49 protein-coding genes, 1 pseudogene and 1 riboswitch are annotated in these 48,627 nt (G+C 65.2%); of the genes and pseudogenes, 18 read left to right on the forward strand and 32 right to left on the reverse strand.

Annotated elements, in window-relative coordinates; genetic code table 11:
* Nucleotides 1-51: 51 nt before the first annotated feature.
* Both IV498_RS10460 and dapA read right to left on the reverse strand, forming a co-directional pair.
* Nucleotides 52-1,743 (reverse strand): ribonuclease J, encoded by a 1,692-nt coding sequence (locus IV498_RS10460; protein WP_269046501.1) that lies wholly within the window; start codon nucleotides 1,741-1,743, stop codon nucleotides 52-54.
* The gene (dapA, locus tag IV498_RS10465) at nucleotides 1,740-2,651 is read right to left on the reverse strand and encodes a 4-hydroxy-tetrahydrodipicolinate synthase (protein WP_269046502.1); all 912 of its coding nucleotides are present in this window, start codon (nucleotides 2,649-2,651) and stop codon (nucleotides 1,740-1,742) included. Before dapA ends, IV498_RS10460 begins: the two co-directional genes overlap by 4 nt.
* A gap of 223 nt (nucleotides 2,652-2,874) precedes the next feature.
* On the opposite strand from dapA, the gene IV498_RS10470 reads away from it, so the two are divergent.
* Nucleotides 2,875-3,204, forward strand: a complete 330-nt coding sequence (locus tag IV498_RS10470) for a hypothetical protein (RefSeq protein WP_269046503.1) — start codon at nucleotides 2,875-2,877, stop codon at nucleotides 3,202-3,204.
* Nucleotides 3,167-3,766, forward strand: a complete 600-nt coding sequence (locus IV498_RS10475) for an SGNH/GDSL hydrolase family protein (RefSeq protein ID WP_269046504.1) — start codon at nucleotides 3,167-3,169, stop codon at nucleotides 3,764-3,766. The genes IV498_RS10470 and IV498_RS10475 overlap by 38 nt, the downstream gene beginning before the upstream one ends.
* Before the next feature lie 69 nt (nucleotides 3,767-3,835).
* Here IV498_RS10475 and IV498_RS10480 read toward each other — a convergent pair whose 3' ends face one another.
* Nucleotides 3,836-4,705 (reverse strand): alpha/beta fold hydrolase, encoded by an 870-nt coding sequence (locus IV498_RS10480; protein ID WP_269046505.1) that lies wholly within the window; start codon nucleotides 4,703-4,705, stop codon nucleotides 3,836-3,838.
* Nucleotides 4,706-5,122: 417 nt separating this feature from the next.
* Between IV498_RS10480 and IV498_RS10485 the strand changes: the two genes are divergently transcribed.
* From IV498_RS10485 to IV498_RS10505, 5 genes are read left to right on the forward strand one after another with little or no spacing between them, the layout of a single operon-like run.
* Entirely contained in the window at nucleotides 5,123-6,160 is a 1,038-nt protein-coding gene (locus tag IV498_RS10485; protein ID WP_269046506.1) for a TRAP transporter substrate-binding protein, read from the forward strand.
* Between the two features lies 1 nt (nucleotide 6,161).
* Nucleotides 6,162-8,126 carry a TRAP transporter large permease gene (locus IV498_RS10490; RefSeq protein WP_269046507.1) on the forward strand — a complete coding sequence of 655 codons (1,965 nt, stop codon included), beginning with the start codon at nucleotides 6,162-6,164 and terminating at the stop codon, nucleotides 8,124-8,126.
* Nucleotides 8,127-8,134: 8 nt separating this feature from the next.
* A complete protein-coding gene (locus tag IV498_RS10495; protein WP_269046508.1) occupies nucleotides 8,135-9,214 on the forward strand; it encodes a LacI family DNA-binding transcriptional regulator in 1,080 nt (359 codons plus the stop codon).
* Entirely contained in the window at nucleotides 9,211-9,972 is a 762-nt protein-coding gene (locus IV498_RS10500) for an SDR family NAD(P)-dependent oxidoreductase (protein WP_269046509.1), read from the forward strand. The genes IV498_RS10495 and IV498_RS10500 overlap by 4 nt, the downstream gene beginning before the upstream one ends.
* Nucleotides 9,973-10,011: 39 nt before the next feature.
* Complete coding sequence (locus tag IV498_RS10505; protein ID WP_269046510.1) at nucleotides 10,012-10,449, forward strand: RbsD/FucU family protein; 438 nt, start codon at nucleotides 10,012-10,014, stop codon at nucleotides 10,447-10,449.
* A gap of 59 nt (nucleotides 10,450-10,508) precedes the next feature.
* Here IV498_RS10505 and IV498_RS10510 read toward each other — a convergent pair whose 3' ends face one another.
* Genes IV498_RS10510 through IV498_RS10535 form a run of 6 tightly spaced genes read right to left on the reverse strand, consistent with a single transcriptional unit; the run spans nucleotide 10,509 to nucleotide 14,776 of the window.
* Nucleotides 10,509-10,976 carry a hypothetical protein gene (locus tag IV498_RS10510; RefSeq protein ID WP_269046511.1) on the reverse strand — a complete coding sequence of 156 codons (468 nt, stop codon included), beginning with the start codon at nucleotides 10,974-10,976 and terminating at the stop codon, nucleotides 10,509-10,511.
* Nucleotides 10,977-10,979: 3 nt separating this feature from the next.
* Nucleotides 10,980-11,738 (reverse strand): 4-hydroxy-tetrahydrodipicolinate reductase, encoded by a 759-nt coding sequence (gene dapB / locus IV498_RS10515; protein WP_269046512.1) that lies wholly within the window; start codon nucleotides 11,736-11,738, stop codon nucleotides 10,980-10,982.
* Between the two features lie 9 nt (nucleotides 11,739-11,747).
* A complete protein-coding gene (locus tag IV498_RS10520) occupies nucleotides 11,748-12,323 on the reverse strand; it encodes a molybdenum cofactor biosynthesis protein MoaE (protein WP_269046513.1) in 576 nt (191 codons plus the stop codon).
* Nucleotides 12,313-12,915 (reverse strand): MogA/MoaB family molybdenum cofactor biosynthesis protein, encoded by a 603-nt coding sequence (locus IV498_RS10525; RefSeq protein ID WP_269046514.1) that lies wholly within the window; start codon nucleotides 12,913-12,915, stop codon nucleotides 12,313-12,315. Before IV498_RS10525 ends, IV498_RS10520 begins: the two co-directional genes overlap by 11 nt.
* On the reverse strand, nucleotides 12,912-13,415 hold the full coding sequence (gene moaC, locus IV498_RS10530) for a cyclic pyranopterin monophosphate synthase MoaC (protein ID WP_442951338.1): 504 nt from the start codon (nucleotides 13,413-13,415) through the stop codon (nucleotides 12,912-12,914). Before moaC ends, IV498_RS10525 begins: the two co-directional genes overlap by 4 nt.
* Nucleotides 13,412-14,776, reverse strand: coding sequence for a molybdopterin molybdotransferase MoeA (locus tag IV498_RS10535; protein ID WP_269046516.1), 1,365 nt, complete (start codon nucleotides 14,774-14,776; stop codon nucleotides 13,412-13,414). The genes moaC and IV498_RS10535 overlap by 4 nt, the downstream gene beginning before the upstream one ends.
* A gap of 96 nt (nucleotides 14,777-14,872) precedes the next feature.
* Between IV498_RS10535 and IV498_RS10540 the strand changes: the two genes are divergently transcribed.
* Entirely contained in the window at nucleotides 14,873-15,937 is a 1,065-nt protein-coding gene (locus tag IV498_RS10540) for an MTAP family purine nucleoside phosphorylase (RefSeq protein WP_269046517.1), read from the forward strand.
* Nucleotides 15,934-17,004 (forward strand): NAD-dependent epimerase/dehydratase family protein, encoded by a 1,071-nt coding sequence (locus tag IV498_RS10545; RefSeq protein WP_269046518.1) that lies wholly within the window; start codon nucleotides 15,934-15,936, stop codon nucleotides 17,002-17,004. Before IV498_RS10540 ends, IV498_RS10545 begins: the two co-directional genes overlap by 4 nt.
* Before the next feature lie 63 nt (nucleotides 17,005-17,067).
* Here the strand turns inward: IV498_RS10545 and crcB are convergent, their stop codons facing one another.
* The 7 genes from crcB to IV498_RS10580 all read right to left on the reverse strand — a co-directional run bounded on the left by crcB (nucleotide 17,068) and on the right by IV498_RS10580 (nucleotide 23,517).
* The gene (crcB, locus tag IV498_RS10550; protein WP_269046519.1) at nucleotides 17,068-17,436 is read right to left on the reverse strand and encodes a fluoride efflux transporter CrcB; all 369 of its coding nucleotides are present in this window, start codon (nucleotides 17,434-17,436) and stop codon (nucleotides 17,068-17,070) included.
* Entirely contained in the window at nucleotides 17,433-18,086 is a 654-nt protein-coding gene (locus IV498_RS10555; RefSeq protein ID WP_269046520.1) for a fluoride efflux transporter FluC, read from the reverse strand. Before IV498_RS10555 ends, crcB begins: the two co-directional genes overlap by 4 nt.
* On the reverse strand, nucleotides 18,083-18,694 hold the full coding sequence (locus IV498_RS10560) for a universal stress protein (protein ID WP_269046521.1): 612 nt from the start codon (nucleotides 18,692-18,694) through the stop codon (nucleotides 18,083-18,085). The genes IV498_RS10555 and IV498_RS10560 overlap by 4 nt, the downstream gene beginning before the upstream one ends.
* A 39-nt stretch (nucleotides 18,695-18,733) precedes the next feature.
* Nucleotides 18,734-18,836, reverse strand: a riboswitch (Fluoride riboswitch).
* 90 nt (nucleotides 18,837-18,926) lie between these two features.
* Nucleotides 18,927-19,601 carry an HAD family hydrolase gene (locus tag IV498_RS10565; protein ID WP_269046522.1) on the reverse strand — a complete coding sequence of 225 codons (675 nt, stop codon included), beginning with the start codon at nucleotides 19,599-19,601 and terminating at the stop codon, nucleotides 18,927-18,929.
* Nucleotides 19,602-19,700: 99 nt separating this feature from the next.
* On the reverse strand, nucleotides 19,701-21,242 hold the full coding sequence (locus IV498_RS10570; protein WP_269046545.1) for a molybdopterin-dependent oxidoreductase: 1,542 nt from the start codon (nucleotides 21,240-21,242) through the stop codon (nucleotides 19,701-19,703).
* A gap of 119 nt (nucleotides 21,243-21,361) precedes the next feature.
* Complete coding sequence (locus tag IV498_RS10575) at nucleotides 21,362-22,639, reverse strand: sensor histidine kinase (RefSeq protein WP_269046523.1); 1,278 nt, start codon at nucleotides 22,637-22,639, stop codon at nucleotides 21,362-21,364.
* The gene (locus IV498_RS10580; protein ID WP_269046524.1) at nucleotides 22,636-23,517 is read right to left on the reverse strand and encodes a response regulator transcription factor; all 882 of its coding nucleotides are present in this window, start codon (nucleotides 23,515-23,517) and stop codon (nucleotides 22,636-22,638) included. The genes IV498_RS10575 and IV498_RS10580 overlap by 4 nt, the downstream gene beginning before the upstream one ends.
* Nucleotides 23,518-23,611: 94 nt before the next feature.
* Here IV498_RS10580 and IV498_RS18910 point away from each other — a divergent pair, with 94 nt between their 5' ends.
* Together IV498_RS18910 and IV498_RS10595 are read left to right on the forward strand one after the other, a co-directional pair.
* The gene (locus IV498_RS18910) at nucleotides 23,612-24,997 is read left to right on the forward strand and encodes a DUF2064 domain-containing protein (RefSeq protein WP_330059451.1); all 1,386 of its coding nucleotides are present in this window, start codon (nucleotides 23,612-23,614) and stop codon (nucleotides 24,995-24,997) included.
* Nucleotides 24,994-25,728, forward strand: a complete 735-nt coding sequence (locus tag IV498_RS10595) for a class I SAM-dependent methyltransferase (RefSeq protein WP_269046525.1) — start codon at nucleotides 24,994-24,996, stop codon at nucleotides 25,726-25,728. The genes IV498_RS18910 and IV498_RS10595 overlap by 4 nt, the downstream gene beginning before the upstream one ends.
* Before the next feature lie 10 nt (nucleotides 25,729-25,738).
* Here the strand turns inward: IV498_RS10595 and IV498_RS10600 are convergent, their stop codons facing one another.
* A complete protein-coding gene (locus tag IV498_RS10600) occupies nucleotides 25,739-26,239 on the reverse strand; it encodes a hypothetical protein (protein ID WP_269046526.1) in 501 nt (166 codons plus the stop codon).
* A 112-nt stretch (nucleotides 26,240-26,351) separates the two neighbouring features.
* Between IV498_RS10600 and IV498_RS10605 the strand changes: the two genes are divergently transcribed.
* The 5 genes from IV498_RS10605 to IV498_RS10625 all read left to right on the forward strand — a co-directional run bounded on the left by IV498_RS10605 (nucleotide 26,352) and on the right by IV498_RS10625 (nucleotide 31,212).
* Nucleotides 26,352-27,518, forward strand: a complete 1,167-nt coding sequence (locus tag IV498_RS10605) for a molybdopterin-dependent oxidoreductase (protein WP_269046527.1) — start codon at nucleotides 26,352-26,354, stop codon at nucleotides 27,516-27,518.
* Nucleotides 27,519-27,523: 5 nt separating this feature from the next.
* On the forward strand, nucleotides 27,524-28,003 hold the full coding sequence (locus tag IV498_RS10610; protein ID WP_269046528.1) for a hypothetical protein: 480 nt from the start codon (nucleotides 27,524-27,526) through the stop codon (nucleotides 28,001-28,003).
* Nucleotides 28,004-28,126: 123 nt separating this feature from the next.
* Nucleotides 28,127-29,719 (forward strand): glycosyltransferase 87 family protein, encoded by a 1,593-nt coding sequence (locus IV498_RS10615; protein ID WP_269046529.1) that lies wholly within the window; start codon nucleotides 28,127-28,129, stop codon nucleotides 29,717-29,719.
* A 169-nt stretch (nucleotides 29,720-29,888) separates the two neighbouring features.
* Entirely contained in the window at nucleotides 29,889-30,944 is a 1,056-nt protein-coding gene (gene moaA, locus IV498_RS10620; protein ID WP_269046547.1) for a GTP 3',8-cyclase MoaA, read from the forward strand.
* 1 nt (nucleotide 30,945) lies between these two features.
* The gene (locus tag IV498_RS10625) at nucleotides 30,946-31,212 is read left to right on the forward strand and encodes a MoaD/ThiS family protein (RefSeq protein WP_269046530.1); all 267 of its coding nucleotides are present in this window, start codon (nucleotides 30,946-30,948) and stop codon (nucleotides 31,210-31,212) included.
* Nucleotides 31,213-31,225: 13 nt separating this feature from the next.
* Here the strand turns inward: IV498_RS10625 and IV498_RS10630 are convergent, their stop codons facing one another.
* Entirely contained in the window at nucleotides 31,226-31,525 is a 300-nt protein-coding gene (locus IV498_RS10630) for a DUF4193 domain-containing protein (RefSeq protein ID WP_269046531.1), read from the reverse strand.
* 286 nt (nucleotides 31,526-31,811) lie between these two features.
* Between IV498_RS10630 and IV498_RS10635 the strand changes: the two genes are divergently transcribed.
* The gene (locus IV498_RS10635) at nucleotides 31,812-32,282 is read left to right on the forward strand and encodes a DUF4383 domain-containing protein (RefSeq protein WP_269046532.1); all 471 of its coding nucleotides are present in this window, start codon (nucleotides 31,812-31,814) and stop codon (nucleotides 32,280-32,282) included.
* 146 nt (nucleotides 32,283-32,428) lie between these two features.
* On the opposite strand, the gene IV498_RS10640 is transcribed toward IV498_RS10635, so the two are convergent.
* The 8 genes from IV498_RS10640 to truB all read right to left on the reverse strand — a co-directional run bounded on the left by IV498_RS10640 (nucleotide 32,429) and on the right by truB (nucleotide 40,338).
* Nucleotides 32,429-33,790 (reverse strand): M16 family metallopeptidase, encoded by a 1,362-nt coding sequence (locus IV498_RS10640; protein ID WP_269046533.1) that lies wholly within the window; start codon nucleotides 33,788-33,790, stop codon nucleotides 32,429-32,431.
* Nucleotides 33,791-33,793: 3 nt separating this feature from the next.
* Nucleotides 33,794-36,043 carry a polyribonucleotide nucleotidyltransferase gene (locus IV498_RS10645; protein WP_269046534.1) on the reverse strand — a complete coding sequence of 750 codons (2,250 nt, stop codon included), beginning with the start codon at nucleotides 36,041-36,043 and terminating at the stop codon, nucleotides 33,794-33,796.
* A 273-nt stretch (nucleotides 36,044-36,316) separates the two neighbouring features.
* Entirely contained in the window at nucleotides 36,317-36,586 is a 270-nt protein-coding gene (rpsO, locus tag IV498_RS10650) for a 30S ribosomal protein S15 (RefSeq protein WP_269046535.1), read from the reverse strand.
* Nucleotides 36,587-36,729: 143 nt separating this feature from the next.
* A complete protein-coding gene (locus IV498_RS10655; RefSeq protein ID WP_269046536.1) occupies nucleotides 36,730-37,773 on the reverse strand; it encodes a bifunctional riboflavin kinase/FAD synthetase in 1,044 nt (347 codons plus the stop codon).
* A gap of 89 nt (nucleotides 37,774-37,862) precedes the next feature.
* On the reverse strand, nucleotides 37,863-38,549 hold the full coding sequence (locus IV498_RS10660; RefSeq protein ID WP_269046537.1) for a GNAT family N-acetyltransferase: 687 nt from the start codon (nucleotides 38,547-38,549) through the stop codon (nucleotides 37,863-37,865).
* A complete protein-coding gene (locus IV498_RS10665; protein WP_269046538.1) occupies nucleotides 38,546-39,016 on the reverse strand; it encodes a hypothetical protein in 471 nt (156 codons plus the stop codon). The genes IV498_RS10660 and IV498_RS10665 overlap by 4 nt, the downstream gene beginning before the upstream one ends.
* A 23-nt stretch (nucleotides 39,017-39,039) precedes the next feature.
* On the reverse strand, nucleotides 39,040-39,402 hold the full coding sequence (locus IV498_RS10670) for a hypothetical protein (protein ID WP_269046548.1): 363 nt from the start codon (nucleotides 39,400-39,402) through the stop codon (nucleotides 39,040-39,042).
* Between the two features lie 9 nt (nucleotides 39,403-39,411).
* The gene (gene truB / locus IV498_RS10675) at nucleotides 39,412-40,338 is read right to left on the reverse strand and encodes a tRNA pseudouridine(55) synthase TruB (protein WP_269046539.1); all 927 of its coding nucleotides are present in this window, start codon (nucleotides 40,336-40,338) and stop codon (nucleotides 39,412-39,414) included.
* Between the two features lie 153 nt (nucleotides 40,339-40,491).
* On the opposite strand from truB, the gene IV498_RS10680 reads away from it, so the two are divergent.
* Nucleotides 40,492-41,712, forward strand: a complete 1,221-nt coding sequence (locus tag IV498_RS10680) for a pyridoxal phosphate-dependent aminotransferase (protein WP_269046540.1) — start codon at nucleotides 40,492-40,494, stop codon at nucleotides 41,710-41,712.
* Nucleotides 41,713-41,779: 67 nt separating this feature from the next.
* Here the strand turns inward: IV498_RS10680 and rbfA are convergent, their stop codons facing one another.
* From rbfA to IV498_RS10710, 6 genes and pseudogenes are all read right to left on the reverse strand, one after another.
* Nucleotides 41,780-42,220 carry a 30S ribosome-binding factor RbfA gene (rbfA, locus tag IV498_RS10685; RefSeq protein WP_269046541.1) on the reverse strand — a complete coding sequence of 147 codons (441 nt, stop codon included), beginning with the start codon at nucleotides 42,218-42,220 and terminating at the stop codon, nucleotides 41,780-41,782.
* 209 nt (nucleotides 42,221-42,429) lie between these two features.
* Nucleotides 42,430-45,402 carry a translation initiation factor IF-2 gene (gene infB, locus IV498_RS10690; RefSeq protein ID WP_269046542.1) on the reverse strand — a complete coding sequence of 991 codons (2,973 nt, stop codon included), beginning with the start codon at nucleotides 45,400-45,402 and terminating at the stop codon, nucleotides 42,430-42,432.
* 160 nt (nucleotides 45,403-45,562) lie between these two features.
* A complete protein-coding gene (locus IV498_RS10695; RefSeq protein ID WP_330059457.1) occupies nucleotides 45,563-45,856 on the reverse strand; it encodes a YlxR family protein in 294 nt (97 codons plus the stop codon).
* Between the two features lie 178 nt (nucleotides 45,857-46,034).
* The gene (nusA, locus tag IV498_RS10700) at nucleotides 46,035-47,012 is read right to left on the reverse strand and encodes a transcription termination factor NusA (RefSeq protein WP_269046543.1); all 978 of its coding nucleotides are present in this window, start codon (nucleotides 47,010-47,012) and stop codon (nucleotides 46,035-46,037) included.
* Nucleotide 47,013: 1 nt separating this feature from the next.
* On the reverse strand, nucleotides 47,014-47,625 hold the full coding sequence (gene rimP / locus IV498_RS10705; RefSeq protein WP_330059459.1) for a ribosome maturation factor RimP: 612 nt from the start codon (nucleotides 47,623-47,625) through the stop codon (nucleotides 47,014-47,016).
* 36 nt (nucleotides 47,626-47,661) lie between these two features.
* Nucleotides 47,662-48,627 (reverse strand): annotated as a pseudogene (locus IV498_RS10710) (hypothetical protein); the annotation flags it as partial.

A 48,627-nucleotide genomic window follows, 5' to 3' on the forward strand; every position in this document is an offset into this window, starting at 1 on the left:
GGGGCTGCGGACACGGTGTCCGCAGCCCCGCTTCCTTTCAACAGCCCGCGTTCAGGCTTCCAGCACCACCGGGATGATCATCGGCTTACGCCGCAGCTTACGGTTGACCCAAGTGCCCACCACGCGGCGCACTACCTGCTGGAGCTGGTAGGCCGTGTGATCGGTGCTGGCCATCACCGCCTGCTCCAAGGCAGCCTCGATCTTCGGCTTGATTTCATCGAAGACCGAGTCGTCCTCGGCCACACCGCGGGCGTGGATTTCGGGACCGGAAACGATTTTCCCAGTGGTCCGGTTGACCACAGTGATGATGGAGATGAAACCCTCATCGCCCAAGATCCGCCGGTCCTTCAGGTCCGTGTCGGTAATCTCGCCGACGCTGGATCCATCCACGTACACGAAGCCGCACTCCACCTGGCCGACAATCCGGGCACGGCCGTCCGCTAAATCAATGACGCTGCCATCGTCAGTAAGCAGCACGTTCCCCGCCGGCACACCGGAGGCCTGCGCTAGTTTGCCATTGGCGATCAGGTGCCGGGTTTCACCGTGCACCGGCATGACGTTCTTGGGCTTGATGATGTTGTAGCAGTAGAGGAGTTCACCTGCGGCGGCGTGGCCGGAGACGTGTACCTTGGCGGTGCCCTTGTGAATCACGTCCGCGCCCAGCTTCAGCAGACCGTTGATGACACGGAAGACGGCGTTTTCGTTGCCCGGGATGAGCGAGGACGCCAGGATCACTGTATCGCCGGTGCCAACCGTGATCCGGTGGTCGCCGTTGGCCATCCGGGACAGCGCGGCCATCGGCTCTCCCTGCGAGCCCGTGGACATCAGCACCACCTTGTTGTCGGGCAGCTGTTCGATGTTCTTAATGTCGACGAGAATGTTCTCAGGCACCCGCAGGTAGCCGAGTTTGGCGGCGATACCCATGTTTCGGACCATGGACCGGCCCACAAACGCCACCTTGCGCCCATGCTTGGCCGCGGCGTCGAGCACCTGCTGCACCCGGTGGACGTGCGAGGAGAAACTGGCGACGATGATTCGCTTCTCGGCCTGGCCGAAGAGCCGATCCAGAGTTGGTCCGATCTCGCGCTCTCCGGTGGTGAAGCCGGGCACATCGGCGTTGGTGGAATCCACCAGGAAAAGGTCCACGCCCTCCTCGCCGAGCCGGGCGAAATGGCGCAGATCGGTGATCCGGCCGTCCAGCGGCAGCTGATCCATCTTAAAGTCGCCGGTGTGCAGCACGGTGCCGCCGGCGCTGCGGATAAACACGGCCAGTGCATCGGGAATCGAGTGGTTCACCGCAACGAATTCGCACTCGAAGGGCCCAAACTTCTCCACCTGGCCCTCGGCGACCGTGAGCGACCAGGGCTTGATCCGGTGCTCCTGCAGCTTGGCTTCGATCAGCGCAAGTGTCAGCTGAGAGCCCACCAGCGGAATATCATTGCGCAGCCGCAGCAGATACGGAACGGCTCCGATGTGATCCTCATGCCCATGCGTCAGGACGACCGCGACGATGTCCTCCAACCGGTTTTCAAGGTACGAAAAGTCCGGCAGGATCAGGTCCACTCCCGGCTGCGTCTCCTCCGGGAACAGCACACCGCAGTCCACGACCAGCAATTTGCCGCCGATCTCAAAAACCGTCATATTGCGGCCGATCTCGCCAATGCCGCCCAACGGAACAATCCGCAGTGTGCCGCTCTTCAGTTCGGGCGGAGTGCGCAGGCCGGGGAGGGTCGTTTGGGTCATGGTTGGAATTCCATTCCAGCTTCCGCCAGGTCAGCTTTGATGCTGGCGATCTCGGCTTCCCCGGGTTCCACGAGGGGAAGCCGGACCACCGAGTTGGACAGGATCCCCTGCCACTGCAGAATCAGTTTCGCTGAGACGGCGCCTTGGATGTGCGTCATCACGGCGCGGACAATCGGATCAAGTTCGAAATGCCGGGCACGCGCGGTGGCGAAGTCGCCAGCGGCGGCGGCATCGACAAGGGCGCGGAACTTTTTCGTCGCCACGTGGGCAGAAACGCTGACCAGGCCGACGGCGCCCGCCGCCATCCATGGCAGCGTCAGGCCGTCGTCGCCCGCGTAAACGTCAAGATCGGTGTTGGCGAGCACGCGGGTGGTCCCCGCGAAGTCCGCCTTGGCGTCCTTGAGCGCCCGGATCCTGGGGTGGTCCGCGAGCCGGATGAGGGTCTCGGTGGCGATGGAAACTCCGGCACGGCCGGGGATGTCATACATCATCACGGGCAGGGAGGTGGCGTCTGCAATGGCCTCCATGTGGGCCTGAATTCCGGCCTGACTGGGTTTGTTGTAGTACGGGGTAACCGCGAGCAGCCCGTCCACGCCGGCCCTTTCGGCCCGCTTGGACATCTCCACCGAATGCGAGGTGTGGTTACTTCCGGAACCGGCGATGACCTTCGCCCGACCTCCTACGGCCTCAACGATGGCGCGGAAGAGGACTTCCTTCTCATCGTCTTCCAGTGTGGAGGTCTCACCCGTGGTACCGGAGATGACCAAACCATCGCAGCCGTCGTCGACCAGCTTGATGGCCAGTTGGGCGGCCGCCTCGAGGTCCATGCTCCCGTCCGCGGCGAAAGGCGTCACCATGGCAGTTACCAGCGTTCCGAAGGGGAAATTGCGCGCGTCAGACTCAACCATGGACAAAACGTTAGCCGCTTGGTCCTGTTTTTGGGGTATCCGCGACGGCCGCCAGGGGACGCACAGGGGACCTCGGAGCCGGCGCCGGAGCTGGTACCGAAAGCAGTCGGAGAAAACCGCTGGGTTTCCGGCGACCATCCCGGCATTTCTCCGACGGCCATGCCTACACTTCACCGGTCCCGGTGCCTACACTGAAAATGTGCACTGGGTACTGGCAAAGGTTGTGGCCGCGGCCTCCGCGTCGGCCAAAATTCCGCCCGCTCTGCGGCATCCGGGAGCAGCACCGGCACGGGGCATAGCCCCGAAAATGCTGTGGCTGAAACTGCTGCGCCGAAGCGCCGGATGGGCGGCCCTTGCGACCGGCTCTGCCGCCGTGACCGGCGGCGGGTTGGTATATCTTTTCCACATCCAGGGCAGGATGGTGCGCCGGGCCATGGACAAGTCCCTGCGGGCCACCGCGCTGGCAGCGGACCGGACCTACCGTAAAAAATTCGGGCGCGAACTGAAGCTTGCTGGTGGGAGATTCCCTCGCCGCCGGCTTCGGTGCAACTGACGCCAAACACACACTCGGCGCCCGCCTGGCCAGGGGTGTGGCCCGGCACACCAAACGCTCGGTCACGCTGCGCACCGTGGCCGTCGTCGGCGACGAAACGTCCATGCTGACCGCCCAACTGGACCGGCTGCCGGCCGGATACGTCCCTGACTTGGCCGTCATCGTGATCGGCAGTAACGACATTGCAAGCCGGACCAGTACGGCTGAATCCGTAGCCCATTTGGCCGGAGCCGTTCGGCGGCTGCGGGCGCTTGGCGCGGAAGTAGTGGTGGGAACGTGTCCGGACATGGGCATGGCACCGGCCATCCCCCAGCCGCTGCGCAGCATGGGCGGCCGGGCCTCGCGCCGGCTGGCGGCAGCCCAAGCCAAGGCGGTGACCGCGGCCGGTGGGCACCCGGTGGCCACCGGCCATGGACTGCGGACGCTGTTTCTTGCCCACCCCGAGCGGATGTTCTCCGACGATCGATTCCACCCATCAAGCCTGGGTTACCGGCGCTCCGCCAAGGCTATGCTGCCCGCGGTGCTGGCAGCCGTGGACGCCGCGGTGCCCGAATTCGCCTGACGCGGGTATCCCGACGCGGGAATATGGTGCTCTCCCGTCCCTCCTGCGCAGCAAAGCGTCCCGCAGGTACTATTCCGGCGAAGCTGCGGCAACGCCTGTTGCCGCTCCCCCACTGTGGCGGGCAAGGAACGGCTCGACGGCGGCCAGCACTTCGGCCGCCGGGGTCAAGGTCGATCCGTGGTTGCGGCCCGGCAGTTCCACCAACCGCGCACCGGGAATGAGTGCGGCCGCGAGCCGGGAATCCTCCAGCCGGCCGGCATCCGCGGAACCGGCGAGCAGCAGGGTGGGCACCCGAACGCCTCCCAGGGACTCCGGCGGAACTCCCCCTTGGACGTCCGTCGCCCGGAAGTACGCCAGCAGCGCCTGGGAATCGTTGGCCAGGAAAGCCCTGCGGGTATCAGGGTCCAAAGGCCGACCCAGTCTCTGCTCCCAACCCGCGACGAAGCCCGGCATCCTCGCCGTCTCCATGGCCCTTTCAAAGTCCGGGAAAAACAGCTCCGCGATGGTCCCGGGGTGGGTCCGGTACGTTCCAGCCACTGAGACGAAGGAGCGGAGCCGGCCCGGATGCAGAGTCGCCAAGGCGAAGCCGATTCGGGCCCCGAACGAATACCCGAGGTAGTGCACCGCCGAATCGGCTGGCCGACCCGCGGCCGCTGTCTCCTCCGGCTGGCCCGCCGCCTCAATGACCGCCAGCGAGTCGGCCACCACCCGGTCCATGGCATAAGCCGCCGGTTCATGCGGCTTGTCGCTGTGGCCGTGTCCGCGCAGATCGACGGTAATGACCCGGTACCTGTTCCGCAGCGCCTGGGTGTAGCCGAAGCCCCGCCAGATGGCCTTGGATAAGGCGCTGCCGTGGACCAGCAACAGCGGCTCGCCGGAACCCGTCACGTCGTAGGCGATACGGACGCCGTCCTCCGGATTGGTGGCGTAGAACGGCATCAGAGCACCGCTCCGTCCGGTGACGTTATGGTGGGCGCTGCAGCGACGGGCTGCGTCGCGAGCCCACTCACAGATTTCATGTCCCTTAACTTACGGGCTTCGATCGAATAGGCGGACCACCGCGGGCGCCGAAGACTGAGTTCGGAAAACGTCCGCTAAACCGATTGCATCGACGTAACCGGTTCGCTAGTATGAGTTAAGTCACAGCATCAGTCCGCTTCCCGGCGGGCTGTGACTCCACCGGGTACACGATTAGACCATATCCGCAGACCATGAACCCGGGTTCTGAAGTGATACCCAGCCAATTCTGTCCCCAAAACAGTCGAGAAAAGCGTCAACGATTCAACGTAACCGGTTACGTCGGACGCGATTCCAAACCGGAAATACTAACCACACAACGAACAAGGGAGATCTGCGATGGGTGAGTACAAAACATCGAGGCGGTCAATGCTGAAATACGGTGCGGGGGTTTTGCTGAGCGCGGCCGCCGTGCCCCTGTTGTCGGCCTGCGGTGGCACCGCAGCCCAGTCCAAAGGGCCGCTGAAGCTCAAAATGTCCTCGTCCATGTCCGGTCAGCCCGGCAACGCCCACAGCACCTGGTTCAACAAGTTCCAGACCACGCTCAAAGACAAGGTGGGCGAGGCCGTCACAGTGGATTATTTTCCGAACAGCCAGCTCGGCGACGAGGCCAAAATGGTTCAGCAGCTTCGCCTGGGGGCCGCGGACATGATGATCTCCGGTTCGTCTATCTGGTCCCAGGTGGCTCCGGAATTCGGTGTTTTGGACATGGGTTACATCTTCGAAAGCTGGGACGCCGTCGGGAAGTCGTTGGACGCGGGCGCCGGAGACAAGCTCTCCGCCATCCTCAAGGACAAGGGCGGCGCACAGATCATAGGGTGGGCTTACAATTTCGGGGCCCGCAACATGCTGACCAAGTCCGCGGTGGCCAAACCCACGGATCTGCATGGCCTGAAGATCCGCACCCTGCAGGCACCGGAGGTCATCGATACCGTCAATTTGATGGGAGCCGTGGCGACACCGCTGCCCACCACAGAGGTTTACACCTCGCTGCAAACCGGCCTCATTGAAGGCCTCGGCCATGACGCGCCCACCATCCTGCAGAACAAGTGGTACGAAACCGCGAAACACCTTGCCCTGACGGAACACATCTTCAATCCCCTCACCATCGTCATCGCGGACACCACGCTGTCCAAGATCCCAAGCGAACACCGCGACGCCTTCATGAGCGCCGCGCAGGACGCAACCGACTACCAGCGAACCCAGGCAGTGGATGCCGAAAAGAAGGCCATGACGCAGCTGCAGGCCAAGGGCGTGACCATAACGAAGGTCGACAAGGCCGAATTCAAGAACCTTGTCAGCCCGTTGTGGGAGAAGTTTACCGGCGAGCACGCGGCCGCGAAGCCCATCCTGGACGCGATCCTGAAACAGGGTTGAGATGCAATCTCCAACCCACCGTATGAAGGCAGCAGTGGCGGCGGCGCCCTCCGCGGCGCCACTGCCCAGCCCTGGCGGGCAGCTCGACCCGGGCCTTCCCGCGGCCAAAGGCCGCCTGGCCCGCTGGCTTGAGCTGGCGATCGCCATCGCCGCCTCGCTTGCCTTGATCGCCAGCCTCGTGGTTGTCTTCATCTCCGTCATTTCGCGCTACTTTTTCAACGATCCGCTGGCCTGGGCCGGCGAGGTCAGCGGCACCATGCTGGTCACGATTGGTTTCCTGGGCGGCGCACTGGCTCTGGCCCGCGGCGAGCACCTGGGCGTGGCCGCCCTACGCAGCCGGCTGCATGGCTGGCTGGGCGAGGTCAACGAAGCGCTGATCGCCTGGGTCGTCGTTCTCGTCGCCGTCGCTCTGTGCTGGTCCAGCAAGGCGATCCTGGCTATCGTGGCGGACCAGACAACGGCCAGCGGCGTACCCGAGGCGTTCAATTTCTATCCGCTTCTGGTCAGCGGTGCCGTCATGGCCGTGTTCGCCATCCTCGATCTGATAAGGCTCAAGCTGCGGGCGCTGCTCGCTTCGGCCGGCCTTCTGATTGCGGTTGCCGTGATCTGGACTTTGTGGGAGTACCTGCTTCCGGCGTCGGCGCCGCTGCCGATTATCCTGTTGCTGCTGGGCTTCGCTGTTGCATTGATCATCGGTGTTCCCATCGCCTTTGCACTGGCCTTCGGTGCCCTGCTGTTTTTCTGGACCGGTGGAAACGCGCCGATCGCCCTGTTTGCCCAGCAAATGGAATCCGGCATCTCCAACGTGGTGCTGCTGGCGATACCGTTCTTTGTCCTCGCCGGTCTGGTGATGGAAATCAACGGTATGTCCAAACGGCTGATCGATCTGTTGATGGTCGGGGTGGGCCGCTCCCGGGGCGGACTGCGCATTGTGATGATCGTGGCGATGGCCCTTTTCTCCGGTATTTCCGGATCTAAAAGCGCGGACGTCGCGGCCGTCGGAACCACCCTGCTGCCGGCGATCCGGAAGGCCGGCCAGGACGACAAGGATGCTGTGGCGCTCCTGGCCGCCACGGCCGTCATGGGCGAGACGATACCTCCATGCATCAACATGATCATCCTGGGCTACGTCGCCAACCTTTCCATCGGTGGCCTCTTCGTTGCCGGAGTGGTCCCCGCGGCGGTGATTGGGATAGCGCTGCTGGTCGTCGCCGTCGCCACGGCACCGAGGGTGGGCCGGGCGTTGAAGGGCGACGACGTCGGCGCGGCCGCCATTGTCCCCCGACGGTCCGGCCTGCAGCTCCTGAAGCTGGCTGGCGGTGCGTCGACGGCGTTGCTCATGATCGTAATCATATTCGGCGGCATTCTGGGCGGCATAGCCACCCCGACGGAGGTTGCGGCCTTCGCCGTCGTCTATGCCTTCGTCGTGGGCGGGTTGGTCTTCCGCGAGATGAAGTCCCGGATGACCGCCTCCTTCTTGGTTCGCTCGGCCTCGCTGTCCGGCATGATTCTGTTCATCGTGGCGGCGGCACAGGCCGTTACCTATGTCCTGACCGCCCAACAGGTGCCGCAGGCCATGGCACAGATACTGGTCGGATTGGCGCACGCGCATGGCACTTGGTTATTCCTCCTGCTCTGCACAGCGATGCTGATCGTCATGGGTTCGGTGTTGGAGGGCGCCCCTGCCCTGATCATCTTCGGCCCGCTGTTGCTCCCTATCGCTGGGGAATTAGGCGTCGATCAGCTCCAATTCGGCATCCTGCTGATCTTGGCCATGGGCTTGGGCCTGTTCTCGCCACCCTTGGGAGTAGGGCTCTATACGGCGTGCGCCATTGGGGGTGTGCCGATGGAAAAGGTAGCCCGACCCATGATGAAATACCTGGCGGCCATTGTCGTCGTGCTGATCGGGATCATATTTATTCCCTGGCTGACGCAGGCCCTGCCACATGCCCTTGGTCTGGGATGATGGCTGCTGTGAACCGGAAAAACGCGGCACCCACGATTCGCGCCGTGGCCAGCGAGGCTGGAGTCTCGGTCGCCACCGTATCGGCGGTCATCAACCAGACGCGCTTCGTCAGCGCGGAGACGGCCCGAAGGGTCAATGAGGCGATCAAACGCAGCGGATACCGTCCCAACCGGTTGGCCCGCGGGCTCAGCACCAGGGAAACCAAGACCATTGGCATCGTGATGCCGACCATCCTCAGCCCGATTGCACCGCTGCTGCTCAAATCCGCGGCCGATGTCCTGCACGAGCATGGCTATGCAGTGCTTTTTTCCAACACCGAGATGCAAACGACGTGGGAAGAGCAGGCGATCGAGCTGATGTTCGATTCGCAGGTGGACGGACTTTTGGTTGTACCCGCCAGCGAAACATTGGAGTCCCTCAAGCTTTTTTCCGATGCCCGCAAACCCGTGGTCCTGCTCCTTCACGGGCTGGAAGGTGCCAGCGGGTGCGACGTGATCCGATCCGGAAACTTCAGGGGATCCTTCGATGCAGTCAATCATCTGATCGGTCAAGGAGCACGGCGGATTGCGGTGCTGGCCCTTCCCCTGGTCAGCGAATCCGAGAAGGACCGCATGAATGGATTCCGCACCGGCGTCTTGGCGGCAGGACGGACCTTGGATCCGGAGCTGATGCGGGTGGGTGCGCCCAGTGAGAGCGGCGCCAGCGAGGACCACGGCTACCGGGAAACCCTTAGACTCATGGATTTGGACGATCCCCCGGATGCCATCTTCGCAATGAACCAGTACATGGCCATCGGCAGCCTCTCGGCGCTCAAGGAGTTGGGCCTGCGGATCCCCACCGACGTGGCCCTGGTGGGCTACGACGACCTGATCTGGACCAAAAACCTTGAACCACCGATGTCCGTCGTTGCCCAACAGGTCGAGCTGATCGGACGGATGGGCGCCACCCGACTGGTCCACAGGCTGGCCGAAAACAACCACCATAGTCCGGCCGAGTCGGTGACCGTTGATACTCAGCTCATCATCAGGGCATCGAGCAATCGCGACGCCCTGACCCCTTCAATCGATATGGAGAATACCCCCAAATGACCGATTTTCTCACCAATAAAAATGTTCTGGTCACCGGCGGAGGCGTCGGCATCGGCAGGGAAATCTCGCTGGAACTGGCCCGGGCCGGCGCCCGGTTGGCCATCACCTATCTGAGCCATGAACCGGACGAGGAACTGGTGCTGGCCATCAAGGAGGCGTCGGGCACAGAGCTGACTGCAGTCAAGCTTGATGCCACCTCGGAAACCGACGTCCGGGACGTCATCAGTGATATCGGCACCCGCTTCGGCAGCATCGACGTCGTCGTCAACAATATTGGTGGCCTCATTCAACGCTCCCCCATCGGACAGATGGATTTCGCGCTCTGGAACAAAGTCATGGCCGTCAACCTCGACAGCGTTTTCCTCGTCACCCACCATGCGCTGCCGTTCATGAACACCGGTTGGGGCAGAATCATCAACGTCGCCTCGTTGGCCGGGCACAACGGCGGCCACCCCGGAGCTGTCGCCTACGGTACCTCAAAGGCAGCGATCTTCGGCTTCACCCGCGGCCTGTCCAAAGAGGTGGCCGCTCTGGGCATCACCGTCAATGCAGTGGCCCCGGGATTCATCGAGGCCACACCGTTCCACGACACATTCACCACCGCCGAGTCGAAGGCCGAAACCATTGCCTCGATCCCGGTGCAGCGCGCCGGCACCCCCGCCGACGTCGCGGGTGCCGTCGCCTGGCTTGCTGCGCCGCAATCATCCTTTGTGACCGGGACAACCGTGAACATCAACGGAGGCCAGTATTTTGCCTAGAAAGCTCAGTCCCCAGTCCGTGCTCCGGAAGGAGCTGGGATGATCACGGCAAGGCTCACCCACCCCGACATGATCGCAGCCCTCGCCGCAGCTGGACACGGCTCTACCGTGCTGCTGACCGATGGGCACTACCCGGCCAAAACAGCGGTTGGGCCCAACTCCCAGACGGTTCATCTGAACCTGACCTCGGGCTCCCCCACTGTTCCAGAGGTCCTCTCGGTAGTGTTGGAAACCATTCCAGTGGAGCGCGCCACAGTCATCAGTCCCAGCGAGGATGCGTTGCCCTCCGCTGTGCAGGAGGAGATAGCGCTTCTGCTTTCCGGGTCGGCTCCGATCGAAAGCGTGCCCCGGCACGCCTTCTATGCCTTGGCCCGTACCCCTGATCTGGCCCTGTGCGTGGTCACTGGCGACAATCGGAGGTTCGCGAACGTACTGCTCACGGTTGGTGTCCTGAAGCCCGTGGAAACCGGCCGCTGAGCCACGGGGCCCCGTACCCCGGCGTCCGCGTGAGGCCTTGGTCGGGACACAGTCCACGGTCAAGTATGTTCAGTGCGGGCGCTCGCTCGGGCGCGGAAGAGCGCGATCGCGTCCCGCATCGCTTTGCGCGCCCGGGTCCGGTCCCCGGCCGCGTCGTAGGCGCAGGAGAGGCGGAACCAGGAACGCCAGTCCGCCGGCGCTTCTTCCGCCTCGGCCTGGTATTTGCGGAATTCCGCGTCGGCGGCGGCACGGACTATGCGTCCACCAGGGGTCCGCGGTAAATTGTCCACCGGCAGCCCTCCCTCGGTCTCCAGCACCCTGGCCATCTTCTCCATCCGGGTCCCAAAGGTCAGCTCGCGCACCAGCGCCCACAGGCCCACCGGCGGCAGCACGACGTAGGCGGCGCCGAGAGCCTTGGCGGTCCAGTTGGGGTCCTGCAGCAGCCAGAAGGACTGCTGCAGCATGACCACGAGGTAAAAAACCAGCAGCAGGCAAATCAGGCCCACCCAGATTTTGGTCCGGGACATCGGCTAGGCCTCCAGGTCCAGGTAGCCGTCCAGGCCCACCGTCAGCCCGGGCCTCGAAGCCACAGTACGCACTCCGATCAGCACGCCGGGCATAAAGGATTCCTGGTTGAACGAATCGTGCCGGATGCTCAATTGTTCGCCGGGGCTGCCCAGCAGTACTTCCTGATGCGCGGTCAGGCCTGCCAGCCGCACGCTGTGCACCGGGATCCCTTCGATGCTGGCGCCGCGGGCGCCGTCGAGCTGCTTTTCGGTGGCGTCCGGAGCTGGCGGCAGGTGAGCGTCGGCCCGCGATGCGGCGATCAGCTCTGCGGTGTGAATGGCGGTTCCGGATGGAGCATCAAGTTTACGTGGATGGTGCAGCTCGATGATTTCCACGGAGTCAAAGTATTTGGCGGCCTTGGCGGCGAAGGCTGTGGCCAGCACGGATCCCAGCGCGAAGTTGGGGGCAATCAGCACACCGGTTTCCGGATGATCCGCCAGCAGTTCGCGAAGGGAGGCAAGTTTGTCCGCGCTCCAGCCGGTGGTCCCGACGACGGCGTGGATGCCACGTTCGACGGCGAAGAACACGTTGGTTTCGGTGGCATCCGGCACGCTGAGGTCGATGGCGATCTGGGTTCCGGCGGACACCAGGTCCTCGAGCGCGTTCCCGCGGCCGAGCGCCGCCACCAGTTCCAGGTCCGGGGCCGCCGTCACGGCCGCCACCGCAGCCTTTCCCATCCGGCCATTGGCGCCCAGGACGGCCACCCGCACCTTGTCAGTCATGCTCCAAGCCTACGCGGAATCGCTGGCCCCTCCGGCACCCACCCACTCGACGGAACCGTCCGCGAAGTACTGCTCTTTCCAGATCGGCACTTGGTCCTTGATCCGGTCCACCAGTTCGGCGCAGGCGGCAAAGGCCAGCTGTCGGTGAGGTGCGGCGACTGCACAGACCAAGGCAGCATCGCCAATTTCCAGCGGTCCCACCCGATGAGCGGCCCAAACGCGCAGGGTCGCAGGCGGGCTGGCGGCGTCGCCGCTCGGGCCGCCGTCGTCGCCGGCGCCGCTCGGGCCGCCGTCGTCGCCGTCGCCGCTGTCGTCGCCGCTTTCGCCGCCGGCTCCCTTCCCACGGCCTCCGGCTCCGGCGGAGAAGTCGGCGAGCACACTGGCGACGACATCGGTCATCACCCGCTCAGCGGTGGGGTGGCCGCTGTAGCTGAGACGCGCCACGTCGCGGCCGCCGTCGTGGTTGCGGACCACTCCGCTGAAGCTGACCACCGCCCCACAGTCGGCCGCATCCACTGCGTCGATGGCCTGCTGCACCGTGATGGGCTCGGCGCTGAGCCGGGCGGAAAGAATTTCAGTGCTCATGGTTGCCTTCCAGCTGGTCACAAAGGTGCGCCAGGAACGGTTCGAGCACGGCCAGTCCGTCCCTAATGCCGCCCGAGGAACCGGGCAGGTTGACGATGAAGGTGTTTCCCACCACTCCGGCATAGCCACGGCTGAGCACCGCGGCCGGTGTCTTCGACCGGCCGGCAGCCCGGATGGCCTCCATGACGCCGGGGATCTCGCGCTCCAACAGGGGATGGGTCATTTCGGGCGTAAGGTCATCGGCGGTGAGACCTGTCCCGCCGCTGGTGATAATGACCGAGGGGTGTTGCGAAATGAGGTGCTGCAGTGCGTCGTGGACGTCCTGTCCATCGGCGACAATCTGCACCGGCAACGACTCGAAACCCTGCCCGGTCAGCCAACTGCCGATGATCGGAGCGCTCGTATCCTGATAGCCACCGGTGGCAGCCCGGGTGGAGGCGATGACTACCCCTGCGCGTCGTACGGTGTTAGATTCTGCGCGGATGCCGGCCCGGCGAACCGCTCCGGCATCGGTGTTAACTCCGGGCATTCCGCCGGATTCGGCACCGGTGTTGACCCCGGATTCCTCACCGGATTCGGATCCGGTGCTCACAGGACCCAGTCCCCGCTCTTACCTCCGCTTTTGGCCAGCACCTTAATGTCTGTGAGCACGGCGTGCTTGTCCACCGCCTTGATCATGTCGTACAGGCTCAGCGCGGCCACCGATGCGGCGGTAAGGGCCTCCATCTCCACTCCGGTGACTGACCGCGTCTTCACCAGGGCCGTAACGGTGATTGAGGTGGCTGCCAAGGCGAAATCGACCGTGACCTTGCTGATGGGCAGCGGATGGCACAGCGGGATCAGCTCCGGAGTCTTTTTGGCGGCCATGATCCCGGCCACTCTTGCCACGGCGAGCGCGTCCCCCTTTGGAAGTTCGCCGGCTCCCAGCAGGCTCAGGACCTCCGCCGTCGTGGCTACGACTGCCTGTGCGGTGGCCTCCCTGGTGGTTTCATCCTTGCTGGACACGTCCACCATCAGCGCCGTGCCGTCTGCGCGCAGGTGGGTCAAGGTGGCCGCTGGCGCCGACTGCGGATGCTTTGTTGAATTGCTCATAACAGCCATACTTCCACTTCCGCGCCGGCGATGAGCTCCACGGCGTCCGCCGGCAGATGAATCATGGCATTCGAGGCCGCGAGGGAGCCCAACAGGTGCGACGACGACCCTCCCACCGGCGTGACGGTGGTCAGCACCGTCGGGTCTCCGTGTCGCAGTGCGCCGGCTTCGATTCCGGCCTGGCTTTCGGCTCCGGGACCCTCCACTCCGGACAGCTTTTCAGCTCTGCTGCGCTTCCGCGCCCCCGCCGGTCGCAATACGGTGCCGGCCGGATCGAGTTGCACGACCCCGCGGCGGATCTGATGCTTGCCGGCCGGGGAGGTCAGATCGGTGTCCAGCCGTGCCCAGATCCGCGTCCGGGGCCGCGGCGAGCCGAGCAATGCGCTCAGTGCCGGCCGCAGGAACATTTCGAACGACACTACGCCGCTGACCGGGTTGCCCGGGAATCCCAGGAAAGGCAGGCCTTCGACAGTTCCAAGGCCCTGTGGGCCACCTGGCTGCATTGCCACGGAGCAGAATTCCACTTCGGCACCAGCCAGCGACTGCTTGACAACTTCGAAGGCGCCCGCGCTAATGCCGCCGGTGGTCAGAATCAGGTCGATTCCCCCGCCGGTGGCGGCATGCCGGAAGACCTCCCGGAGCGTGGCGGGATCATCGGGCACCAGGGCGGCCAGTTCCACCTCGGCGCCGGCTTCGAGCAGGTTGGCGTGCAGCAGCATTGAGTTGGCGTCGAAGATCTTTCCGGGCGGCAGGGCCGTGCCCGGCAGCACCACTTCGTCCCCGGTGGCCACCAGCAGGACGCGCGGCCGACGCCGCACCTGCAGTTCAGTCAACCCCAGGGCGGCGGCCAGTCCCAGGTGCGCGGGACTCAGGCGGGTGCCGGCCGCGAGGGCCAGCCCGCCGGCCTGCACATCGCTGCCGGCGGCACGGACGAACGACCCGGCGACGGTGGCCGGAAGCGCCACCGTGGTCCCGTGGCCCGCGGAATCCGGAAAGGTCGCGGGAACGGCACGCTCGATGGGAACGACGGCGTCCGCGCCGTCGGGAAGCATGGCCCCCGTCATGATCGGTGCAGCAGTGCCCCGAGCGAGCGGGGCGGGAACCGCGCCTGCCGGAATGGTCGGCGCGACGACCAGCTCAGCGCCCTCCGCCAGGTCCGAGGCATTGACGGCATACCCGTCCATCTGGGAGTTCCCGAACGGAGGCAGGCTCAGCGGCGCATGCACATCATGGCTGAGCACCCTGCCCAAGGCCTGAATCAGCGGCAGCCGGGGGCCGTCGTCGTCGAACTTTGAGACATTCCAGGCACCAGCCAGCAGCGCCCGCACCGCCTCCTGGTGGTCTGCTGCGGATCTGCGCATCGTGTCCGTCCTCCCGCACTTTGCCGGCTCTGCCGTTCCAGACCCGTAAGGGTTGCCCGCTGCACGGGATACCTCTTCTTTGGCATGATGCCAGATATGCCCGTCGAAACAGAACCCCAGATCACATCTTTGCCTGGCAGCGGCCCTGACGGCCGACCTGGCAGTAGACCTGACAGCCGTCCGCGCATCGCCATTATCGGTGGCACTGGACTGTATGCCCTCCCCGGGGCGGACATCGTGGACGTCCGGGAGATTCCGACACCGTTCGGAGCGCCCTCGAGCCCGATCACCTTGGCCCGGCTGACCACGCCGGCGGACCCGACACGGACAAGCCTCGGTTGGAGGGCCCGCGCCGACGGGAAGCCGGGCGCGGACACTGCCGGGAAGCCGGGCACGGACACTGTGCTGGTCGCCTTCCTGAGCCGGCACGGGCGCGGCCACCGCCTTCCGCCGCAGCAGATTAATTATCGGGCGAATCTGTGGGCGCTGAAGTCGCTGGGCGTTGAGGCTGTCATTTCCTCCGCCGCGGTAGGAGGACTGGTCCCCAGCCACCGGACGGACAGCTTCGCGGTGCCGGACCAGTTTTTGGACAGGACGTGGGGCCGGCCGGACACCTTTTACGACGGCTCCCTGCCCACCGGTGTTCAGCACGTGGGCGCGGCCGAACCTTTCTGCCCCAGCCTGCGGCGGCTGCTGGCCACGGCGCTGGCGGAACACGGTGAGGACTACCTGCCCACCGCCGCAGTGGCCGTCATCAACGGACCGCGCTTCTCCACCAAGGCCGAATCCGCGGCCCTGGTGCTAGCCGGCGCGCACATCGTCAGTATGACGCAATACCCCGAACCTGTTTTGGCGGCCGAGCTGAACATGGGTTTTGCCAGCCTCGCCTACATCACGGACGCGGATACCGGACACGACGGGTCCGAGGCTGTCACCGCGGAGCTTGTTTTCGCCCGCCTCGCCGCGGCCCAGCCTCGGATTCTGGCGGTTCTTGGCTCCGTGGTCCGGCTGATCGAGACCGGTGTTCCCTACCGGGCCGCAGCGGGGATTTCGGCGTCGGCTGTTGGCGCAGTGATGGCCGCACCGGTGAAGGGACCGAGCAGCGACGGTGGACCTGCCGACGGGCCAGCCGATGCTGCACCGGCTGGGGTGCTCCGGTGAGGATCCTGCTCACTGGTGGTGCCGGCTTTATTGGTTCGCATATCGCTCAGGCTGCGCTGGCATGCGGATGGGACGTTACGGTACTGGACTCGCTGGAGCCGGCCGTGCATCCCCGTCTCTCTGACATCGATCCCCGACTGCGCTTCCTCAAGGGTGACGTGGGCGATCGGGAAACCGTCGCCGTCGCGCTGGACGGCGCAGACGTCGTCGTCCATCAAAGCGCCAAGGTAGGTTTGGGCGTGGACTTTTCCGATGCACCCGATTACGTCCGCAACAACGACTTGGCCACCGCCGTGCTGCTGGCCGGAATGGCTGAGGCAGGCATCGGTGCGCTGGTGCTTGCCTCTTCCATGGTGGTGTACGGGGAGGGCGCTTACACCAGCGTCGGTGGCCAACTGGTGCGGCCTGGGCCACGTCGAGCCAGCGATTTGGCGGCGGGAATCTTTGATCCGCGCCATCCTGAAACTGGCGAGCTGCTCACCCCGGCCCTGCTGGACGAGGATGCACGGCTGGATCCACGCAATGTATACGCCGCGTCCAAACTGGCACAGGAGCATCTGGCCTCGGCCTGGGCCAGATCCACCGGTGGCCGCGCCATAGCACTGCGCTACCACAATGTGTATGGACCCCGAATGCCCAAGAACACTCCCTACGCCGGCGTGGCAAGCCTGTTCCGCTCGGCGTTGTCCCGTGGAGAGGCGCCGCGCGTTTTTGAGGATGGCGGCCAGCGCCGCAGCTTCATCCACGTGGCTGACGTTGCCGCGGCTAATATCTCCGCGGTGCAGGCATTACAGGCAGGAAACGGCAGACAATTTCGCGCCTTCAATGTGGGCGCGAACGAGGTACACACGGTCGGTGATGTAGCGCGGGCTCTGAGCGAAGCGGCTGGCGGACCACCACCGGTTGTCACAGGCGAATTCCGGCTGGGCGACGTTCGGCACATCACGGCGTCCTCCGATCGGATCAAGTCTGAGCTGGGCTGGGCTCCCCAACGCGGCTTCGAGGATGGCATGAAGGAATTCGCGCTCGCCCCACTCCGCGGAGAATCCCAAGTGAGTAACAGCTGATGCACTCATTTCGCGTTTTGAGTGCATCAGCTGCCACTTAGTTGGGTAGCGGGGACGAACGGGTCAGACGACCGACGCCAGGGCCACTCCGACGGCGGCGGCCAGGACGCAGCCTGCCAGCGTACCGAGCCCGTTGAGCAGTGCCAGCCCGGAGCGGCGGCTTTGGATGAGCCGGATGGTTTCGAAACTGGCAGTACTGAAAGTGGTGTAACCGCCCAGGAACCCGGTTCCAAGGATCAGCTGGAGGTCACCGGGGCTGGCCCGATGGCTCAGCAGCCCGGCGAGAAAGCCAAGCAGCAGCGAACCGGAGATATTGATCAGCATGGTTCCCAGCGGTACAGCGGTGCGGATCCGTGCCCGGAGCAGGGAGTCGACGGCGAACCGCAGTCCAGCGCCGAGGCCGCCCGCGAGCCCGAGCAGGAGGACCGTCATTGCGCGCTCCCCTTGGGATGCTGGGCGATACGCTGGTCGTCGGCCGCCGGATCGGCCTCCCGTTCTTCGCACCGGATGCCGGTCTTATCTGGCGCTCCGCTCTGGTGATGCCACCGCGCGCCCGCCCAGATTCCGAGGCTGGTGGCCACGGCACCGCCGAGCAGACTAGCCGCCAGGTACAGCACAGCGGGACCAATCCTTCCGGCTTGGACAAGGTGCACGGCGTCCAAGGCCAGGGTGCTGTAGGTGGTGAAGGCGCCCAGAAAGCCGGTTCCCAGCAGCAGCCGAACTACGCGCAGACCGCCAGCATCGCGGCCCCGCCGGGACAGACCTTCCAGGAGTGCGCCCAGAGCCAGCGCCCCAGTGAGGTTGATCAACAGGGTAGACAGCGGCCAGCCGCTGGGTTCAGGCAGCACGAGGCCCAGCCCGTAGCGGGATAGGGCGCCACCGACCCCACCGGCGGCTACGAGCAGGACATAGCGCATCTTCAAATGCACCGCGCGGAGTTGGTTGTCCTCCTGTTCGCCGTCGACGGGCATTGTCTCCGCATCAACATCGTTGGCCTTGGTGACATCGGCGCTGGCGTGGTCGGCGTCCTGGGCGCTGGCGTCGGGGCGGGGTACAGATGTGATGCGCTGGTTTTCACTCATCGTGGGCCGCTGCCCGACCGCGGCCGCAGCGGAACCACCACGACGGGCCGATGCTGGCGATGGGTCAGATGAACCGCGATGGATCCAGTCAGCAGTTCCTCCAACCGGGCGCCAATGCCGCGCTCGCGCGTCCCGACAACGATCAGGGCGGCGTTGATGGTTTCCGCAAACCGCCCCAAGGCCCGCGCCGGATCGCCTGCCAGCGTCGTGTATGACCAACCGATGGGAAACGGCGCCAGTTCGCGGCCCAGCCGGAGCCTCAGTTGTTCCGCGACTCTCTCGGCGTCGTCATCGACCGCGTCGGGGTCGATGGATCCGGCTTCCACTGTGCCGTCCACAGCTTCCCGCCGCAGGTAGCGGGTGACGTCCACATAGGCGCAGACCAAGTCGGACCCGAGACTAAAGGCGAGGTGGGCAGCTGATTGGATGACCGCCGGATGCTGCCCCGGATGGACGGCGGCCAGAATGGGACCGGTAATCCGGTGCAGGTCGGGTACCAGGGCAGAATGCGGCGCCGGTGCAGAGCCGGGCGCCGGTGCGGAGTGTGGCGGCCGTTCGCCGGGCGCCGGTGGAGGGTCAGGCATCCGCCCTACATGCTGATCGGCCATGGGATTTCCTCTCCGGGCATAGTTGACCTACCTTGTGCAGAAAAGGCAGGAACCATCAGCCAAGCGGCGGTTCGGGCTGTTTCGCTGTGTCACGGTGATGTCACAGTTCGGAGCCCCGGCGGGATCCATCGCCGTTTCCTGACCCTACACGGTTTCGTGCCTGGTTCGCCAGCGCCAAATTACCAGGCGCCGGTGTCCGCAACCAGTCCCTCAGCAGCCGTTGGACGCGCCCCTATAAGGGGAGCGGCTCCGTCAGCGAACCGATCACGAAGTCCGCCCCCGCACTGTGCAGCTGATCGCGGCTGAAGTGGTGGCTCGCCACCCCAACGCAGTCGATTCCGGCCGCGTGAGCACCGTCGACGTCGTGCGGGGTGTCGCCGACGACGATCGCCTGGCCGCCCGTTATCGCTTCGCCGTAGACCAAGGAGGCCCGGCTCAGTGCTGTTTTCGTCAGCTCCCCGCGGTCTGTGGAGTCCGAGCCATAACCACCGAAGGAGAAAAACCGGTTCAACCGGGCCCGATGAAGTTTGATGTGGGCCGCCGCCTCCAAGTTTCCTGTGACGATCCCCAACAGGTAACCGTCCTCGATGAGCTGCGGCAGCAGTTCTTCCACGCCGTCCAACACGCGGTAGTTCTCGGAATCCGCGACCGTGTCGTACAGGTAGTGCAAACGGCGTTCGAGCAGCCGGGCAAATTCCCGGCGCTCGGGTTGGCGCTTCAGGACTGCTTGAAAGGTCCGCCTCCCCACCTCTGGGTCGGTCATGCCCGTGTCGGTGAATTCGGCGATGTCCGCCGGAATTCCATACAGCTCCTCGAATGCCAGCCGCCATGAGGCGGCTCCAGCTCCGCCACTGATAATCAGGGTGCCGTCAATGTCGAACAAAATCGCCTTACGGGCCTCTGTCATGCGGTAGCTCCTTGACTGATCGTGCGGGCGTGGCTGGCAGCCGTTCCCCCGGGCTCAGTGATGCTGTACCGCAGAGTCCGTCATGCTGTATCAGATGGCTCAGCCAGCCTGCACATGGATGGTGTGGAAGCCGGACGCGCCGTCCGGGGCTGGCGGAGCCACCTGGTCGGTCTGCAGCTGTCCCTGCCCGTCAGTGGCGCGGACTTGCAGTTGGTGGCCGCCGGGATCCATTTGAACCTGAGCGGACCATTGGTACCAAGTGTCCTTGGAGATTCCCGGGGCCAGTTTGGCTTCCTGCCAGTTACCCTGATCCACGCGCACCTCCACCTTGGAAATCCCCCGTTCCTGCGCCCACGCCACTCCTCCCACGGGGACGCTGCCCGCTTTCACCGAGCCACCGTCCCGGGGGGTGTCGATGCGCGAGGACGTCTTGATGATTCCATGGGTGGACCATCCGCGGGTGGACCAGTAGCCCAAGTCTTCAGCAAAGGTGGTGACCTTAAGATTGGTGACCCATTTGGTGGCCGAAACAAAGCCATACAGGCCAGGCACGATCAGGCGGGCCGGAAAACCGTGCTCGATCGGCAGCAGCGCGTCGTTCATGCCGACGGCGATCATCGCCCCGCGGTTGTCGGTCATCGCCTCCAGCGGTGTGCCGGCAGTGAACCCATCAGTGCTGCTGGACAGCACCATGTCCGCACCGGGCTTAACGCCGGCCAGTGCCAGCAGTTCACGCACCGGCCAACCCAGCCATTTCGCGTTGCCGATCAGGTCCCCACCCACCTCGTTGGACACGCAGGCGATAGTCACATACTGTTCCATCATCGGTTTGGCCAGCAGCGTGGCGAGGTCGATCTCCACCTCGTGGTCAACCATCCCCGTCACCGTCAGTTTCCAGCTGGTGGGGTTCACGTTGGGCACCACCAAGGCGGTATCGATGCGGTAGAAATCCGCATTCGGCGTGACCAGCGGCTCCATTCCGTCCAGTTTAATCTCCGCTCCGGCCGGGATGACCGCACCTGGTGTCGTCGAGGGTGACGCCGGGGCGGGGAGCCGCAGTTTTTCCCGCGCCTGGGCAACTCCCACGGCCGTGGTCCGTGCCACGGCGGCAAAGATTCCCGCGACGACGGCGACGCCGGCACCTGCGCCGGCCGCCTGCAGGAACCGGCGCCGGTCTTCACCCGCTGCCGGGGCACGCGTCGGATCGGGATTCCTGGGCAGCCAGGCAAGCAGCCGCTTGCGAAAGGCTCCCAGCAGCAAAATGGCCAGCACCGCCGCCAGCACTGGTGCCGCGATGGCCGCCGTCGTACTTTGCGCGCGCGTCAGCACTGCCACCAGGCCGACGATGCCGAAGACTGCGATGCCCACGACGCCGACAAAACGGCGGCGCACCTCAAAGATGCCGGCCAGAGCGGCTAGGACCGCAACTACCAGGCACATGGCAATCAGGAACGCCAGCTTGTCTGAAGTGCCGAAGATCGAGATCGCCCAGTCCTTCACACCAGGGGGCATGCCGTCGATTGCCGCACCACCGACGCCCGTCAGCGGTGAGACCGCCGGGCTGATGGCCGCGGCGGTTAGTTCGCCGGCCACAACCCCTATGGCCACGGAGATCAAGCCGCAGACAGCCGCCCAAAACATCAGCTTGCGCCCCGGACGGGAAGTGCTCCCCAGGAACGGTTCACGCCCTAAACCGCCGCTGCCGGAGGTATTCCCGGGCTGCCCACCCGTGGCATTGGGCCCGGATTCGGTGTGGACGCTCATGATTGATCTCCTTGACTTACGGCTGCGCGCTGAGCTGAAGGACGGGAAAGGGCCGCAGCCCGGGCCGCCGAAATATGTGGCGTGGCAGATTGTGGGGTGGCGGATTGCTGGGTGGCAGATTGCTGGCTGACCTGTTGCCCCGCGGCCTTCGACGCCATGGCGGGCACCGGCAGGCGCAGGGTGAAACGGCAACCCTGCCCGGCGTTGGCGGCTTCGACGGTGCCTTGGTGTGCCTTGACGATGCCGGCCACCATACTCAGTCCGATGCCGGCACCGCTGAAGGGGCTCTTGCGCCGTCCCGGCGCCTTCTGCCAACCCGTGGTGAACAGCCTGGACAGGTCATCCTCAGCGATGCCGCCGCACTCGTCTTCCACCACGACGGTGGCCCAGCCCGCCCCTCCGGACGCGGCGATCCGGACGGTGCTGCCCTCGCGGCTGTAGATAATGGCGTTCAGGATGACATTGCGGACCGCCCGGCCCAGGGAGGCGGCGTCCGCCGCCGCCAGTGTGGGGCGCACCCGTTCACCGTTGATGCTGATGCTGCGGCGCTCGGCTAGCGGGGCCAGATCGGCGATGGCATCGCTGACCAGATCGTAAAGATCCAGCCGCTCAATTCTGAGTTCGATGGTTCCGGCCTGGATTTTGGACAATTCAAGCAGGTCATTAATCAGCACGGCCATCTGGTCCGCCTGCCCGATGATCTTGCGGTGGTACCCAGATACGTCCGTCACCACACCATCCTCGAGGGCCTCGGTCATCGCCCGCATGCTCGCCAGCGGGGTGCGCAGGTCGTGCGAAACCCAGCTCACCAACTCTCGGCGGGCCTGTTCGACGACGGCCTCGCGGCGCCGGGATTCGTCCAGTTTTTCACTGGTGGACTGCAGCTCGGCAGCCAGTGCTGCCAGTTCGGAACTCATTTTGCCCTGCGGGAGGACGGTTTCTCCCCGTCCGATCCGACGGGCCGCACCGATCAGGATCCGGGTGTTGCGGGCCACCCGTAGACCGAGAACGACTGCGACGGCCACGGCTACCAGGGAAGCGATCGCCAGGATGTACCACATCACCTCCAGGTCGTGGGCGGAAATGAACATGGCGTTGAAGGCGCTGATCATTCCGGCCATCAGCACGCCGATGGTTGCGACAACCACTAGGCACAGCTGAATAACAATTGAAGCCCTGCGCAGCAGCCGCTGCAACAGGACCGTAATCACGCCTATCGACACCGCCCAGAACAGTACCACCCGCAGGATGGTCAGCAGATCCTCCTCACTCACGCGGATCGACCCCCCTCCGGCATGCCGTCCGCCTTCACTTCCGGCAGCTCCGCGGCGACGCCTTTGCCGGGGTCGGTCCGGTCGGCGGAGTCGGTCGGGTCAGCCTGTTCGGCGGCCTGCAGCGTGCCCGCTGCGTCGCCGTCGAACCGGTACCCGACGCCCCAGACCGTGCGCAGCAACGTTGGTTTGGTGGGGTCACGCTCGATTTTTTCGCGCAATCGACGAACGTGGACGGTGACAGTGGACAGATCGCCAAAGTCCCATTCCCATACCGCCCTGATCAGTTCCTCCCGACTAAAGACCTGATTGGGACGACGCAGAAAAAACGCCAGCAGATCAAATTCGCGGGCCGTCAGGCTCAGCTCCCGACCATCGCGGGTAGCGATGCGAGCGGCCGGATTGAGCACGAATCCGGCCAGTTCCACCTCCGGCTCCGGGGTGAATTCCTTCACACTGCGGCGCAGCACCGACTTCACCCGCAGCATCAGCTCCCGCGGCGAGAAGGGCTTCGTGACGTAGTCGTCCGCGCCCATTTCCAATCCCAGGATCCGGTCGCCTTCGGTGCCGAGTGCGGTGAGCAGGATGATCGGCATCGACATCGTTGCCCTGATCCGCCGGCACACCTCCACCCCGTCGAGTCCAGGCAGCATGCGGTCCAGGATGATCAGGTCCGGTGCATGGGTTTTGGCCAGGTGCAACGCCGTGAAGCCGTCGGCGGCAAGATCCACCTGGTAGCCCGCCTGCAGCAGGTAGTCCCGCACCACATTTGAAATAATCTCCTCGTCTTCGACCAGGAGGACGCGGCGGTTGCCCACCTCGGTGGGTCCGGCGGAAAACTGCCGACTGTTCACACTTCCAGCATAGGTTCGTCCCGCCATACCGCCAGCGCTAACGGTACCAATGAGTTATCCGTCCCGGTTCCGTAAGAATTTCCGCGGGCCAAGGCGGACCCCGGGATCCTACGGTCAAAGGGTGAAGGAAAAACACCCGCTTCAGCAACCGCCCCCGCACGCGCACCCGCCGGGAACCGACGTCCTCGTCGACGTCGTTCTGCCGTGCTTGAACGAGGCCGCCGCATTGCCCGGCGTTCTCGCCGCGCTGCCGGCCGGATTTCGGGCCATCGTGGTGGACAACGGCTCCACCGACGGTTCGGGCACGCTTGCGGCGGAACTCGGCGCCTTCGTCGTGCGGGAACCACAAAGGGGTTTCGGTGCCGCCGCACACGCGGGACTACTTGCGGCCACGGCCGAATTCGTCGCCTTCTGTGACTGCGATGGCTCCCTGGACCCCGGCCAGCTGCCGGCGCTGCTGGCTCCCGTGCGCAGCGGGGTGGCGGATCTGGTGCTTGGCGCCCGGCGCCCGCTCAGGGGTTCCTGGCCGCTCCATGCCCGTCTGGCTAACCGAGTGCTGAGCCGACGGCTGCGCCGGCTGACCGGCATTGAGCTCACCGATCTGGGACCGATGCGCGTTGCGCGGCGCCGTGCACTGCTGGACCTGGCCCTGCGGGACCGACGCAGCGGCTATCCGCTGGAAATGCTGCTCAATGCCCATGCACACGGCTGGCGGGTGGCGGAGCTTCCGGTCATTTACTCCCCTCGGTTGGGCCGTTCCAAAGTCACCGGCACGGTGCGCGGTACCCTGACGGCTGTCCAGGACATGTCCGCACAGCTATCCCGCACTCGCACGCCGGGCCGGACCGTGCCGGGGCTCACGGTCGCCGTGATCGCCAAGGAATGTCTGCCGGGGAAGGTCAAGACGCGGCTGACACCCCCGCTGTCCCCGGCCACCGCGGCGGCACTGGCACAAACCAGCCTGAGCCAGACGCTGCGGGCGGTCCAAAGCCTGCCCGTGGCCCGACGCTTGCTGGTGCTGGAGGGGAGCCCACGGCCAGAGGATGCAGCGGGTTTCGAAGTCTTCGCGCAGGCCTCCGGCTCGCTGGATGAGCGGCTGGCCGCCCTGTGCTCGCTGACCGAGGGCCCCCTCCTCATCCTCGGCATGGACACACCCCAGCTGACGCCTAAACTGCTGCAGCCGCTGCTGGACGACTGGTCGGGCCCGGAGCCGCGATTCGGTTCCTGGCTTGGTCCTGCGGACGACGGCGGTTTCTGGGCTTTGGCGCTGCGCCACCCGGACGGCGACCTGATCCGGGGTGTGCCGATGTCCACGCCCGCCACCGGAGTGGATCAGTTGGCCCGGCTGCAGCAAGCCGGAATCAACGTCGGGCTGCTGCCCATGCTGACCGATGTTGATACCATCGACGCTGCGCTCAAGGTCGCGCAGGAGTGCCTGGGCACTCCGTTCGCGCACGCAGTTGCGGAATTGTCCTTCACCATTGATCCACTGGCGGATGCCGTATGAGCGCCGAGCCGCAGGTTCCCTTCGCTGTTCCGGCTGTTCCGGCGCTTGGAACTGCGCGCCGCCGCTTCTTCGGCCAAGGTGGCGCAGAACCCTACGCACGCGGTCTTCAGCACGGCGTGGGAACCCTGATCCTCCGGCCGGCTAACGACAGCACGGCGGCCGTTCCCCTGCGGTTACAGCTTCAGCACTGGTGCGCTCCCGCCGCCGCCGAGGAGCGTGCACTGCTCCGCGGTCTCCGCGGTCCCGTCCTGGACGTAGGCTGTGGTCCCGGCCGGATGCTCGCCGCCGCTGCAGCCATTGGTTTGAAAGCCACGGGCGTGGACAGTAGCGAGATGGCGGTGCAGCATGCCCGCGCCCGGGGTGCCATGGTGCTGAACAGCTCCATCTTCGACGCGCTGCCGCAGGAGGGCCGCTGGGGATCGGCTTTGCTGCTGGATGGGAACATCGGCATCGGCGGCAACGTCGGGGCCCTTCTGGCCCGATTGGCGCAGCTGCTCGACGTCCGGGGCAGCGTCCTGGTGGAGGTGGATCCGCGCGCGGATATGGACCTTGCCTACCAAGCGATATTGGAGGACGCCGCCGGCCATCTCAGCGAACCGTTCCCGTGGTCCCGCGTTGGCGCCGATGCGCTGGCCATCCACGCCGCAGCGGCCGGCTGGCGGGTGGCGGGAACGGCCGGCTTCGAGCTGCGCGGTTTCTGCTGGCTCCGACGAGTCGGTCCGCCGCACTGAACTGAGGCACTCAGGCCTGCGGACGTTTGTGCGCAGCAGGTCCGGATCGCCGCTGCCAAGGCGGTACGATCAGCAGCAACGCCACCGCCGCCAGCACAACCACGCAAACAAAATTGGCGCCCAGGTGGCTTGACAAGGAGCCGCCGTCGTACATCGTTCCACCGACCGCCAGCAGAGCCACCGCCACCGCCGTCAGCGCCACGACGTGCTGGCGGCGTAAGCCGGCCAGCAGCATCAGCGCCGGCACGGCGTACCAGATAACACTTGCCGCGCCCATCGCGTTGATCGCCCGGATCACGGCGCCGGTTCCGTGAATGGATCCCACCAACGGAGCGTAAAACATAGCACCGCAGTGCCACGCCAGCCCCAGGACGCCGAGTCCGGCCACGAACGCCTCGGGGACCGACATGGCTGCCGCGGCAAGGCGCAGCGGCACGGCCGGCAGCAGCGGCCGCAGAGCCAGAACGATGACGACGCTCACGGCGAGGCTCACAACGAACGCGACTGGCATGCCTGCAGCCTACAGACTGTAATCCCACCGATGGCGGAGTGAGGCCGTGGTGTGCGCGGATCGTAAGGATTTCCTCCTTCTCAGCCCGCTCCTGCTCTGCTGTCATTGACACATGCGCAGGCTTCTCGGATGGTTGTTGCGGAAGATCTTTGGTTGGCTGCAGGGCAGCTTCCACTCAACACTGCACTCCCCACGGACGGCGGTGGTGGTTGGCCGGCTGCTGGGTGTGGCCTTTTTGACGTGTTTTGTTACCGGCCTGTACTCGCATTTCCTACAGGACCCACTGCCGTGGCAGCCGGTGCTGGCCAGGCCCACCTGGCTCTACCGTCTGAGCCAGGGCACGCACGTGACCACTGGCGTTGCCTGCATTCCGCTGCTGCTGGCCAAACTGTGGACGGTCTACCCCAAGCTCTTCAGCTGGCCGGTCGTCACCGGAGTCAAAAGCGCACTGGAGAGGGCGTCGATCGCGCTTTTCGTGGCCAGCTCGGTACTCGAACTGGCGATGGGCCTGCTCAACGTCTACAAGTGGTATCCGTGGCCGTTCAGCTTCCGCCAAGTGCACTTCTGGCTGGCCTGGGTGATCGTGGGGTCGCTCGTCATCCACATCGGTGTGAAGCTGCCGCTGATCCATGCCCATTGGCGGGCAAGTCGGCCGGTCAACGACGTCGAACGGGAATCCCTCACCTCCAGGCGGGGTTTTGTGGGCGCCATTGCCGCGGCCGCTGCCGTCCTTACCGTGACCACCATCGGCCAGTCGATACCTGCTTTGGGCCCGGTGGATCTGTTCGCACCAAGGCGTCCGGGGTTGGGTCCGAATGCCCTGCCGGTGAACCGCACCGCGGCGGAGGCAAACATCCATGCGGCTGCCACAAATCCATCCTGGGCCTTGAAAGTGATCAATCAGAACCTCACCCACTCTTTCACGCTGGCACAGCTGCGGGCGATGCCGCAGACCGAGGTAGTGCTTCCGATAGCCTGTGTTGAAGGCTGGAGCCAAAACGCACGCTGGCGTGGAGTAAGAGTTCGGGAACTGCTGGCCCTGGTCGGGGCCGGGCCCAGGCAGGGAGCGGAGGTTCGCTCACTGGAAACAAACGGCGCCTATGCCGGTGCCCAAGTGCCACCTGAGTACGCCTGGGATGAGCTGACTCTCATAGCCCTGGACGTCAATTCCGCCCCGTTGGACCTGGAACACGGCTACCCGGCCCGGCTGATCGCACCCAACCGACCGGGCGTGCTGCAGACAAAGTGGCTCGCAAGCCTTGAAGTTCGGCAGAGATGATGGGAATGAAAAAATTCCGCATCCTCCTGATAGCGGTTGGCCTGCTCCCGTTGGGCTGGGGCCTCTACGGTATCGCGGCGACGGTGCCACCGGCCCAGATCCTGGGAATCCTGCTGTGGCTGGCGGGCGCCGTCGTATTGCATGACGGATTCCTGGTGCCGGTCCTGCTGACCATCGGAGCCGTAACGGTTTTGCTGACCCGCAGGCTGTCCCGTGCCGGCAGGTACCTGATCCGGCTGGCCCTCATTATCGGTGGATCCGTACTGCTGGTCGTGCTGCCGCTGATCCACACCGCCCCGCACACCGGAACGCCCACCGCACTGACCATGCCTTACACATTGAATCTGCTGGTGTTCCTGCTGGTGCTTGCCGCCGCCACGGCGGTTGGCGTGCTCATCGCCGAAAACCGGCAGCCTGGGACGAAGTCCGGAGCTGTTGTTTCCGGCACGAAGGATTATCCCGACGCGAATAATCGGCCAGGGTAGGAGCAATAGGCCCCGGACGAGGGGCGGCCCGGCACAGTGCATCTGCCCCGGCGAACCTTACGAAATCCGAACAAGCCTTCCTTCGCCCTCCCATCCGGGCCGGTGAACGGGCAGGATCGGTATGTGAGCAAAACATCTGATCCGGCGGCCGTCGCAAAGCCAGCGTGGCGCCGGTGGCTGCTCCCGATGGCTTTGCTGCTGGCCTTGGCCGCGGTCGTCTTCTTCACTGTCAGTCAGGACGCCGGCCATCCGTGGGTATCGCCGGTCGGAACGCTGGCCGCGTGGGCCGTCTTTGTTCCGGCAGCCCTAGCGGTCCGCCGCATTCCCGCGCGGCGTGCCGGCGCCGTCGTCGTGCTGGGTTCGCTGCTGCTCGGCGCCGCAGTCCTTTCCGCGCCACCGGCCACCAGCAACGATGCGGCCCGCTACGCTTGGGACGGGATTGTGCAGAGCGCCGGCGTTTCCCCGTATCGGTACGTTCCCGCAGATCAGGCCCTGGAGCAGCTGCGGCCGCAGTGGCTCTTCCAGGCCGCCGCGCCGGATGGAAGCTGCCGGGCTGACCTGTTCCCCAGCGGAACGGAGGCCACCAGCAATATTCCCGGCGGCACGCCACTGTGTACCGCGATCAATCGTCCGCAGGTGCCGACAATCTACCCCGCCCTGGCCGAAATCTATTTTCTCGCGGTCCGGCTGCTGCCCGGCGCCGGGGCAAACCTGCTCGCCTTCCAACTGGCCGGTTTTGCTCTCAGCCTGGCCGTGACGGTGCTGCTGCTGCGCTTTTTGGCCTTGACCGGCAGGCCAGCGCATCAGGGGGTGTGGTGGGCCTGGTCGCCGCTGGTGCTCTTCGAGGCAATCAACAACGCCCACGTGGACGTGCTGGGCGCTGCTGGGGTGCTTGTCTCGGTCCTGCTGCTCAGCCGGGGCCGCGTGCTGGGTTCGGGCATCGCTTTCGGCGCCGCCGTGGCGGCCAAACTGATTCCGGCAATTGCCGCACCGGCCCTGCTGTACCGGCGGCCGCTGCGCTTCGTGCTCGCTGCTCTGACCACTTTCGCCGCACTGTACCTGCCCTATCTGCTCGTCAGCGGCACGGCAGTAATCGGCTTCCTGCCCGGTTACCTGGCCGCCGAGGGATATCAGGGCAGTAACGGCCCGCGTTTCACTCTGCTGCACATGGTCCTGCCGGACAGTTGGGCTGCTCCGGCGGCAGCGCTGCTGCTGGTCGGCCTGTCATTCTACGTTGGGCGGCGAGTGGATCCGATCCAACCTTGGGATAAGCAGACGCTCATGGTGGGCGGCACGCTGCTGGTGGTCAGCCCAAGCTATCCCTGGTATGCCCTGCTGCTGCTGCCGCTGGTGGTGCTCAGCCGGCGGTATGAGTACCTCAGCATTCCACCCGTTCTGGCCATGATGTATTTCACCGGTGCCGAACCCTATGGTCAAACCGCCGCCCGGCTCGGGCTGCTGGCCGCCGCCTTCGCCATCGCCATAACCGGCTGGCACCGCAGCCGCCAAGCGCAGCGGTCCAGCCGACGAGCCCGGCAATCCGGCCGCCATGCCGCCGCGTCAGGCCTACTGGCCCGGGCCGGGCAGCCGGCCGCGGCAACCCCACCGACCACGCCAGCGAACCCGACGGGAACAGCGTCGTCGTCGGCCGCGGCAACCCCACCGACCACGCCAGCGAACCCGACGGGACCTGCGTCCTCGGCGGCGCCGCAATGATCACCATGGACCGGCGCAGACCTGTTCCCCGGGGTCTGGGACCGTGCAGCGGAAACACCATGGTGCCGCCGCCCGCTGTGTGGCGTAGCGTTGGGCTATGAGTGTTCCCAGTGTCCGCTCCTCAGCAGAGCCAGAACAAGCGCCCGCACGCGGCCACGTGCCATTGGGCATGCCCGCCAATTTTCCCGCCGGAGAGCCGGGGTTGCTGGATCAGTACGGCCGGCGGGCCACGGATATGCGGCTGTCATTGACCGATAAATGCAACCTGCGCTGCACGTACTGCATGCCGTCCGAGGGGTTGGCCTGGCTGTCCAAGAGCCAGGTGATGACTGCCGAGGAGATCCTGCGGATTGTGCGCATCGGAGTGGACCGGCTGGGCGTGCGCGAACTGCGGCTGACCGGTGGCGAGCCGCTGGTGCGGGCGGACCTGGTGCCGATCATCGCCGGTCTGCGCGCTGCCCACCCGGACCTGCCGATCTCGCTGACCACCAATGGAGTGGGGCTGGCCAAGAGGGCGCAAGCGCTCAAGGACGCAGGCTTGACCCGGCTGAACATCTCGCTGGATTCCCTGCACCCGGAGACCTTTGCCCAGCTGACCCGCCGGCCGTTCCTGGACCAGGTGCTGGCGGGCGCGGAAGCCGCATCACGGGCCGGATTGGGACCGATCAAGATCAATGCCGTGCTGATGCGCGGCATCAATGATGGCGGCGCAGCCGACCTGTTGGGGTGGTCGCTGCAGCGCGGATACGAACTGCGCTTCATTGAGCAGATGCCGCTGGACGCAGATCATGGCTGGACCCGCGACAACATGATCACGGCCGCGGAAATCCGTGCCCTGCTCGCCGTCAAGTTCGAGCTCTCCGAGGACCCGCGGGACCGCGACGGGGCACCGGCGGAACGCTTTGAGGTGCGGCGGCCGGGTTCAGCGGAACTGCTGGGCACCGTGGGCATCATCGCCTCGGTGACGGAACCATTTTGTGCCGACTGCAAACGGACCCGGATCACCGCCGAGGGAAAGGTGATGAGCTGCCTGTTCTCCCGCGTCGAGGTGGATCTGCTGGCGCTGCTTCGGGCCGGCGCTGCGGAGGCCGACGACGACGCCATCGCCGCCCGCTGGCAGCAGGCAATGTGGGCCAAGCCTAAGGCGCACGGGATGGATCATGTGGGTCTGGGCAGCGCCGGTTTCGTTCAGCCGGACCGCAGCATGAGCGCGATAGGGGGCTGAAATGCTGGTCCGCTACTTTGCTGCCGCCCGCGCGGCCACCGGGATGGACGAGGAACCGCTGCTGCACAGCGCTCCGATCACGTTTGCCGAGCTGTTCGACCAGCTCACCGCCCTGCATCCGATTTCCGCATCCGGTCACACCCCACCACTGGCCGAACTGCTGGGCCGCTGCAGCTTCCTGCGCAATGAGGTTGCTGTCCGCGGCAGCGAAACCGAGCTCCAGCCCGACGATGTAGTGGACGTCCTTCCGCCCTTTGCCGGCGGCTGAACCTAGGTCCTGCCTAGCCCTCGCAGTCCTTGCAGTAGACCAGGCCGTTCTTTTCGCGGGCTTTCTGCGACCGGTGCCGAACCAGGAAGCACGAGGCACAGGTGAATTCGTCGGCCTGCACGGGAACCACCGTGACCAGCAGCTCCTCACCGGAGAGATCTGCACCGGGAAGATCAATTCCCTCCGCGGTATCAGCCTCTTCAAGGTCCGATAATGCCGTCTGGGTGCCTGCCCGGTTGGCCTGCAGCCCCTCCAGCGACTCAGTGCCGCTGTCATCGTCCTTTGTTCGTGGTGCGTCATAATCTGTTGCCATGTTCGGATCCAACTCCTCTCGCCCAAAAAATATTCCACTGTTCCCGCGGGCTAACTGCTGGCGAATAGTGATTCAGCGTCTGATGATAGCTCAAAAATCTGTCCGCGGAGGCCATGGCGGCTCAGCGGGATCCAGACAAGATCCGGCGCGCGGCCGGGCGAGGTTTACTCAACTGCAAGCCCGAAGGCTTTTACTATTCTTTTCCCGACTTGCTCAGTATGCTTATAACATTGTTTACCGATAACCCAAGATCAGGGCAAATGCCCGTTTACGAGATGGAGGACCAATGACATCTGCATCAGCACATACCGCTGCTGGGGGTACGCGCAGCAATGTCCAGAAGGCGGCAATGTTATCCGGCATTGTCTTTATTCTGGTGGGGCTGCTGGGGTTCGTTCCCGGGATCACGAGCCACTATGGAGAAATGAAATTTGCCAGCCATGAATCCGGGGCCATGCTGCTGGGACTGTTCCAAGTCTCCATCCTGCACAACATTGTCCATCTGTTGTACGGCGTTGTCGGCCTGGCGCTGGCATCAACAGTGGGTAAGGCACGCAGCTACCTCATCTGGGGTGGAATCATTTATCTGGTGCTCTGGATTTACGGTTTGATCGTGGACCAAATGTCGATGGCAAATTTCGTGCCTCTGAACACGGCCGATAATTGGCTGCACCTGGGACTCGGAATCGTCATGGTGGCCCTGGGCTATTTCCTGACGCGTTCACCCCGCAGCAACACTTCGGCGGCAGGTCGGTAAACCCGCTGCTGAATAAAGGCTGCTTCACCTCAACAAAAAACGGACCGCATTTTCGCTTTAGGCGAAAATGCGGTCCTCACGTTAGACGGTACGTCTGCCGTCTCCGGCTGGCTTGTCACCTGGTTGTGAGACACCCGCTCATGGACTTAGTGGCCGAAAGTCTCGGTCTCCTCGAAGGGCCCCACCACTGTAACGGTCCGCGGGGCGGCCGCAAGGTCGCGGGCCAGCTCGCGGACCTGGTCCGCGGTGACGTTGCGGATGCGCTGCAGGGTTTCGTCGATGTCCAGGAATTCCCCGGACACCAATTCCGCCCTGCCCAGCCGGGACATCCGGGAACCAGTGTCCTCCAGCGCCAGCACAATACCGCCGGAGAGCTGGCCCACGGCCTTGGAAAGTTCGTCGTCGCTGATGCCGTCCGCGGCGAGCTTCTCCAGCTCGGCCGTCAGCAGGGAAACCACCTGCGCGACCTTCTGGGGTGCGCAGCCGGCATACATGCCGAAATAACCGGCGTCGGCGTAGCCGGAGGCGAAGGAATAGGTGGAGTACACAAGCCCGCGCTTCTCCCGAATCTCCTGGAACAGCCGTGAGGACATCCCGCCACCCAGAACCGCATTGAGCACGCTCATGACGAAGCGCCGCTCGTCCGTGGCCACGATGCTGGGGCAGCCCAGAATGATATTGGCTTGCTCAACCTGGCGTTTGATCACCTGCAGTCCGGCCGTGCCGGAGATGGAGACCGGGAAGGCCGAGCGTCGGGCTACTGGCGAAGCTTCACCGGACATCGCCCAACCGGCACCGTGCAGCGCCGAGAGCACTTGGCGGCAGACGTCGTCGTGGTCCAGGCCACCAGCTGCGGTAACTACCAGTTCGTCCGGGCGGTAGTACCGGCGGTAGTGGTCCCAGACCGAGTCGCGGGCGACGGCGCGGATGGCGTCGGGAGTCCCGCCAATAGGGCGGGCCAGGGGGTGCCCACCCAAAACGGCGGCGACAAAGTGTTCATGTGCCACGTCGGTCGGGTCATCGCTGTCCATTGCGATTTCCTCGAGGATGACGTCGCGTTCCTGCTCCAGCTCCGCCGGATCAAGAACTGCGCCGGTGATCATGTCCGCGATGACGTCGATCGCCATGGAAAGATCGGTGTCCAGCACGCGGGCGTAGTAGCAGGTGCTTTCCTTGGCGGTGGCAGCGTTGGACTCTCCCCCCACCTCGTCAAAGGCGGAGGCGATTTCCAGCGCGGTACGCCGCCGGGTTCCCTTGAACAGCAGATGTTCCAGGAAATGAGTCGAGCCGTGTTGGCCCTCGGCTTCGTCCCGAGAGCCAACACCGACCCAAAATCCGATTGTCGCGCTCCGCTGTCCCGGCATCGATTCAGTCAGCACCCGCACTCCCCCGGGCAGGACCGAACGGCGCACGGTGGCACCGCCGGACCCGATGGAGACCAGTGTCGAATCCTGCCCGACGGCGCCGGCAGCGACGGCGGAGGTCAGCGGCAATACGGTGAACGCCATGAATTACTCAGCGGCGCTTTCAGCGGCAACGGACTCAACGCCGTCAACGGAACCCTCGGCGTCCTGATCCCCGGCCACGACGGGCGAGAGGGACAGCTTTCCGCGGTCGTCGATCTTGGTGATTTCCACCTGGATCTTCTGCCCAACGGAAACGAAGTCGTCCACGTTGTCCACGCGCTTGCCGTTGGCCAGCTTGCGCAGCTCGGAGATGTGCAGCAGCCCATCCTTGCCCGGTGTCAGCGAAACAAACGCGCCAAAGGTGGTGGTCTTGACGACCGTGCCCAGGTAGCGCTCGCCGATTTCCGGAATCTGCGGGTTGGCAATCGCGTTAATCGCCGACCGGGCAGCATCGGCGGAGGGACCATTGGTCGCGCCGATGTAGACCGTGCCGTCATCTTCGATCGAGATGTCGGCGCCGGTGTCCTCCTGGATCTGGTTGATCATCTTGCCCTTCGGGCCAATGACCTCGCCGATCTTATCCACCGGGATCTTGACCGCGATGACCCGCGGCGCGAACTCGGAGAGCTCGTCCGGCACGTCGATGGCGGCGTTGAGCACACCAAGGATGTGCAGCCGGGCCTCGCGCGCCTGCTTCAGCGCCGCGGCCAGGACCGAGGCGGGGATACCGTCGAGCTTGGTGTCCAGCTGGATAGCTGTGACGAACTCACTCGTGCCGGCCACCTTGAAGTCCATGTCACCGAAAGCGTCTTCGGCGCCAAGAATGTCGGTCAACGCCGCATAGCGGGTCTGACCGTCCACCTGATCGGAGACCAAGCCCATGGCGATGCCGGCAACCGGCGCCTTCAGCGGCACACCGGCGTTGAGCAGGGACAGCGTCGAGGCGCAGACCGAACCCATCGAGGTGGAGCCGTTGGAGCTGAGGGCTTCGGAGACCTGGCGGATCGCGTAGGGGAATTCCTCCCGCGAGGGCAGCACCGGCATCAGGGCGCGCTCGGCGAGGGCGCCGTGGCCGATTTCGCGGCGCTTGGGCGAACCCACCCGACCGGTCTCGCCAGTGGAGTACGGCGGGAAGTTGTAGTTGTGCATGTAGCGCTTGCGCGTCACCGGGGACAGCGAGTCGATCTGCTGCTCCATCTTGAGCATGTTCAAGGTGGTCACTCCCAGGATCTGGGTTTCGCCACGCTCGAAGATGGCCGAGCCGTGCACGCGCGGCAGCACCTCCACCTCGGCGGTGAGCTGGCGGATGTCCGTCAGTCCCCGGCCGTCGATGCGGATCTGGTCCTTGAGGATGCGCTGGCGCACCACCTGCTTGGTGACGGAGCGGAAAGCAGCGGAAAGCTCCTTTTCGCGTCCCTCGAACGCGCTGGACAGCGAGCTGACCACCTCGTCCTTGAGCGCATCCGAGGCAATGTCCCGCTCCTGCTTGTCCGCGATCGCGAAGATTTCGGTCAGCTTGGCGGCCGCAGCGGATTCCACTGCCGCGTAGGCGTCATCCTGGTAATCGAGGAATACCGGGAATACAGCGGTCGGCTTGGCGGCACGGGCAGCCAGGTCGGCCTGGGCTTCGCACAGTGCCTTGATGAACGGCTTGGCCGCTTCCAGGCCCTCGGACACGATCTCCTCGGTCGGGGCGGTGGCGCCCTCTTCCTTGATCAGCTTCCAGGAGTTGTCCGTAGCCTCGGCTTCGACCATCATGATCGCCACGTCGCCGTCGTCGGTGACCTTGCCTGCCACCACCATGTTGAACACGGCGTTCGCCAATTCGGAGTGCTTCGGGAAGGCCACCCACTGGCCATCTATCAGGGCAACGCGGACGCCGCCGATCGGGCCGGAGAAGGGCAGCCCGGAGAGCTGAGTGGACATCGAGGAGGCGTTGATGGCCACGACGTCGTACAGCACGTCGGGGTTGATCGCCAGTACGGTGACCACAATCTGGACCTCGTTGCGCAGGCCCTTGACGAAGGCCGGACGCAGCGGGCGGTCCATCAGGCGGCAGGCCAGGATGGCCTCGGTGGACGGGCGGCCTTCGCGGCGGAAGAACGAGCCCGGGATGCGGCCGGCGGCGTACATCCGCTCCTCCACATCGACGGTCAGCGGGAAGAAGTCGAAGCCTTCCCGCGGGTGCTTTCCGGCCGTGGTGGCGGAGAGCAGAGCGGTTTCTTCGTCGATGTAGACCATCGCCGCACCCGCAGCCTGCTGTGCTAGCCGGCCGGTTTCGAACCGGATGACACGCTGGCCAAAGCGGCCGTTGTCAATAACGGCCTCGGCATACTGAATTTCGGGACCCTCCATAGAGAGTCACCTCCGTTTCCTGGTTGCTGTTTGTTGTCGCCAGGCAAACGCCGCCGGCCCGGAATCCCCCGTCTGTTGGTGGGGACCCGTTCAACACCCGGTCTTCGATCGAGATCCACGGGACGCCGTCAATCCAGCGTGCATTCCCGGGGATCACTACCGAGGACCGCGAATGCGCGACGTCGGATGGCTCCTGATGTTCTTTAGTGCCGGCCGCGTAGACCGGCGAAAGGCGGCCCTTCCCAACTGGGAAGGGGCCGCCTCACGGTGCTGCTATCGGCGCAGACCGAGGCGCTCAATGAGCGAACGGTAGCGCGTGATGTCGGTCTTGCGCAGGTAATCCAGCAGACGACGACGACGTCCCACCAGCAGCAGCAGGCCGCGGCGGGTGTGGTGGTCATGCTTGTGGGCCTTCAGGTGTTCGGTCAGGTCCAGAATGCGTCGGGACAGCATGGCGACCTGAACCTCGGGCGAACCGGTGTCGCCTTCAACGGTGGCGTAGGCCTTCATGATTTCTTGCTTGACAGCGGCTTCAAGTGCCACAAGTAACTCCTAGAGTTGTGCCGTGAGGCCCGAATCAGCAGTGTGCCGCCGGGGAAGACCGTAGATCCAACAGGCGCAAACGCCAGCCGACTGCAGGTCCGAATCCAGCAGCCACGGACTGCAGCCGGATTCTCGGTCTTAGTTTACTCTGCGCGGCGTGGCTCTGTCGAAAGCGCATTCTGCCAGCCGGAGCGGGTGTCGGCTGGGGTGTCGGCTGGGGTGTCGGCTTCGCCAGACCGATCGCGGGCCAAAATGCTTCTGGTCTCGTCGACGTCACGGCACATCTGCTCCACCAGCGCCTCAGCTCCGGTGTAGGCGACCATGCCGCGCAGCCGGGCGACAAACTCTAGGACGACATTCTGGCCGTAGAGATCGAAGTCCTCAACCCGCTCCTGTGGGCGGTCGATCACGTAGGCCTCCACCTGCCGGCCGACATGGGCAAACGTGGGATTGGAGCCCACAGACACCGCGGCCGGCCAGCGGCTGCCTGCCTCATCCGTCAACCAGCCGGCGTAGATGCCGTCCGCGGGGATGAACCCGGTGGCCGCCGGCGAGAGATTCGCGGTGGGGAAACCGAGTTCGCGTCCCCGTCCGGCGCCATGCACCACCTCGCCACGCATATGGTGCGGCCGGCCCAGCACCTCCGCCGCGGTAGCCACATCCCCGCGGCCGAGGGCCTCCCGCACCCAGGTCGAGGAACAGCGGCGGTCAGCGCCGAATTCGTCGATAACCATCACGTCGAAGCCCAAGCGCGCTCCCAAAGTCTCCATGGTGGCCAGGTCACCGGAGTTTCCGCGGCCAAACCGAACATCGTGGCCAATCACCACGGCCGCCGCCGCCAGAGAGTCGACGAAGACGGATTGGACAAACTCCTCCGGGCTCTGCTGCGCCAGCGCCAACGTGTAGGGCATCACCAGCACGGCGTCCACGCCGCTGGCCGCCATGGTGTCCAGCCGGTCCGCCAGCGACATGATTTGCCTGGGCGCCGAGTCCGGGCGATGAACCTGCGCCGGGTGCGGATCGAATGTAATGGCCACGGCCGCTTCATCGCGGCTGCGGGCAGTGGCCACCAGCCGGGCCAGGACCTGCTGATGGCCCCTGTGCACGCCGTCAAAGTTTCCGAGCGTGACCACCGATGGTCCGAATCCAGCGGGAACCTCGGTCAGAGAATTCCAGAAGTGCACCATCACCCTCGCCTTTTTATGCGCGCTGCCCGCGTGCCGTCGTCGTCGTTCATCTGCGCCGTTGCCGGCCAAACCCTAACGTTACCCGCACCTCACGGCCGTTCCGGACCGTCCCATTGAGCCACCGGCCGGCGTCCGTCGTCCCTGGCAAGGGTCAGGATCCAGGCATCCGCCGGCGTACCGCGGTTGTCCGCAAAGCCGCGGACCTGCGCGTCGAAAGCGAAGCCAAGCTTCCAGGCAAGTTTGCGGCTGGCCCAATTGGGAACCAGCACCCGCCAGTGCAGGTACAGCAGATTGAGCTGGTCGAAGGAGTAGTCCAGCAGCAGCCTGGCGGCCCGCTCGGAGACGCCACGGCCCCGGGCATGCGGGCCGATATTAATGCCCACCTCGGCCGCACCGGGGCGGAAGGCGTGCAGCCCGATGGTGCCAAGCAGGGCATCGGTTGCCGCGTCCGCCACCGCAAAGGTCTGCTGCGAACCGTCGGTCCACCACTGAGGCACAACATCGTGGATGAAACTGCGGGCGTCCTCCCGCGCATAATCCAGCGGCACTTTGGTCCAGCGAACGGATTCGGGGTCCCGGCAATTGTGCACCAGTTGATCCGTATCCAGCTCGGTCAGGGCGCGCAGTGTCACGGTTCCGTCAGCCAACACCGGCACCACCGCTTCTGGGCGCAGCCCCGGCACGGCAGGATCGGGGCGCAGCCCCGGCACGGCAGGTTCCGTGCGCAGCCCCGGCACGGCACGATCCGGGCGGCGCGCCTTACCCAACTCTGTCACGGGCGTATTCCAGCCTGCCCGCGATGCCGGTACAGCCACAGCAGGCCCAGGATCGGCAACACCAGCGGCACATAGCCGTAGCCGCGGCCGAAGACGCTCCAGACCGTTTCCTGCGGGAAGGCCCTGCCGTCGAGCAGGCTCAGCGTGCCGACCGCCAGCACCCCCAGCAATTCCACGCAGACCGCAGCTGTGGCGGCCCGGAACCAAAAGGATCCCCGGCGCGCCAGAGAGACAGTCGCGGCGATGTAGACCACGGCGGCGAAGGCGGAAAGCAGATATGCCAGCGGCGCTTCGGAAAACTTGGTGGCAATCTGGAACGCGGCCCGGGCGGTGGCGGCGAGAGCGAAGATGCCGTACACAGCGATCAGGATCCGTCCCGGGCCGGTGGCCAGACCAGCGTCCGGCACGCTGGCCGGAACCGGGGCGGCGGGGTTTGCCGGGTCGGTGGGCTTTTGTCGGTGACTCATCGTGCTGCTCCTCATAGTTCTCCTCACGGATGGCCGTACCAGATCTGGGCCATCCGGGCCATCATTACGATGACCGTCACACCGACGGCCGCCAGCACATAGTTGCTCCAAAAGCTGCGTTCCAGCAGCGCCCAGTAGAAGCCCGCAATGGGAAGGGCCAGTGCGGTAACCAGGTAGGCCCAGAACTCCCACGGTTCGCCGGCCAGCTGCTCTCCCCCACCCACGCGCAGCAGGGATCCGACCAGATACACCAGCAGGAACAGTTCCACCGCGGCCACGGACAGCAGCGTCACATCATTTGGCACCTTCTTCAGTGCCGCGGCGAGGACACAAATGCCGGTGGAGATCAATCCAATCACGAGCCCGGCGACAAACCATCCGTCCAGAACCACGGTTCAGGTTCCGTTGGCAGGACGAAAGACCAGGACCGGTTTGGCATACTGTCCGGCGTCGGCCAGCAGCGCCACCACGGTTCCGTCCGGGCTGAAGGCCGCGGCTGGATGACCCGCAGTATGGCCAGCCCCGCTGCCGGCAATCCGGCGGCCGAAGGAAAGCTCGGCCGTTTCCTCCCCGGTCAGCTCGCGCACGGGCATCAGTGCCCTTGCGGCATCGGACATGTCCAGCAGTGCAAGGTGTTCGGCCAACTGCTCCAAGGTACTGGCGTCCTGGATGCGGAAGGGCCCAACCCGGGTGCGCCGCAGCGCGGTGAGGTGACCGCCCACGGCCAGGGCGGAGCCAAGATCGCGTGCCAGCGCCCGGACGTAGGTCCCCGAGGAGCACTCGACCGTCACGTCCACGTCGATCAGCTGGCTGCCGTCCTCGGCGCCCTGATCCTGCGAGTCCTGCGGGAGCCGTCGGATGGCATGGATGTCGAAACGGTGGATGGTCACCGGCCTCGCGGCCAGCTGCACGTCCTTACCGGAACGTACGCGTGCGTAGGCGCGCTCGCCGTTGACCTTGATGGCGCTGACGCTGCTGGGGATCTGTAGTATCTCGCCGGTTAGGGCCGCGATCCCGGTCCGGATCGAATCCTCGGACACGGCCGCCGTCGTCGTACTCGCGGTGATCTCGCCCTCCGCGTCATCCGTGACGGTGCTGCGGCCGAGACGAAGCGTGGCGTCATACGTTTTGGACGTCCCCACGATGTAGGTCAGCAGCCGGGTGGCTTTGTTGATGCCCAGGACCAGGACACCCGTCGCCATCGGATCCAGCGTTCCGGCATGGCCCACTTTGCGTGTGTTAGCCAGCCGGCGCATGCGCGCCACCACGTCGTGGCTCGTCCACCCCGGTGGCTTGTCCACGATGATCAGTCCCGAATCCACGTTTTCCAGTATATGGCCGGGCCAGCCTGCCCAATTCGCCGGCCCGATTCGCCTGCCGAACCGGGCTGGCACGCCCGCCCACAGCACCGGCCACAGCACCGCCCACAGCTGCGGCGTCCGCCGCACGGGATGATTGAGGTTAGGATTCCAGCTATGCCCCAGCTTGCACCTCAGGTTTCAGATCTCCCACCCAACCAGATCCGCCAGATCACGGAAGCTGCGTGGGCACAGCCCGGCAGCCTGGTGCTCAGTATCGGCGAGCCCGGATTTCCGGTGCCGGCCCACGTGCTCGACGCCGGCATTGCCACCTTGGCGCGCGATGAGACCAATTACACCCCTAACGCGGGGATCGCACCCCTGCGTGCCGCCTTCGCCAAGCGCTTCCACGAGCTCAATGGCGTGGCGGTCGACGCGTCCGCGGTTTTCGTCACCTCCGGCGCCCAGCAGGGACTGCATCTGGCAATGAGCCTGCTGTTGGCACCTGGCGATGAGATCCTGGTGCCGAATCCGGGCTACCCCACTTTTGCGATGACGAGCCGGCTGCTCAACGCCGTGCCGGTTCCCTATCCGTTGTACCCGGAGCACGGATTCCAGCCCCAGCTGGCGGATCTGGAAGCCCTCCTGACGGAGCGTACCCGGGTCCTGATGCTCAACTCGCCGTCCAACCCCCTGGGCGCTGTTTTTCCCGCCGACCTCACCCGGAGGCTGGTGGAACTGGCCCGCAAGCATGACCTGTGGATCATCTCAGATGAGTGCTACGAAGCATTCACCTTTGATGTTCCGCATACCAGTCCAGCCGTTTTCGACACGGACGGCCGGGTGTTCACCTCATTCACCACGTCCAAGACCTACGGGCTAACCGGTTTGCGGGTGGGTGCGCTCGTCATTCCGCAGGCTCCGAGCGGAGGGGCTGCTGCTTCCGCCCGGGAGTCTGGCCAGGACGCTTTGCCGCTCCTGGATCTGCAGGCGGTGACGGCCACCGTCGTCGAATCCACGTATTCGTGTGTCAGCACGCCAGCCCAGTATGCCGCTCTGGCAGCCCTGACCGGGCCACAGGATTATGTCAGTACGGCCCGCCGACACTATCGGGCCAACCGGGACGCTGCCGCGGCCGTGCTGCGGCAAAAGGGCATTCGGTATTTGGATGCGCAGGGCGCTTTTTATCTGTGGGCGGACATGTCACATGCCAGTGGAGGCGACATCCGCGCCTGGGTGCACCGATTCCTGGCCGAGGACGGCGTCGCAGTAGCGCCCGGGACGGCCTTTGGGTCCATCGGCGAAGGCTGGATTCGAATTGCGCTCTGCGGGGACAGCACCGAACTCATCGCCGGCGTCAGCCGCCTGCCCGCTCCCGTGCCACTGCCCCAACTCTAAATCGAGCGAGTACTCCGTGCTCGATACAGGGCTGTATCGAGCACGGCGTACTCACTCGATAGGTATGTCAGTCCTCGGGTTCGCCGTCGTCCTCGGGCTTGCGGTAGGGGTCCGGGTCGCCGGCAAACGCCGCACCCTCGGCGATCGCGGCAACCTCGGCATCACGAGCCTTGGCCACCCGCAGCAGCTCCTCAAGATGACCGGCATTGACGGGGATCTCGTCGGCAACGAATTCGAGCGTGGGCGTCAGCCGCACGGTGATGTTGCGGCCGACTTCCTGGCGCAGCACGCCACGTGCCCTGTCCAGTCCCACCTTGGCGTCCGCCTGGGCTGTCTCGTCACCGAGGACCGTGTAATAAACGGTGGCATGCTGGAGATCATTCGTCACCCGCGCATCGGTCACGGTGATGCCCTCAACCCGGGGATCCTTCACCCGCCGCCGCAGTCCTTCGGCAACAACAACCTTAATCCGCTGCGCCAACTTAGCAGCGCGGGCCGAATCGGCCATGACAAACTCCTCAAAATAAGACGTCCGACGGCGACGCGGAAGCGTCGGGTGGAAAGTCACGTTGTGTGTGAGCGCAGTGAAGCGCCCCTGGCCGCGGAAGCTCCCTGCCGGCATAGCAGCGAAGGGAGCAGCCGGGGGACGGGCGGTACCCCCGAACGGCGAAGCAGGTGGGGCCGCCGGACGAATCCAGCGGTCCCACCTGATGTCCACTAGGCGCGCGGTTTCTCGCGCATCTCGAACGTCTCGATGATGTCCTCGGTCTGCAGATCGTTGAACGATCCCAGGCCGATACCACACTCGAAACCGTCCCGGACCTCGGTCGCGTCGTCCTTGAACCGCTTGAGCGAATCGACCGTGAGGTTCTCTCCGATGACCTTGCCGGCGCGCAGCACGCGGGCCTTGGTGTTCCGTCGAATAATGCCCGAGCGGACAATGGAACCGGCGATGTTGCCGAACTTGGAGGAACGGAAGACCTCGCGGATTTCCGCGGTGCCCAACTGGACTTCCTCGTATTCGGGCTTGAGCATTCCCTTCAGGGCCAGCTCAATATCGTCGATCGCCGCGTAGATGACCGAGTAGAAGCGCAGGTCCACGCCCTCTCGGTCCGCCAGCTCGGCAACGCGTTCCGCCGGCTTGACGTTGAAGCCGATGATGATCGCGTTGTCCACCGTTGCCAGGTTGACGTCATTCTGCGTGATGGCACCGACGCCACGGTGGATGACGCGCAGCTGCACGCCTTCGCCCACATCGATCTTGAGCAGCGAGTCCTCCAAGGCCTCAACGGCACCGGAGACGTCACCCTTGAGGATGAGGTTGAGCGTATCAACCTTGCCAGCCGCCACAGCCTGGTCGAAGTCTTCCAGACTGATGCGCTTGCGGCGCTTGGCCAGAGCCGCGTTGCGGTCGGCTGCTTCACGCTTTTCAGCGATCTGACGGGCGGTGCGCTCATCGCCTGTCACGAAGAACGTGTCACCTGCCCGAGGCACGTTGGACAGACCGAGCACCTGCACCGGCCGTGACGGTCCGGCAGCAGTGAGCACGCCGCCGTCCTCGTCAAACATGGCGCGGACGCGGCCGTGGGCGGTACCGGCCACGATCGTGTCACCGACATGCAGTGTTCCGGACTGCACCAGAACAGTGGCCACGGAACCGCGGCCCTTGTCCAGGTTCGCCTCGATGGCGATACCGCGTGCATCCTTGTCCGGGTTGGCCCGCATGTCGAGGGCGGCATCGGCGGTCAGCAGAACGGCCTCAAGCAGTTCGTCGATGTTCAGCTTCTGCCGGGCCGAAACGTCGACGAACATCGTGTCGCCACCGTATTCCTCGGGAACCAGACCGTATTCGGTCAGCTGGCCGCGGATCTTTTCCGGGTTGGCGCCGTCCTTATCGATCTTGTTCACCGCGACGACGATCGGCACGCCTGCGGCCTGGGCATGGTTGAGTGCCTCAACGGTCTGCGGCATAACGCCGTCGTCCGCTGCGACCACCAGAACCGCAATGTCGGTAACCTTCGCACCACGGGCACGCATGGCGGTGAACGCCTCGTGGCCCGGAGTGTCAATGAAGGTGATCCGGCGTTCGGTTCCCTCATGCTCGTGGCTGATCTGGTAAGCACCGATGTGCTGCGTGATGCCACCATGCTCATCCGCCATGACGTCCGAGTTCCGGATGGCATCCAGCAGCCGGGTCTTACCGTGGTCAACGTGACCCATAACGGTGACCACCGGCGGGCGTGCCGTCAGGTCCTCGTCGCCTTCGGCCTCCAACTCGGCATCAAAGTCGATGTCGAAGGTGCTCAGGAGCTCGCGCTCTTCGTCCTCCGGCGAAACGACCTGCAGCTGGTAGCCCAGCTCCTCGCCCAGCATGGCAAAGGTGTCCTCGTCCAGCGACTGCGTGGCCGTGGCCATCTCGCCGAGGTGGAAGAGCACCGTTACCAGTGCTGCCGGGTTTGCCTCAATCTTGTCAGCGAAGTCCGTGATGGAGGAACCACGGCGCAGACGGACAATCGTGCTCCCGTCGCCGCGGGGCACACTCACGCCACCCAGCGAGGGTGCGCTCATCTGCTCCAGTTCCTGCCGCTTCGCGCGCTTCGACTTACGCTGCTTGCCGCGGCCGGCGCCTCCCTTACCGAAGGCACCCTGCGTTCCACCGCGGCCCCGGCCGCCCTTGCCGAAGCCACCGCCGGCGGGCGCACCCGTGCCGCCGCCTGCGCCCGGAGCGCCACCGGTGCCCGGGGCACCCGGACGTCCGCGGCCCGCTCCACCGGGGCGGTCATTGCCGCGGCCCGGTGCAGCCGGGCGTTCGGTCCGGTTAGGCATCATGCCCGGAGTGGGCCGGGATCCGGGGGCACCACCGGGCCGGGGAGCACCCGGCCGGGGACCACCGGCGCCTGCGGCGGGACGGGGACCGCCCGCGCCGGCCGCCGGCCTGCTGCCTGCATGGCTGCCGCCGGTACCTGACTCGGCCGAGCGCGGGGCGCCGGGACGCGGCATGCCCTGCGAGGGCGCGAACGGGTTATTGCCCGGTCGCGGTCCACCGGCACCGGGACGCTGTCCACGATCCGTGTCACCACGGTCCGGCCGTGAGCCGGAACGAGGCATACCTTGCGAGGTCGCGAACGGATTATTGCCCGGACGGGGCCCACCCGGACGTGTACCGGATGACGACGACGGCCTGGCGGGAGCGGCGGGCGTCTGCGCTGCCGGGGCGGCGGGAGCCTGGGCTGCCGGGGCGGCAGGAGTCTGGGCTGCGGGAGCAGCCGGGGCCGGTGCGGCCGGGATTACTGGGGGTGCCGGCGCGGCAGCAGCGGAAGCCGCAGGGGCCGGACGGGCACCCGGCTTAACTCCCGACGACGCGGCCGGTGCCGGAGCAATGGCGGGACTGGCAGCCGGAACGGCCGGAGCAGCTTCGGCCGTCGGGGCAGCGGCTGCCGGTTTGGGCGCTCCAGCCGATGCTACGGCGGGGGCAGCCACCGGGGCCGCGGCGCTGGTGGGCGCGGAGTCTTTAGCTGCGGCACCAGCGGGCGCCGCAGGGAATGCGTTGCGTAGCTTTCTCACAACGGGGGCCTCAATCGTGGAGGAAGCGGAGCGAACAAACTCGCCCAGTTCCTGAAGCTTGGTGACAGCTTCCTTTGAGGTAATGCCGAGCTCTTTAGCGAGCTCATGTACGCGGGCCTTGGCCACATTTCTCCTGTCTCGGCCCGCACCGGACAGGTACGAACCTCTAAGTCTTACTTCGGCATTCCACGGCGGAATGTCCGGCTTCAGAGCACAACAAAACAATCATCGTTGGGCACTCATCGCTGGGTACTCATCGGGTTTCCATCAGTTTTTTGACCCGCTTTCAGGTTGGACAATTACTTTCTTCATTTTCCGCGGAGGCTGCTCCGGCCACCAGCGCTACATAGTCCGCAACCGCTGTGCAGTCGGAGGCACCCGGCAGGGCACGTCCAATTGCACGCCGCTTGAGAGCCAGCGCCAGGCAGGCCGTCGTGGGATGCAACCAAGCTCCCCGCCCGGGGAGCCGATGCCGGGGATCAGCAACCGCGGCCGTATCGCCCGCGGCGGAGAGTTCCCGAACCATCCGCAACAAATGAGACTGGGTTTCACGCCGACGGCAGCCCACACACGTACGCATTGGTTGCGCAGCCGCCCGAAACGGTACCGCTGCTTCAAACACTGCGCATGCCTCGCGTGGGATTGTCGGTCGCTGGACCCGGCCACATCCATTCTAGCGCGTTGGGGACCCGGCCGCCTAAACCAGCGAATCAGCATAACCCCCGGCTCTGCCGGGGCCAACCCTCAGGTTGGGACCTTCAGCTGGCCGCCTTGGCGGTGTCGGAGATGATGTCGATCCGCCAACCGGTCAGCTTAGCGGCCAACCGGGCATTCTGGCCTTCCTTGCCGATCGCAAGGGAGAGCTGGTAGTCCGGGACCACGACCCGGGCGGAACGCGTCTCGGGGTCCGTGATGGTGACGGAGTTCACCTTCGACGGCGAGAGCGAGTTGGCGATAAAGGTCACCGCGTCCTCGCTGAAGTCGACAATGTCAATCTTTTCATCGTTCAACTCGGTCATCACGGCGCGGACCCGGGAGCCCATTTCACCAATGCAGGCACCCTTGGCATTGATCCCTGCCTGATGAGCCTTCACCGCAATCTTGGTGCGGTGGCCGGCCTCGCGAGCCAGTGCGACGATCTCCACACTTCGGTCCGCGATCTCGGGAACCTCCAGCTCGAAGAGCTTGCGGACCAGCCCGGGGTGCGAGCGGGACAGCGTGATGGAGGGACCCTTAAGCCCGCGGTGCACATCTATAACGAACGCCCTGATCCGGGTGCCGTGCTTGTAGACCTCGCCGGGAACCTGCTCGGTGGGTGGCAGCACGGCTTCGACAGTCCCCAGATTGACCTGGACCATGTGCGGATTGTGGCCCTGCTGGATCTGACCGGAAACCAGTTCGCCTTCCTTGCCCCGGAACTGACCCAGTACGTTGTCATCCTCGACGTCGCGCAACCGCTGCAGGATGATCTGCCGGGCGGTGCTGGCGGCAATACGTCCGAAGCCGGCCGGCGTGTCGTCGAATTCGCCAACGGGGGCGCCTTCTTCGTCAACCTCCGCGGCCCAAATGGTGACATGCCCGCTCTTGCGGTCCAGCTCCGCCCGCGCCGTCGCGATGGCTCCGGCGCTTCGGTGATAGGCCACCAGCAGCGCCTGTTCGATGGTGGGGATCAGCAGATCCAGCGGGATTTCGCGTTCACGCTCCAGCAGTCTCAGCGCGCTCATATCGATATCCATGTCAGCTTTCCTCTTCCTCGGCCGTATCGTCGTCGGCCTGTTCTCCGTCAGCGTCCAGCCCATGCTCATTCAGGCGGCTGAATTCCACCTCGACGCTACCGTGCCGAATCTGTTCAAATCCCATCTGGACGGGCGCAACCTGTTTGGGCTTCATACCCTTTTTGACTGTCAGCTCGGGACGGAGGGTGACGCCATCGTCGTCCACCTCCAGCAGCCGGCCGGTGACTTTTTCGCCCTGCACTGGGGTGAGCGTAACCATCCGCCCGCGGGCACGGCGCCAGTGCCGCGGTTCCGTCAGTGGCCGGCCGACCCCCGGGGAGGAGACCTCCAGATCGTAGGGCCGCCCGTCATCGTGCGGATCGGTGTCCATCACGAGGGAAAGTTCACGGGAAATGTCGGCAATAGCATCCAGGGCGACGCTGCCGCTCTGATCCTCGGGGAGGTCAACGACGACGCTGACGGTGCGGTGTGACCCGGCGAGGTGGACGGTGACGTCTTCAAGGTAAAGTCTTTGGGCCTGCACGGCCGGGTTCAACAAGTCGAAAAGTCGCGCAGACTCCGCGGTTGTAGCGCCTGCTGAACTGATTGCGCTGGGCCGATCCGGCTTATTCATTCGATTGCCGCCTCCTGCGCTAGATGATGTTGTAGCCTATAGCTTACCGAGTTTCATGGAGCTGCGGTGACTTGCTGTGTTTGCTCCCGGGTTACCCAGCGGCATCGAATGAACGGGAACCGCGCCCCGACTGGGTGCGCGCGGCCCCGCCGCCGTGACATCATCAAGTGTTGTGATGAACTCCTCCTCCCCGCATGAGTCCGGCGGTCGCCGCCAGGACCCCACGTCTGCCGGGTGGATGAATAAAGCCGGGCGGAATAGAGCCGGGCGGATACTGCGGCAGTCGCTGCTGCTGGCCGTCATTGCCGCACTGGTGGTGGCCTTGGGAGCCGTCGTGACCAAGGTTCCGGAACCGGAACCGACCTCCCCCTCGGCTACCGAACTGGCTCGACTCGGTGTCTTGGAGAGCGCTATGGAGCTCCAGACCCAGACCATGGGACTGGCCGCCGCGGCCAAAGCGCCGAACACCAAAGACAAACTGCGGCAGACCGTATTAATGCTGGGGGCGGGCATTACGGCCCTGACCGTTCCTGCTCTGGGATCCATGGCGGCCTCAACCACAGCTGCCGGCGGCGCTGACAGCAGCCCGACGTCAACGACGGCCACCCCGGCAACGGTCCGCTCAGTGGTGGACGAGCTGACCTCGGCCAGCTCTACTGCCCTGGCCGCCGCTGCCCGCATCGATGGGCCGACGGCACGGCTGCTGGCCGCTATTGGCGCCGGCGAACTGATGCACGCCCGCCTCGTGGCCACCTCGGCCTCGATCACTGTTCCGGCCCTGCCCGCCAGGCCGGCCCCGCCCTCCAACACGGCGCCGGCCCCCGGTCCCGATTCGACGTCGCCGTCGTCGTCGACGCCCGCGTCAACATCCTCGCCGTCGTCACCCGCGTCAACATCCTCGCCGTCGTCACCCGCGTCAACATCCTCGCCGTCGTCACCCGCGTCAACATCCTCGCCGTCGTCACCCGCGTCAACATCCTCGCCGTCGTCACCCGCGTCAAC

The sequence above is a fragment of the Paenarthrobacter sp. Z7-10 genome, from assembly GCF_026932795.1.
GTDB lineage: Bacteria > Actinomycetota > Actinomycetes > Actinomycetales > Micrococcaceae > Arthrobacter_M.

What these genes read in the sequence shown, in the direction of transcription:
- IV498_RS10520 (WP_269046513.1), bottom strand. Translation starts at nt 12,323, where the DNA reads ATGAGCACTGAAATTCTTTCCGCCCGGCTCAGCGCCGAGCCCATCACG.
- IV498_RS10635 (WP_269046532.1), top strand. Translation starts at nt 31,812, where the DNA reads ATGACATCTGCATCAGCACATACCGCTGCTGGGGGTACGCGCAGCAAT.
- IV498_RS10680 (WP_269046540.1), top strand. Translation starts at nt 40,492, where the DNA reads ATGCCCCAGCTTGCACCTCAGGTTTCAGATCTCCCACCCAACCAGATC.
- IV498_RS10600 (WP_269046526.1), bottom strand. Translation starts at nt 26,239, where the DNA reads ATGCCAGTCGCGTTCGTTGTGAGCCTCGCCGTGAGCGTCGTCATCGTT.
- IV498_RS10565 (WP_269046522.1), bottom strand. Translation starts at nt 19,601, where the DNA reads ATGACAGAGGCCCGTAAGGCGATTTTGTTCGACATTGACGGCACCCTG.
- rimP (WP_330059459.1), bottom strand. Translation starts at nt 47,625, where the DNA reads ATGAATAAGCCGGATCGGCCCAGCGCAATCAGTTCAGCAGGCGCTACA.
- nusA (WP_269046543.1), bottom strand. Translation starts at nt 47,012, where the DNA reads ATGGATATCGATATGAGCGCGCTGAGACTGCTGGAGCGTGAACGCGAA.
- IV498_RS10605 (WP_269046527.1), top strand. Translation starts at nt 26,352, where the DNA reads ATGCGCAGGCTTCTCGGATGGTTGTTGCGGAAGATCTTTGGTTGGCTG.
- dapB (WP_269046512.1), bottom strand. Translation starts at nt 11,738, where the DNA reads ATGACTGACAAGGTGCGGGTGGCCGTCCTGGGCGCCAATGGCCGGATG.
- rbfA (WP_269046541.1), bottom strand. Translation starts at nt 42,220, where the DNA reads ATGGCCGATTCGGCCCGCGCTGCTAAGTTGGCGCAGCGGATTAAGGTT.
- IV498_RS10480 (WP_269046505.1), bottom strand. Translation starts at nt 4,705, where the DNA reads ATGCCGTTCTACGCCACCAATCCGGAGGACGGCGTCCGTATCGCCTAC.
- IV498_RS10505 (WP_269046510.1), top strand. Translation starts at nt 10,012, where the DNA reads ATGATCACGGCAAGGCTCACCCACCCCGACATGATCGCAGCCCTCGCC.
- IV498_RS10490 (WP_269046507.1), top strand. Translation starts at nt 6,162, where the DNA reads ATGCAATCTCCAACCCACCGTATGAAGGCAGCAGTGGCGGCGGCGCCC.
- IV498_RS10645 (WP_269046534.1), bottom strand. Translation starts at nt 36,043, where the DNA reads ATGGAGGGTCCCGAAATTCAGTATGCCGAGGCCGTTATTGACAACGGC.
- IV498_RS10510 (WP_269046511.1), bottom strand. Translation starts at nt 10,976, where the DNA reads ATGTCCCGGACCAAAATCTGGGTGGGCCTGATTTGCCTGCTGCTGGTT.
- IV498_RS10540 (WP_269046517.1), top strand. Translation starts at nt 14,873, where the DNA reads ATGCCCGTCGAAACAGAACCCCAGATCACATCTTTGCCTGGCAGCGGC.
- IV498_RS10655 (WP_269046536.1), bottom strand. Translation starts at nt 37,773, where the DNA reads ATGGTGCACTTCTGGAATTCTCTGACCGAGGTTCCCGCTGGATTCGGA.
- IV498_RS10460 (WP_269046501.1), bottom strand. Translation starts at nt 1,743, where the DNA reads ATGACCCAAACGACCCTCCCCGGCCTGCGCACTCCGCCCGAACTGAAG.
- crcB (WP_269046519.1), bottom strand. Translation starts at nt 17,436, where the DNA reads ATGACGGTCCTCCTGCTCGGGCTCGCGGGCGGCCTCGGCGCTGGACTG.
- IV498_RS10570 (WP_269046545.1), bottom strand. Translation starts at nt 21,242, where the DNA reads ATGTTTTGGGCGGCTGTCTGCGGCTTGATCTCCGTGGCCATAGGGGTT.
- IV498_RS10555 (WP_269046520.1), bottom strand. Translation starts at nt 18,086, where the DNA reads ATGAGTGAAAACCAGCGCATCACATCTGTACCCCGCCCCGACGCCAGC.
- IV498_RS10695 (WP_330059457.1), bottom strand. Translation starts at nt 45,856, where the DNA reads ATGCGTACGTGTGTGGGCTGCCGTCGGCGTGAAACCCAGTCTCATTTG.
- IV498_RS10625 (WP_269046530.1), top strand. Translation starts at nt 30,946, where the DNA reads ATGCTGGTCCGCTACTTTGCTGCCGCCCGCGCGGCCACCGGGATGGAC.
- IV498_RS10560 (WP_269046521.1), bottom strand. Translation starts at nt 18,694, where the DNA reads ATGGCCGATCAGCATGTAGGGCGGATGCCTGACCCTCCACCGGCGCCC.
- IV498_RS10535 (WP_269046516.1), bottom strand. Translation starts at nt 14,776, where the DNA reads ATGCGCAGATCCGCAGCAGACCACCAGGAGGCGGTGCGGGCGCTGCTG.
- IV498_RS10665 (WP_269046538.1), bottom strand. Translation starts at nt 39,016, where the DNA reads ATGAGTCACCGACAAAAGCCCACCGACCCGGCAAACCCCGCCGCCCCG.
- IV498_RS10610 (WP_269046528.1), top strand. Translation starts at nt 27,524, where the DNA reads ATGAAAAAATTCCGCATCCTCCTGATAGCGGTTGGCCTGCTCCCGTTG.
- IV498_RS10630 (WP_269046531.1), bottom strand. Translation starts at nt 31,525, where the DNA reads ATGGCAACAGATTATGACGCACCACGAACAAAGGACGATGACAGCGGC.
- IV498_RS10485 (WP_269046506.1), top strand. Translation starts at nt 5,123, where the DNA reads ATGGGTGAGTACAAAACATCGAGGCGGTCAATGCTGAAATACGGTGCG.
- IV498_RS10640 (WP_269046533.1), bottom strand. Translation starts at nt 33,790, where the DNA reads ATGGCGTTCACCGTATTGCCGCTGACCTCCGCCGTCGCTGCCGGCGCC.
- dapA (WP_269046502.1), bottom strand. Translation starts at nt 2,651, where the DNA reads ATGGTTGAGTCTGACGCGCGCAATTTCCCCTTCGGAACGCTGGTAACT.
- IV498_RS10595 (WP_269046525.1), top strand. Translation starts at nt 24,994, where the DNA reads ATGAGCGCCGAGCCGCAGGTTCCCTTCGCTGTTCCGGCTGTTCCGGCG.
- IV498_RS10500 (WP_269046509.1), top strand. Translation starts at nt 9,211, where the DNA reads ATGACCGATTTTCTCACCAATAAAAATGTTCTGGTCACCGGCGGAGGC.
- moaA (WP_269046547.1), top strand. Translation starts at nt 29,889, where the DNA reads ATGCCCGCCAATTTTCCCGCCGGAGAGCCGGGGTTGCTGGATCAGTAC.
- moaC (WP_442951338.1), bottom strand. Translation starts at nt 13,415, where the DNA reads ATGAGCAATTCAACAAAGCATCCGCAGTCGGCGCCAGCGGCCACCTTG.
- IV498_RS10580 (WP_269046524.1), bottom strand. Translation starts at nt 23,517, where the DNA reads ATGGCGGGACGAACCTATGCTGGAAGTGTGAACAGTCGGCAGTTTTCC.